73 protein-coding genes and 1 pseudogene (2 of these 74 only partly in view) are annotated in these 55,031 nt (G+C 32.4%); 22 read left to right on the plus strand and 52 right to left on the minus strand.

Going from position 1 to position 55,031, the window contains the following annotated elements:
• The 4 genes from thrS to rplT form a co-directional block, all read left to right on the plus strand.
• Positions 1-877, plus strand: partial view of a threonine--tRNA ligase gene (thrS, locus tag AC3IF2_RS08625; protein ID WP_489166657.1) — the 3' end only. It extends 1,064 nt beyond the left edge of the window; the window shows 877 of its 1,941 coding nt (coding positions 1,065-1,941); its start codon lies beyond the left edge, outside the window; it ends in the stop codon at positions 875-877.
• 82 nt (positions 878-959) lie between these two features.
• The gene (gene infC, locus AC3IF2_RS08630) at positions 960-1,472 is read left to right on the plus strand and encodes a translation initiation factor IF-3 (protein WP_489166917.1); all 513 of its coding nucleotides are present in this window, start codon (positions 960-962) and stop codon (positions 1,470-1,472) included.
• A gap of 33 nt (positions 1,473-1,505) precedes the next feature.
• On the plus strand, positions 1,506-1,703 hold the full coding sequence (gene rpmI, locus AC3IF2_RS08635) for a 50S ribosomal protein L35 (RefSeq protein WP_480199289.1): 198 nt from the start codon (positions 1,506-1,508) through the stop codon (positions 1,701-1,703).
• 88 nt (positions 1,704-1,791) lie between these two features.
• Positions 1,792-2,136: a 50S ribosomal protein L20 gene (gene rplT, locus AC3IF2_RS08640; protein WP_480199288.1), complete on the plus strand. Its 345-nt coding sequence runs from the start codon at positions 1,792-1,794 to the stop codon at positions 2,134-2,136.
• Between the two features lie 77 nt (positions 2,137-2,213).
• On the opposite strand, the gene ctlX is transcribed toward rplT, so the two are convergent.
• The 11 genes from ctlX to AC3IF2_RS08695 form a co-directional block, all read right to left on the minus strand.
• Positions 2,214-3,152, minus strand: a complete 939-nt coding sequence (gene ctlX, locus AC3IF2_RS08645; protein WP_489166658.1) for a citrulline utilization hydrolase CtlX — start codon at positions 3,150-3,152, stop codon at positions 2,214-2,216.
• 116 nt (positions 3,153-3,268) lie between these two features.
• Positions 3,269-4,444 carry a T9SS type A sorting domain-containing protein gene (locus AC3IF2_RS08650; protein WP_489166659.1) on the minus strand — a complete coding sequence of 392 codons (1,176 nt, stop codon included), beginning with the start codon at positions 4,442-4,444 and terminating at the stop codon, positions 3,269-3,271.
• A gap of 132 nt (positions 4,445-4,576) precedes the next feature.
• Positions 4,577-5,392, minus strand: coding sequence for an enoyl-ACP reductase FabI (locus AC3IF2_RS08655; protein ID WP_489166660.1), 816 nt, complete (start codon positions 5,390-5,392; stop codon positions 4,577-4,579).
• 74 nt (positions 5,393-5,466) lie between these two features.
• Positions 5,467-7,119: a DNA repair protein RecN gene (gene recN, locus AC3IF2_RS08660; RefSeq protein WP_489166661.1), complete on the minus strand. Its 1,653-nt coding sequence runs from the start codon at positions 7,117-7,119 to the stop codon at positions 5,467-5,469.
• A gap of 85 nt (positions 7,120-7,204) precedes the next feature.
• Positions 7,205-8,095 carry a type IX secretion system protein PorD gene (gene porD, locus AC3IF2_RS08665; protein ID WP_489166662.1) on the minus strand — a complete coding sequence of 297 codons (891 nt, stop codon included), beginning with the start codon at positions 8,093-8,095 and terminating at the stop codon, positions 7,205-7,207.
• Positions 8,088-9,299 carry a bifunctional phosphopantothenoylcysteine decarboxylase/phosphopantothenate--cysteine ligase CoaBC gene (coaBC, locus tag AC3IF2_RS08670; RefSeq protein ID WP_489166663.1) on the minus strand — a complete coding sequence of 404 codons (1,212 nt, stop codon included), beginning with the start codon at positions 9,297-9,299 and terminating at the stop codon, positions 8,088-8,090. Before coaBC ends, porD begins: the two co-directional genes overlap by 8 nt.
• A gap of 3 nt (positions 9,300-9,302) precedes the next feature.
• The gene (locus AC3IF2_RS08675; RefSeq protein ID WP_489166664.1) at positions 9,303-9,635 is read right to left on the minus strand and encodes a DNA-directed RNA polymerase subunit omega; all 333 of its coding nucleotides are present in this window, start codon (positions 9,633-9,635) and stop codon (positions 9,303-9,305) included.
• On the minus strand, positions 9,625-10,473 hold the full coding sequence (locus AC3IF2_RS08680; RefSeq protein WP_489166665.1) for an outer membrane protein assembly factor BamD: 849 nt from the start codon (positions 10,471-10,473) through the stop codon (positions 9,625-9,627). The genes AC3IF2_RS08675 and AC3IF2_RS08680 overlap by 11 nt, the downstream gene beginning before the upstream one ends.
• Before the next feature lie 119 nt (positions 10,474-10,592).
• Positions 10,593-11,114 (minus strand): ferritin, encoded by a 522-nt coding sequence (locus tag AC3IF2_RS08685; RefSeq protein WP_489166666.1) that lies wholly within the window; start codon positions 11,112-11,114, stop codon positions 10,593-10,595.
• 18 nt (positions 11,115-11,132) lie between these two features.
• Positions 11,133-12,008, minus strand: coding sequence for a 4-hydroxy-tetrahydrodipicolinate synthase (gene dapA, locus AC3IF2_RS08690; protein WP_489166667.1), 876 nt, complete (start codon positions 12,006-12,008; stop codon positions 11,133-11,135).
• On the minus strand, positions 12,008-12,535 hold the full coding sequence (locus AC3IF2_RS08695) for a DUF6913 domain-containing protein (protein WP_489166668.1): 528 nt from the start codon (positions 12,533-12,535) through the stop codon (positions 12,008-12,010). The genes dapA and AC3IF2_RS08695 overlap by 1 nt, the downstream gene beginning before the upstream one ends.
• Positions 12,536-12,683: 148 nt before the next feature.
• Between AC3IF2_RS08695 and AC3IF2_RS08700 the strand changes: the two genes are divergently transcribed.
• The gene (locus tag AC3IF2_RS08700; protein ID WP_489166669.1) at positions 12,684-13,148 is read left to right on the plus strand and encodes a GNAT family N-acetyltransferase; all 465 of its coding nucleotides are present in this window, start codon (positions 12,684-12,686) and stop codon (positions 13,146-13,148) included.
• Between the two features lies 1 nt (position 13,149).
• Positions 13,150-13,686, plus strand: a complete 537-nt coding sequence (locus AC3IF2_RS08705) for a GNAT family N-acetyltransferase (protein WP_489166670.1) — start codon at positions 13,150-13,152, stop codon at positions 13,684-13,686.
• Here AC3IF2_RS08705 and prfA read toward each other — a convergent pair.
• Positions 13,681-14,757, minus strand: a complete 1,077-nt coding sequence (gene prfA, locus AC3IF2_RS08710; RefSeq protein WP_489166671.1) for a peptide chain release factor 1 — start codon at positions 14,755-14,757, stop codon at positions 13,681-13,683. The genes AC3IF2_RS08705 and prfA overlap by 6 nt on opposite strands.
• Positions 14,758-14,878: 121 nt before the next feature.
• Between prfA and azu the strand changes: the two genes are divergently transcribed.
• Positions 14,879-15,397, plus strand: a complete 519-nt coding sequence (azu, locus tag AC3IF2_RS08715) for an azurin (RefSeq protein ID WP_489166672.1) — start codon at positions 14,879-14,881, stop codon at positions 15,395-15,397.
• A 35-nt stretch (positions 15,398-15,432) separates the two neighbouring features.
• Here azu and AC3IF2_RS08720 read toward each other — a convergent pair whose 3' ends face one another.
• From AC3IF2_RS08720 to AC3IF2_RS08730, 3 genes are read right to left on the minus strand one after another with little or no spacing between them, the layout of a single operon-like run.
• On the minus strand, positions 15,433-15,939 hold the full coding sequence (locus AC3IF2_RS08720; RefSeq protein ID WP_489166673.1) for a hypothetical protein: 507 nt from the start codon (positions 15,937-15,939) through the stop codon (positions 15,433-15,435).
• On the minus strand, positions 15,936-16,325 hold the full coding sequence (locus AC3IF2_RS08725) for a DUF6768 family protein (protein WP_489166674.1): 390 nt from the start codon (positions 16,323-16,325) through the stop codon (positions 15,936-15,938). Before AC3IF2_RS08725 ends, AC3IF2_RS08720 begins: the two co-directional genes overlap by 4 nt.
• Complete coding sequence (locus AC3IF2_RS08730; protein ID WP_489166675.1) at positions 16,312-16,902, minus strand: RNA polymerase sigma factor; 591 nt, start codon at positions 16,900-16,902, stop codon at positions 16,312-16,314. Before AC3IF2_RS08730 ends, AC3IF2_RS08725 begins: the two co-directional genes overlap by 14 nt.
• A 126-nt stretch (positions 16,903-17,028) precedes the next feature.
• Between AC3IF2_RS08730 and rlmD the strand changes: the two genes are divergently transcribed.
• From rlmD to AC3IF2_RS08785, 11 genes and pseudogenes are all read left to right on the plus strand, one after another.
• Positions 17,029-18,438: a 23S rRNA (uracil(1939)-C(5))-methyltransferase RlmD gene (gene rlmD, locus AC3IF2_RS08735; RefSeq protein ID WP_489166676.1), complete on the plus strand. Its 1,410-nt coding sequence runs from the start codon at positions 17,029-17,031 to the stop codon at positions 18,436-18,438.
• A 9-nt stretch (positions 18,439-18,447) separates the two neighbouring features.
• On the plus strand, positions 18,448-18,933 hold the full coding sequence (locus AC3IF2_RS08740; protein WP_489166677.1) for a DUF6452 family protein: 486 nt from the start codon (positions 18,448-18,450) through the stop codon (positions 18,931-18,933).
• Positions 18,899-19,597 (plus strand): DUF6048 family protein, encoded by a 699-nt coding sequence (locus AC3IF2_RS08745; protein WP_489166678.1) that lies wholly within the window; start codon positions 18,899-18,901, stop codon positions 19,595-19,597. Before AC3IF2_RS08740 ends, AC3IF2_RS08745 begins: the two co-directional genes overlap by 35 nt.
• Positions 19,598-19,642: 45 nt before the next feature.
• Positions 19,643-20,593 carry an isopenicillin N synthase family dioxygenase gene (locus tag AC3IF2_RS08750; protein WP_489166679.1) on the plus strand — a complete coding sequence of 317 codons (951 nt, stop codon included), beginning with the start codon at positions 19,643-19,645 and terminating at the stop codon, positions 20,591-20,593.
• On the plus strand, positions 20,593-20,919 hold the full coding sequence (locus tag AC3IF2_RS08755) for a translation initiation factor (RefSeq protein ID WP_489166680.1): 327 nt from the start codon (positions 20,593-20,595) through the stop codon (positions 20,917-20,919). Before AC3IF2_RS08750 ends, AC3IF2_RS08755 begins: the two co-directional genes overlap by 1 nt.
• A complete protein-coding gene (locus AC3IF2_RS08760) occupies positions 20,912-21,448 on the plus strand; it encodes a hypothetical protein (RefSeq protein WP_489166681.1) in 537 nt (178 codons plus the stop codon). The genes AC3IF2_RS08755 and AC3IF2_RS08760 overlap by 8 nt, the downstream gene beginning before the upstream one ends.
• Positions 21,448-22,320 (plus strand): nucleoside phosphorylase, encoded by an 873-nt coding sequence (locus tag AC3IF2_RS08765; RefSeq protein WP_489166682.1) that lies wholly within the window; start codon positions 21,448-21,450, stop codon positions 22,318-22,320. Before AC3IF2_RS08760 ends, AC3IF2_RS08765 begins: the two co-directional genes overlap by 1 nt.
• Positions 22,320-23,186 carry a substrate-binding domain-containing protein gene (locus tag AC3IF2_RS08770; protein ID WP_489166683.1) on the plus strand — a complete coding sequence of 289 codons (867 nt, stop codon included), beginning with the start codon at positions 22,320-22,322 and terminating at the stop codon, positions 23,184-23,186. The genes AC3IF2_RS08765 and AC3IF2_RS08770 overlap by 1 nt, the downstream gene beginning before the upstream one ends.
• Before the next feature lie 24 nt (positions 23,187-23,210).
• The gene (locus tag AC3IF2_RS08775) at positions 23,211-23,369 is read left to right on the plus strand and encodes a hypothetical protein (protein WP_489166684.1); all 159 of its coding nucleotides are present in this window, start codon (positions 23,211-23,213) and stop codon (positions 23,367-23,369) included.
• Between the two features lie 149 nt (positions 23,370-23,518).
• A pseudogene (bla, locus tag AC3IF2_RS08780) lies at positions 23,519-24,238 on the plus strand (subclass B1 metallo-beta-lactamase); the annotation flags it as partial.
• Complete coding sequence (locus tag AC3IF2_RS08785) at positions 24,212-24,823, plus strand: alpha/beta hydrolase (protein ID WP_489166918.1); 612 nt, start codon at positions 24,212-24,214, stop codon at positions 24,821-24,823. The pseudogene bla and the gene AC3IF2_RS08785, both read left to right, overlap by 27 nt.
• A 119-nt stretch (positions 24,824-24,942) precedes the next feature.
• Here the strand turns inward: AC3IF2_RS08785 and AC3IF2_RS08790 are convergent, their stop codons facing one another.
• From AC3IF2_RS08790 to rpsL, 37 genes are all read right to left on the minus strand, one after another.
• Complete coding sequence (locus tag AC3IF2_RS08790) at positions 24,943-25,899, minus strand: arginase (protein WP_489166685.1); 957 nt, start codon at positions 25,897-25,899, stop codon at positions 24,943-24,945.
• Between the two features lie 103 nt (positions 25,900-26,002).
• Positions 26,003-27,289, minus strand: coding sequence for a citrate synthase (locus AC3IF2_RS08795; RefSeq protein WP_489166686.1), 1,287 nt, complete (start codon positions 27,287-27,289; stop codon positions 26,003-26,005).
• Between the two features lie 123 nt (positions 27,290-27,412).
• Positions 27,413-28,702: a phosphopyruvate hydratase gene (gene eno, locus AC3IF2_RS08800; protein ID WP_489166687.1), complete on the minus strand. Its 1,290-nt coding sequence runs from the start codon at positions 28,700-28,702 to the stop codon at positions 27,413-27,415.
• Between the two features lie 88 nt (positions 28,703-28,790).
• A complete protein-coding gene (gene carA, locus AC3IF2_RS08805) occupies positions 28,791-29,909 on the minus strand; it encodes a glutamine-hydrolyzing carbamoyl-phosphate synthase small subunit (RefSeq protein ID WP_489166688.1) in 1,119 nt (372 codons plus the stop codon).
• Between the two features lie 86 nt (positions 29,910-29,995).
• Complete coding sequence (locus AC3IF2_RS08810; protein ID WP_489166689.1) at positions 29,996-30,715, minus strand: hypothetical protein; 720 nt, start codon at positions 30,713-30,715, stop codon at positions 29,996-29,998.
• An 84-nt stretch (positions 30,716-30,799) separates the two neighbouring features.
• The gene (rplQ, locus tag AC3IF2_RS08815; protein WP_489166690.1) at positions 30,800-31,276 is read right to left on the minus strand and encodes a 50S ribosomal protein L17; all 477 of its coding nucleotides are present in this window, start codon (positions 31,274-31,276) and stop codon (positions 30,800-30,802) included.
• An 18-nt stretch (positions 31,277-31,294) separates the two neighbouring features.
• A complete protein-coding gene (locus AC3IF2_RS08820) occupies positions 31,295-32,287 on the minus strand; it encodes a DNA-directed RNA polymerase subunit alpha (protein WP_480199254.1) in 993 nt (330 codons plus the stop codon).
• Between the two features lie 98 nt (positions 32,288-32,385).
• Positions 32,386-32,991 (minus strand): 30S ribosomal protein S4, encoded by a 606-nt coding sequence (rpsD, locus tag AC3IF2_RS08825; protein WP_489166691.1) that lies wholly within the window; start codon positions 32,989-32,991, stop codon positions 32,386-32,388.
• Between the two features lie 82 nt (positions 32,992-33,073).
• Positions 33,074-33,457 (minus strand): 30S ribosomal protein S11, encoded by a 384-nt coding sequence (rpsK, locus tag AC3IF2_RS08830; RefSeq protein ID WP_489166692.1) that lies wholly within the window; start codon positions 33,455-33,457, stop codon positions 33,074-33,076.
• 13 nt (positions 33,458-33,470) lie between these two features.
• Complete coding sequence (gene rpsM, locus AC3IF2_RS08835; protein WP_480199251.1) at positions 33,471-33,845, minus strand: 30S ribosomal protein S13; 375 nt, start codon at positions 33,843-33,845, stop codon at positions 33,471-33,473.
• A gap of 2 nt (positions 33,846-33,847) precedes the next feature.
• Positions 33,848-33,964: a type B 50S ribosomal protein L36 gene (ykgO, locus tag AC3IF2_RS08840; protein WP_073370549.1), complete on the minus strand. Its 117-nt coding sequence runs from the start codon at positions 33,962-33,964 to the stop codon at positions 33,848-33,850.
• Positions 33,965-33,968: 4 nt separating this feature from the next.
• Positions 33,969-34,184, minus strand: a complete 216-nt coding sequence (infA, locus tag AC3IF2_RS08845) for a translation initiation factor IF-1 (protein WP_480194015.1) — start codon at positions 34,182-34,184, stop codon at positions 33,969-33,971.
• Between the two features lie 2 nt (positions 34,185-34,186).
• Positions 34,187-35,524 (minus strand): preprotein translocase subunit SecY, encoded by a 1,338-nt coding sequence (secY, locus tag AC3IF2_RS08850; RefSeq protein WP_489166693.1) that lies wholly within the window; start codon positions 35,522-35,524, stop codon positions 34,187-34,189.
• 15 nt (positions 35,525-35,539) lie between these two features.
• Positions 35,540-35,989 carry a 50S ribosomal protein L15 gene (gene rplO / locus AC3IF2_RS08855; RefSeq protein ID WP_489166694.1) on the minus strand — a complete coding sequence of 150 codons (450 nt, stop codon included), beginning with the start codon at positions 35,987-35,989 and terminating at the stop codon, positions 35,540-35,542.
• A 12-nt stretch (positions 35,990-36,001) separates the two neighbouring features.
• Positions 36,002-36,181 (minus strand): 50S ribosomal protein L30, encoded by a 180-nt coding sequence (rpmD, locus tag AC3IF2_RS08860; RefSeq protein ID WP_489166695.1) that lies wholly within the window; start codon positions 36,179-36,181, stop codon positions 36,002-36,004.
• 14 nt (positions 36,182-36,195) lie between these two features.
• Positions 36,196-36,720 (minus strand): 30S ribosomal protein S5, encoded by a 525-nt coding sequence (gene rpsE, locus AC3IF2_RS08865; RefSeq protein ID WP_489166696.1) that lies wholly within the window; start codon positions 36,718-36,720, stop codon positions 36,196-36,198.
• Between the two features lie 9 nt (positions 36,721-36,729).
• Positions 36,730-37,083, minus strand: coding sequence for a 50S ribosomal protein L18 (rplR, locus tag AC3IF2_RS08870; protein ID WP_489166697.1), 354 nt, complete (start codon positions 37,081-37,083; stop codon positions 36,730-36,732).
• Positions 37,084-37,095: 12 nt separating this feature from the next.
• A complete protein-coding gene (gene rplF / locus AC3IF2_RS08875) occupies positions 37,096-37,638 on the minus strand; it encodes a 50S ribosomal protein L6 (protein WP_489166698.1) in 543 nt (180 codons plus the stop codon).
• Between the two features lie 12 nt (positions 37,639-37,650).
• Positions 37,651-38,049 carry a 30S ribosomal protein S8 gene (gene rpsH, locus AC3IF2_RS08880; protein WP_489166699.1) on the minus strand — a complete coding sequence of 133 codons (399 nt, stop codon included), beginning with the start codon at positions 38,047-38,049 and terminating at the stop codon, positions 37,651-37,653.
• A gap of 60 nt (positions 38,050-38,109) precedes the next feature.
• Entirely contained in the window at positions 38,110-38,379 is a 270-nt protein-coding gene (rpsN, locus tag AC3IF2_RS08885) for a 30S ribosomal protein S14 (RefSeq protein ID WP_224926463.1), read from the minus strand.
• A 3-nt stretch (positions 38,380-38,382) separates the two neighbouring features.
• The gene (gene rplE / locus AC3IF2_RS08890; protein ID WP_489166700.1) at positions 38,383-38,934 is read right to left on the minus strand and encodes a 50S ribosomal protein L5; all 552 of its coding nucleotides are present in this window, start codon (positions 38,932-38,934) and stop codon (positions 38,383-38,385) included.
• 2 nt (positions 38,935-38,936) lie between these two features.
• On the minus strand, positions 38,937-39,245 hold the full coding sequence (gene rplX, locus AC3IF2_RS08895; RefSeq protein ID WP_489166701.1) for a 50S ribosomal protein L24: 309 nt from the start codon (positions 39,243-39,245) through the stop codon (positions 38,937-38,939).
• A 12-nt stretch (positions 39,246-39,257) separates the two neighbouring features.
• Positions 39,258-39,626, minus strand: a complete 369-nt coding sequence (gene rplN / locus AC3IF2_RS08900; RefSeq protein WP_480199241.1) for a 50S ribosomal protein L14 — start codon at positions 39,624-39,626, stop codon at positions 39,258-39,260.
• Positions 39,627-39,628: 2 nt separating this feature from the next.
• On the minus strand, positions 39,629-39,886 hold the full coding sequence (gene rpsQ, locus AC3IF2_RS08905) for a 30S ribosomal protein S17 (protein WP_489166702.1): 258 nt from the start codon (positions 39,884-39,886) through the stop codon (positions 39,629-39,631).
• Between the two features lie 18 nt (positions 39,887-39,904).
• Positions 39,905-40,096: a 50S ribosomal protein L29 gene (gene rpmC / locus AC3IF2_RS08910; protein WP_480199239.1), complete on the minus strand. Its 192-nt coding sequence runs from the start codon at positions 40,094-40,096 to the stop codon at positions 39,905-39,907.
• A gap of 8 nt (positions 40,097-40,104) precedes the next feature.
• Complete coding sequence (gene rplP / locus AC3IF2_RS08915) at positions 40,105-40,536, minus strand: 50S ribosomal protein L16 (RefSeq protein ID WP_489166703.1); 432 nt, start codon at positions 40,534-40,536, stop codon at positions 40,105-40,107.
• A 20-nt stretch (positions 40,537-40,556) separates the two neighbouring features.
• Complete coding sequence (rpsC, locus tag AC3IF2_RS08920) at positions 40,557-41,279, minus strand: 30S ribosomal protein S3 (RefSeq protein ID WP_489166704.1); 723 nt, start codon at positions 41,277-41,279, stop codon at positions 40,557-40,559.
• 5 nt (positions 41,280-41,284) lie between these two features.
• A complete protein-coding gene (rplV, locus tag AC3IF2_RS08925) occupies positions 41,285-41,692 on the minus strand; it encodes a 50S ribosomal protein L22 (protein WP_489166705.1) in 408 nt (135 codons plus the stop codon).
• 8 nt (positions 41,693-41,700) lie between these two features.
• Positions 41,701-41,979 (minus strand): 30S ribosomal protein S19, encoded by a 279-nt coding sequence (gene rpsS, locus AC3IF2_RS08930; protein WP_480191042.1) that lies wholly within the window; start codon positions 41,977-41,979, stop codon positions 41,701-41,703.
• A 6-nt stretch (positions 41,980-41,985) separates the two neighbouring features.
• Positions 41,986-42,810 carry a 50S ribosomal protein L2 gene (gene rplB, locus AC3IF2_RS08935; RefSeq protein ID WP_489166706.1) on the minus strand — a complete coding sequence of 275 codons (825 nt, stop codon included), beginning with the start codon at positions 42,808-42,810 and terminating at the stop codon, positions 41,986-41,988.
• An 11-nt stretch (positions 42,811-42,821) separates the two neighbouring features.
• Positions 42,822-43,112: a 50S ribosomal protein L23 gene (rplW, locus tag AC3IF2_RS08940; protein WP_489166707.1), complete on the minus strand. Its 291-nt coding sequence runs from the start codon at positions 43,110-43,112 to the stop codon at positions 42,822-42,824.
• A gap of 8 nt (positions 43,113-43,120) precedes the next feature.
• Complete coding sequence (rplD, locus tag AC3IF2_RS08945; protein WP_489166708.1) at positions 43,121-43,750, minus strand: 50S ribosomal protein L4; 630 nt, start codon at positions 43,748-43,750, stop codon at positions 43,121-43,123.
• Positions 43,750-44,367, minus strand: a complete 618-nt coding sequence (rplC, locus tag AC3IF2_RS08950; RefSeq protein ID WP_489166709.1) for a 50S ribosomal protein L3 — start codon at positions 44,365-44,367, stop codon at positions 43,750-43,752. Before rplC ends, rplD begins: the two co-directional genes overlap by 1 nt.
• A gap of 178 nt (positions 44,368-44,545) precedes the next feature.
• Positions 44,546-44,851, minus strand: a complete 306-nt coding sequence (gene rpsJ, locus AC3IF2_RS08955; protein ID WP_117879398.1) for a 30S ribosomal protein S10 — start codon at positions 44,849-44,851, stop codon at positions 44,546-44,548.
• 25 nt (positions 44,852-44,876) lie between these two features.
• Complete coding sequence (gene fusA, locus AC3IF2_RS08960) at positions 44,877-46,994, minus strand: elongation factor G (protein ID WP_489166710.1); 2,118 nt, start codon at positions 46,992-46,994, stop codon at positions 44,877-44,879.
• Between the two features lie 6 nt (positions 46,995-47,000).
• On the minus strand, positions 47,001-47,477 hold the full coding sequence (gene rpsG / locus AC3IF2_RS08965) for a 30S ribosomal protein S7 (protein WP_489166711.1): 477 nt from the start codon (positions 47,475-47,477) through the stop codon (positions 47,001-47,003).
• A gap of 25 nt (positions 47,478-47,502) precedes the next feature.
• Positions 47,503-47,877 carry a 30S ribosomal protein S12 gene (rpsL, locus tag AC3IF2_RS08970; protein WP_480199228.1) on the minus strand — a complete coding sequence of 125 codons (375 nt, stop codon included), beginning with the start codon at positions 47,875-47,877 and terminating at the stop codon, positions 47,503-47,505.
• 368 nt (positions 47,878-48,245) lie between these two features.
• On the opposite strand from rpsL, the gene AC3IF2_RS08975 reads away from it, so the two are divergent.
• The 4 genes from AC3IF2_RS08975 to AC3IF2_RS08990 form a co-directional block, all read left to right on the plus strand.
• The gene (locus AC3IF2_RS08975) at positions 48,246-49,733 is read left to right on the plus strand and encodes a BamA/TamA family outer membrane protein (protein ID WP_489166712.1); all 1,488 of its coding nucleotides are present in this window, start codon (positions 48,246-48,248) and stop codon (positions 49,731-49,733) included.
• A gap of 154 nt (positions 49,734-49,887) precedes the next feature.
• Positions 49,888-53,190 (plus strand): SusC/RagA family TonB-linked outer membrane protein, encoded by a 3,303-nt coding sequence (locus tag AC3IF2_RS08980; protein WP_489166713.1) that lies wholly within the window; start codon positions 49,888-49,890, stop codon positions 53,188-53,190.
• Positions 53,191-53,203: 13 nt separating this feature from the next.
• Entirely contained in the window at positions 53,204-54,520 is a 1,317-nt protein-coding gene (locus tag AC3IF2_RS08985; RefSeq protein ID WP_489166714.1) for a SusD/RagB family nutrient-binding outer membrane lipoprotein, read from the plus strand.
• A gap of 338 nt (positions 54,521-54,858) precedes the next feature.
• Positions 54,859-55,031 carry the 5' portion of a SusC/RagA family TonB-linked outer membrane protein gene (locus AC3IF2_RS08990; protein WP_489166715.1) on the plus strand. Its footprint extends 2,965 nt past the window's final position, so the window shows 173 of its 3,138 coding nt (coding positions 1-173); it begins with the start codon at positions 54,859-54,861; the stop codon falls past the right edge of the window.

Genomic DNA, 55,031 nt, shown 5'->3' on the forward strand with positions numbered 1-55,031 from the left:
CAAACGATTTGCAGAATTCGGTACAGTATATAGATATGAACAGAGTGGTGAGTTACATGGATTAACTCGTGTGAGAGGGTTCACTCAAGATGATGCACATTTATTTTGTACAACTGATCAATTAGATGAAGAGTTTAAAAATGTGATTGATCTTTCTTTATATGTATTAAGGTCATTAGGATTAGAAAATTTTACTGCACAAGTTTCAGTTCGCGATCCTGAAAATCCTGATAAATATATTGGTGATGTTGAAAATTGGGAAAAAGCCGAACAAGCCATTATTAACGCTGCTAAGGATAAAGGCTTAGATTTTGTGATTGAGGAAGGGGAAGCTGCCTTTTATGGACCAAAACTTGACTTTATGGTTAAAGATGCATTAGGTAGGCAATGGCAATTAGGAACAATACAGGTAGATTATAATCTACCTGAACGTTTTGATTTAAATTACAAAGGTGCAGATAATCAATTACATAGACCTGTAATGATACATCGTGCTCCTTTTGGTTCGATGGAGCGTTTTATTGCGCTATTATTAGAGCATACAGGAGGTAATTTCCCTCTTTGGTTAACGCCAGAACAAGCTATTTTACTGCCTATCAGCGAGAAATACGAAAAATATACCCAAAAAGTTTTAAATTTGATGGAAAATTACGAAATTCGCGCCCTCGTTGACGACAGGAATGAAAAGACTGGCAGAAAGATACGTGATGCGGAAGTAAATAAGATTCCGTATATGATCATTATAGGAGAAAAAGAGGAAAATGAAGAAGTGATTTCTGTAAGACGCCATGGCGAAGGAGATTTAGGAACATTTACAGTAGAAGAATTTTCTTCTTTAATTAATAAAGAAATAAAGAGTACATTACAACAATTTTAGTTTAACCGCTGTAGTAAACAGCTTAAAAAATTTAAAAGCCATAGCAATAAGAAGACGAGGGAATAGAAGACCCTGGAGAGTAATAAAGGAAGATCCGCACAAAATCAACGAAAAGATTCTTGCACGCGAAGTTAGATTAGTAGGTGACAATGTTGAAGTAGGTGTTTATCCTATTTCGCAAGCAAGGAAATTGGCAGAAGAACTTGAATTAGATCTTGTAGAAATATCTCCTAAAGCCGACCCACCTGTATGTAAAATTATTGATTATAAAAAATTTCTTTACGAGCAGAAGAAACGTGAAAAGGCTTTAAAATCTAAGGCTACTAAGGTTGTAATTAAAGAAATACGTTTTGGTCCTCAAACAGATGACCATGATTATGAGTTTAAAAAGAAACATGCAATAAAGTTTTTAAGTGATGGAGCAAAACTTAAAGCGTATGTTTTCTTTAAAGGTCGTTCTATAGTTTATAAAGATCAAGGAGAAATCTTATTATTAAGATTAGCTCAAGAGCTTGAAGAATACGGTAAAGTAGAGCAAATGCCAAGATTAGAAGGTAAGCGTATGACGATGTTTATAGCTCCAAAAAAGAAATAAGAATAAGTAAGAATAATTATAAAGTAGGAGAAGATGCCTAAAATGAAGACAAAATCTAGTGCCAAGAAACGTTTTAAGATGACGGGTACTGGTAAGATCAAAAGAAAGCATGCTTTCAAAAGTCATATTTTGACTAAGAAGTCAAAAAAGAGAAAGCTACGTTTAACTCATGATGGTTTAGTTCATAAATCTGATGAGATGAACATTTTAAAACAATTAACATTAAAATAAGTAGCACTTATTTTGGTAAATTATTAACCCTGTGTTAGTGCAAGCAAATGATTGAAACATATCTGCCTAACTCAAAAAAATAAAAATTATGCCTAGATCGGTAAATTCAGTAGCTAAAAGAGCTCGCAGGAAAAAAATATTAAAACAAGCAAAAGGCTACTTCGGACGTAGAAAAAATGTCTATACAGTAGCAAAAAACGCGGTAGAAAAAGCAATGTCTTATGCTTATCGCGATAGAAAAAATAACAAACGTAATTTTAGAAGTTTATGGATTCAGCGTATTAATGCTGGAGCTCGTATGCATGGTATGTCTTACTCTCAATTTATGGGTAAAGTTAAGGCTAACAACATCGAGTTAAATAGAAAAGTTCTTGCTGACTTGGCAATGAACAATCCTGAAGCTTTTAAAGCAATCGTTGAAAAAGTAAAATAAAGACAACTTCTTACTTATTGAAAATCCCGAGTTTACACTCGGGATTTTTATTTTATCTAGTTTATAATAAAAATGGATTATGATGTTTTTGGCAAAAAGACCTCGGCCATCATACAACGAACACTACCTCCTCCACAAGCTTCTATTGTCTCTATAGGGGAATACAAAATTTCGCAATGCTTCTGAATCTTATTCAATTGGTCATCAGTCAATGACTTATAAGCAGCTTCGCTCATTATAAGATAACGTTTGTTATTCTGACCAATAACTTGTAACATGTTTCCTGCAAACTTACTTACTTGATTTTCGGTTATGCTAATAATTTCTTTATGACTTTCTTTTAAGTGGCTGATAACATTCTTTTTTTCTTTTTTATCATCAATACTATCTAAACAAATAATAGAGAATGTCTCAGCAATAGACATCATTACATTGGTATGATAAATTGGTTCTCTTTTATTATTTACCGTCTGGTTAGCCGTAAAAATCACTGGGAAATATTCAAAATCTTCACAAAACTCAATAAATAATTCTTCATCAGATCTATCAGATAAAGCACAGTATGCTTTTCTATTATGTCGATCTAATATAATGCTGCCAGTTCCTTCTAAGAAAAAATCTTCATTCTCAGCGTTAGAATAATCTATAACATTTTTAATATCAAATCCTTTTTCTTCTATAAAATTCAGTACTTCTTCTCTTCGCTCTAACCTTCTATTTTCTGCAAACATCGGATACAATGCTACATTACCGCTTTCGTGAAACGATATCCAATTATTTGGAAAATGTGCATCTGGAGTATCTAAATCATCTTTAGGGTTAAAAACTAACACATTCGCACCAATATTTCTCAGTTTTTCTATAAAAGAATCAAATTCTTTATTCGCTTTTATTTGAACTACTTCTGGTAAAATTTCATTATTGGTTCTTTGATAATGATTGTTTACAGCTGTTTGCTCGTTAGTACGAATATTTTTGGGATGAACTAGTAAAATTGTTTTAGTGACTTGTTGCATTATTAGAAGTTAATAATCAAAAATAGAAATAAAACTTTTGATGAATTCAATTTAATGAGCAATAAAAAAGCCTGTTTTAATTAAAACAGGCTTTTTTATTAAATTATATAATTAATTTATTCTTTTATAACCTTAAATGATCCTGTACTGTTTCCAACTTGCGCTCTCACAAAATAGGTGCCAGTAGGTATATTTGAAAAATCAATAGAAGTTTTAACCAAAGCTGGAGACATGCTTTTTATACGCTGCCCCATATGATTATATATAGTTAAATTTTCTATCAATTCATTTGCGTTTAGTTTCAATTCATCTTTAACAGGATTAGGATAATACGTAAATCCTTTTGCTACAAGATCATCAATAGATAACACTGAAGATGTCACATTAATATTAAAAATTCCTTCAGGTTCATCTACAGAATCACTCTGATTACCTACATTAACGTAATACATAGTGCCTAAAGTTGAGTTAAATGTTACAGCTTCTGCCGTGCCAGATATACCAAGGTTAGCACTACCCACACATGTAAAGCTTCCACATGATCCTGTATAAACACCAACTTCAACATCCCAAGCCGTAGGTTGAACTGTAACTGTTAACGCAGCACCATTTCCTGTTAAAGTATACCATACACCATCGTTTATAATACCGCAACCAGAAACATCAATAAACCCTGTACCATTCGTAGCTGTAGAAGCATCTACCAATTTAGAGAACGGAAGAGTAGTAATTGCCTCCGCATTATTACAATCATCATTTGCAGGTGGAGTTGGGTCTGCTCCTACACAAATGTCAAATGTAGTATTATGTGTACCAGTGCTGTTAGTGAATACGCGTATATAATAAGTGTTTCCAATTGTAAGACCAGAAGGTATACTAGAGTTTGGATCACTACAAAGAACCAAACTTAGCGCATTACAATCTCCTGCTACCCCAGCATCATAAGTTGCATGATATAAATTAGTAAAACTTCCACTTATATTTAATAAATCTATCTTATGTGATGTAGAAGTTGCAACAAATTTAAACCATACATCATCATTTGCCTCGTTCTCTTTATTTGTGCAGACAACTGTTTGACTCGAAGCTGTAGCCTCAGACACTGTTCCTGATTCTGTACTTGTACACAAATTATCTTGATTAACAGTTAATGTTGTTGCAGAAGAACATTCATCATTAGTAGGCGGAGCGATGATTTCAGATCTATATCCGATTAAATCATTTGCAAAGACATTATGCGAATTTATAAATACAGAGATTAATAAAAACAGAAAAGTAATTCTTTTCTCCATGAGCTTTTTTTTGACTTTTTCTAATTAAAATTTAACTGACCCCTCTGTTAATAACGTAAAGTTACTTTAAAAAGTATATTTTTATAGTTGGCTTGTAGTAAATTATAAACTTATTAATTAACAATTTTAAGCCTATTTATCATCCATGAAAAAATCCATAACAGACTGACTTACACCTATATTAGAGAAACCGCCGTCATGAAACAAGTTTTGAAGTGTTACTTTTTTTGTAAGATCTGAGAATAATGAAATAGTATAATCAGCACAATCCTGCGCCGTAGCATTCCCCAAAGGAGACATCTTATCAGCATAAGCTATAAATCCGTCAAAACCTTTTACGCCTTGACCAGCTGTAGTTGGTGTTGGTGATTGTGAGATAGTATTTACACGCACTTTTTTATCAGTTCCAAAGAAATAACCAAAACTTCTAGCAATTGATTCTAAATATGCTTTATTATCTGCCATATCATTATAGTCAGGGAAAACTCTCTGTGCTGCCATGTAAGTAAGAGCAACTATTGAACCCCATTCATTCATAGCATCTTGTTTGTAAAGGACGTTCATCACCTTATGAAATGAAACAGCAGAGACATCCCATCCCTTTGTAGTAAAATCATAATTCTGATCAGTATAATGTTTTCCTTTACGGACATTTACTGACATACCAATAGAATGCAATACAAAATCTAATTTTCCGCCAAGGATTTCCATAGATTTCTCTACTAAATTATTTAGATCATCAAGAGAAGTAGCATCAGCAGGAACGATTTCTGAACCTGTCTTTTCTGCCAATTCTGTAATTGCACCCATACGCATAGCTATTGGCGCATTAGTTAATACAAATTGAGCGCCTTCTTCATGAGCCCTCTCAGCAGTTTTCCAGGCAATAGAATTCTGATCTAAAGCTCCAAAAATAATTCCTCTTTTTCCTTTTAGTAAATTATACATTGTATATTTTTTATGAGTTTGATTTTATTTTTTTGCTACGCAAATTTAATTCAATATTTTCTAAAAAATTATTCTTAGTTTAATAATTGCTTTGCATGTATTATAGCACTATCAGAAATATCTTTACCACTAAGCATTTCAGCCAGTTCGTTTATTCGATCATTTTCGTTTAGTTCTTTAATGTTTGTAACTGTTTTTCCATGTATTTCATCTTTATACACCTTATAATGATGCTCACCTTTAGCAGCTATCTGTGGTAAATGTGTAATAGAAATCACTTGCATATTGCTACTCATATCTTTCATAATAGCAACTATTTTATTGGAAACTTCTCCAGAAACACCTGTGTCTATTTCATCAAACAGAATCGTTGGTAATTGTGTATATTTTGATAACAGCGCTTTCACTGCCAACATTATTCTAGACATTTCACCTCCTGAAGCCACTTTTTTTAAGTTCTCAAAGTTAGAACCTTTATTAGCTGAAAATAAAAATTGCAATTCATCTTTACCATTTTTAAAAAAAGTTTCTGATTCAATTATGTCAATCTTAAACTTTGTATTAGGCATAGAAAGATTAGAAAGCGTTGTTTCAAGCTTTTCTATAAAACCAGGAATAATTTTTACTCTATTGTTATGAATGGTTTTGGCCAACTCATTTAATTGACTTTCAACTTTTTTAACTTCTTGCTCTTTTGAATTTAAAATTTCATCGGCATTCTCAACTTGATCTACTTTAGAGGATAAATTTTCTTGAATTTTTAATAACTCATCAATTGAATTTACCAAATGTTTCTTTTGCAAATTATAAATCAACTGTAATCGATCGTTATAATTTTCAATTTCTTGTGGACTCACCGATACAGTATCATTAGCTCGCTCTAGCTCATCAACAATATCATTAAACTCAATTTCGGCACTTATAATTCTTTCTAATAACTCATTATAATCTGAACTATATGATGATAACTTAGATATATTATTTTTAAAACTATTTAATAATGTTTTAATTCCTATTTCATCATTATTTGAAATATTAATAGCCTCAGTAAACTCTAATTTTATGGCCTCAACATTATTGAGCTTATCTAAGGTATTTTCTAAAAATTCTTGTTCATCAGATTTTAAATTCGCTTCGTACAACTCATTAAATAAGAATTGATTATAATCATATTGCAGCTTAGCTTCTTGCTGTTGTTTCAACAATTCATCTAGATCGTCTCTTAACTCTTTGTGTAATTCTAGACCCTTTTTATAAGAATCCAAATACTTACTGTTAGAAGCTAATGAGTCTATTATTTTAAACTGAAACTGAGTATCTGCTAATTGTAATGTTTCATGCTGTGAATGAATATCTATTAATTTTTCACTCAACTGATTTAAAACATTTAGTTTTACAGGAGTATCATTAATAAAAGCTCTCGATTTACCATTGGGCGCTATTTCTCTTCTAATTAAAGTAGGTGACTCATAATCAATATCATTTTCTTTAAAAAAGGATTCGAGATTATACTTTTCAACTTCAAACTCACCTTCTATAACGCATTTTTTCTCACCGTTTTTAAGTAATGACAAATCTGCTCTATTACCTAGTATTAATCCTAATCCTCCTAAAATAATTGATTTACCTACCCCTGTTTCACCAGTGATAATAGAAAATCCATCCTTAAAATCGACTTTGAGATCGTCAATTAAAGCAAAATTCTTAATGGATAATTGTTGTAACATTACTATAAATGAAGTTATTAAAAACTAAAAAAGAGTGCAACAAACACTCCTCAAACTTACTTAAAATGTACTAATATTTACAGTGTTAGATCTTAATTTTTTCCCACTTTGTACTGTATGACGGATAAATTCTTAACAGTGCTTCTTTTAAGTTTACAGTATTTATTCTTGGACCTCCAGAAAATATATCTACAATTTCATCAGACTTAGTATCCATAAAAACTCTAAGTAAAAAAGCATTAGCTCTTCTATTATAAAGATCTTGCATTTTTAAAACAGCTTGGTTTATAGTTTCTTTGGCTTCTTTTTTATTATCAGCCATTTTATCTAATCCGTTTAAATGATAATCATATAAAGCCGTTCTGTATCCTTGAAAAGCTGGCGATAAAATATTCTCGTTTAATTGATATCTAGTTGTATTTCCGTCAATTCGATTCCACCCAGAGAACCCTCCTTGCTGTGCTTGATTTACAACATTTTCTGCTCTTTTATGATATTCTTGCCCTCCATTTAGTACAAATGTATCAGCATCGATCCCTAAAATAGTATATGCATAGAAGGTAAGAATAGACACCAAATTAGAGTCGAAACTATTCTCGTTATAAATTAAAGGTTGAAATTCATTATAACTAAAAGAAAGATCATCATCTTTAAAATTTAACGTAGCCGTTTTATATGTAGAATTAAATACCGGTCTCGAAATTTGAACCTGAATGTTTCCTCTAAATTCATTTGAAGAAGGTTGCTCTAAAATATTTAAAGTAATTGCACACTGAATCTTTTCTTGAGGTTTGTAATTTTTATTCGTCCATTTTGTATTATTCAAATACTCAGAAATAGCCGTTTGCATGGTGTTAAATATCTGCGTATTAGAACTTTGAATTTGATTAGAATTAACAATTACTCTGCAATTTAACTCTTGGGCAATACTAGTTAACGAAAAAAATAAAACTATAAATAGGAAAAAATTACGCATTAATCTTAGTTATTATTTCGTTAAAAATATCAGACGCTACTTCAGTTTTAGACTTCAATTTAAACTCTTTTACAACTTCAGCACTATCTATTAAAGTAACTTTATTGGTCGTTTTTTTAAAACCTGCCCCCTTATCTTGTAATGAATTTAAAACAATTAAATCTAAATTTTTTCGATTCAATTTGCTTTTAGCATTTTCTAATTCATTATTAGTTTCTAGTGCAAAACCAACTAAAAATTGATTCTTTTTCAGTTCACCAAGCGAGGCTAATATATCTTTAGTTTTCACTAGGTCTATATTTAACGATGCATCTTTCTTTTTTATTTTCTTATCAGAAACAGTATTCGGTTTGTAATCTGCTACAGCAGCTGAACAAATTGCAATATCTACCTTTTTATAATACTCATGAACAGCATTATACATATCATCTGCACTAACAACATTTATCCTTTGAATCAAAGAATGATTTTCACTTTCGTGGGATGGCCCTGTAACCAAATATACCGTAGCCCCAAGATTAGCTGCACATTTAGCCAATTCAAAACCCATTTTACCTGAAGAATGATTCCCTATAAATCGAACAGGGTCTATCGCTTCATAAGTTGGGCCCGCGGTAATTAAAACTATTTTTCCATTTAACGGAAGACCAGACAAAATATCATTTTCTATAAACTGAATAATATTTTCTGGTTCGGCCATTCTCCCCTCACCTACCAAGCCACTTGCTAACTCACCACATTCAGCAGGAATCATCAGATTACCAAAGCTATTCAACTTATCTAAACTTGTTTTAGTTGAAGGATGTTTATACATGTCTAGATCCATTGCTGGAGCAAAATATATTTTACATTTAGCTGAAAGGTACGTTGCCAATAATAAATTATCGCAAGTACCATGGGCCATTTTAGATAACGTATTTGCAGTGGCTGGTGCAATAAGCATAAAATCTGCCCAAAGACCTAAATCTACATGATTATTCCATAATTCGTTTTCTTCTTCTTTATCATAAAAAGTAGAATGAACTGGATTTTTAGAAAGCGTAGAAAGTGTAAGTGGAGTGATAAAATCTTTAGAAGCAGGAGTCATAATAACTTGTACGTTAGCTCCTGCTTTTATAAAAAGTCTAACTAAATGTGCCGTTTTATAAGCGGCGATTCCGGCGGTAACGCCTAGTAATACATTTTTACCGCTTAAAACAGACATCTATTAAATGGTATCGGTTTCTTCTTCTGGGTTTCTATGATAGATCTTACCCTCTAACCATTCTTGTACAGCAATTGCTGTTGGCTTAGGTAATTTTTCATAAAAACGAGACACTTCTATTTGTTCTTTATTCTCAAAAATTTCTTCTAAACTATCATTATGAGTAGCAAACTCTTCTAACTTGTCAATTAATTCTTTCTTAAGATCTTCATTGATTTGAGTTGCTCTTTTTGCCATTATAGCAATAGACTCATAAATGTTGTTTGTAGGCTCTTCTATCTTAGACTTATCGTACGTAACTGTAGTTAAAGCCGCTTCGGTATTTTTATAATCCATTACTTGTAACTGTATTATTCTTTAGTTTTTGTATCAATTCTTTTGTTTCGCTTAATTCCTTATTCAAATTATCATTTCGTTTGTTCAACTCTTTCATTTTATCTGAATCTGGATACGATTTTTTAAACTTATTATACGCTATTAAAGCATCCTCTAAACGCTTTTCTTTTTTGCTTAGTACACTTTTTACTGCTAAATCATTAGAAGCTTTAAATTTGTAGTATAAAGCATCCTCCTTAAATGAAGAGCCTATATGATCTAATACAAAATTATCGAAAGCCATTATTGCAGCTTTGTAATCTTCGATATGATAATACTGCTTGGCAACTTCAAATGATTTTTTCTCTAATCTAAATGTAAGATCTTCAAAAAATTTATTTGCTTGTTCTACTTTATCGCTCGAAGGATATTTGTCTATAAAATTTTGAAGTGCCTGTAGTGCCTTTTGAGTATCCTTTTGATCTCTACTATATTTAGGCGTTGCTAAATAATAACTATGAGCAACTAAATAAGAAGCTTCTTCTATTTTAGAACTATTAGGATAATTAGATATAAAGCGATTAAAGTAATAGGATGCTAAATCATAACTCTTTGTATTATAATTAGCCATTGCAACCATATATTGAATACGCTCTAATTGCGGCTTACGTGCATAAGCAGGTACCACTTTTTCAAATAAAGTGATTGCTTTATTATACTTACCCTCTTCAAATAAACTAGTAGCCATTTTGTATTGATCTTCAGCTTTACCTTTATTTAAAACTTTCTGATATTCTCCACAAGACGATAGTAATACAACCGCCATAACTACTATTAATATCCTTTCAATTTTTAGCATTTTGCAAAATTACTTATTTATTATGGATTAATAAAACTATTTCTCGCAATAGTTCACTGCAAAAATAATTGAGTTTTTAGCTTAGACTAAGGAAGTTATGCTAAAACTTTGTTAATTAGTTAGGCATTATTTACGGGTGCTGCAGAAGATACAACTGTTAGCTGTTTTATATCGTTGTCAAAAAGGTACAAACCTCCTTTATCATCACCAATAAGGTTTATTTTATCAAGAATGGTTCTTGCTAGTGCTTCTTCTTCAATCTGCTCTGCCACATACCATTGCAAGAAATTATGTGTTGCATAGTCTTTTTCTTCTAACGTGATATGCACTAGCTCATTAATGCTTTCTGAAACCATTACCTCGTGATCGAATAAAGTTTGAAACATTTCTTTAAATGATCCAAATGAAACTGGTGGAGCTTTTAAAGTAGAAATTTTAGCATGCCCACCACGCTCATTTATATATTTTACCAGCTTTAGCATATGCATACGCTCTTCATCTGAATGTGCATACATAAACTGAGCTACACCTTCAAAACCTTGTATTTCTGCCCAAGAAGCCATTGCAAGATATATTTGCGAAGACTCTGCTTCTATTGTAATTTGTTCGTTTAATGCCTTTTCTATTTCTTTTTTAAGCATTCTATATAATTTTAAAGGTTAGTAATTATCTATAAAAGTATTAATTTTTTCTTGTAAACCCGAAGTAGCTTCAACTAAAGGAAGTCGCACATAATTTTCGCAGACATTTCGTTTTTTCAATACTGCCTTTATTCCTGCAGGATTATTTTCTTCGAAGATATATCCAATCATATCCATCAACTTGTAATGAATTTGATAAGCTTCTTTGGCATTTCCTACAATACCTAGTCGAATCATTTTAGAAAATTCGTTTGGAAAGGCCTGACCAATTACAGAAATAACACCTGCTCCTCCAGCTAAAGCTACACCTAAAGCCAAGTCATCATCTCCAGAAATAATTAAAAAATCTTCAGGTTTATTTTTTAATAATTCTAAGTATTGTTGCACATTGTTTCCTGCTTCTTTTACAGCTATTATATTTTCGAAGTCACTTGCCAATCTTATAATTGTTTCTGGCTCCATATTTTTGGAAGTACGACCTGGTACATTATAGAGTATTATTGGCTTAGGACTAACGTTTGCTATAGCTTTAAAATGCTGATAAAACCCTTCTTGGGTAGGTTTGCTATAATAAGGAGCTACAGATAAAATTGCGTCGAAATCAGAAAGATCTGTGCTATGAATTTCATCAATAACTGCTTGGGTATTATTACCACCCATGCCTAATACTAAAGTTAATCTACCATTATTAATTTCAATTATTTTTTGCTTGATCTTTTCTTTTTCTTCAGAAGTAACTGTAACCGATTCGCCTGTAGTTCCAAAAATCACCAAATAGTCGATTCCTTCTTCAATTTGGAAATTAATTAAACGTTCTAAAGCATCGTAATCAACACTCCTATCCTCTTTAAATGGTGTTATTAATGCCACACCAGTACCTATAAATTGTTCCATTAAATTAGTTCAAAAATCTGCAAATATTTTGCAAGTTCGTCATTAAAAACATCTATTTTGTTTGTGTCTATAGAAATCGTGAAATCATAAAGATCGCCTAATTCTTCAGTTGCATAACTAACTTTAAATTTTGCATTAGATCTTACTGTAACCAAATTACCATATACACTATCTGGCTGGCAATAGTTGATTAGTAAATCATAATTACTATCAACAAAATCTTTAAGATTTGGTGCTTTGATCTTACCATACATACCAAAAGCTTTTTCAGTAAATGTATTATAGTGCTGTGTTACAAAATCATCTTTTAGGTTCTCGAAAATTATAATTTCAAAATTCTTATGTGGTTTACCGAGTTTTTGACTTAGGTTTCTTGAAATATCATAACCGCCAAAAAGTCGAGAATCTGCCAAAACACCAATTGATTCAATACTTTCTGGTTGTTTTCTGACTGTTTCCTTCAGCTTTTTGAATTCTTTTTCAAAAAATAATTGAGTAGTATTTCTCTTTAACCCTGTAAAATTCATTAATGATTTCTATTGACGTAAAATTAACTAAAATGGTTGGATTCGTTTAGCAACAATTCAAAAAATAAACGAATAAAAATACCACGTTAGTATTTAAACATCAATTGATTTTAACTTTATAAATTAGCTAAAGAAATATTTTAAGAAAATGAACATAAATATTAGGAAAGCAACTTTATCTGATCTAGGTGTTTTAAATGATTTTTTACAGCAGTTAATTCAGGTTGAACGCCCTATGGATGAATCTCTAGAACAAGAAAAACATATAACCTATTATGATATTTCTGAATTTATTAAGTCTAACGATGCCGAGTTATTTGTAGCAATAATTGATAATGAAATTGTAGGGTCTGGCTATGGTTTAATAAAACAAAATAAAAATCATTTTGCCTATAATGAGCATGGTTATGTTGGTTTTATGTTTGTAAAAAATGAACATAGAGGAAAAGGAATAAGCAAACTTATTTTAAATGCAATTTTTGATTGGTTTAAAAGTAGAGGGATTAAGGAAACTAGATTACAAGTATATGAAGAAAATCCAAGTGCTATAAAGGCTTATGAAAAAGTAGGGTTTAAAAAAAACCTAATAGAAATGCTTCATTATTTAGATTAGTATGAACTATATTATAAAAACAAAGCGCTTAGGTTTACGAAATTGGGTTAAAAAAGATATAGAACCTGCTACTGTGATGAACGCAGATCCTAAAGTTCGAGAATTCTTTCCAAATACTTTAACCAAAGAAGAAACCATAAAGTTTATTGAACGCATGCAGCATCACTTTAATGAACATGGCTTTTGTTTTTTTGCAGCAGATCGTTTAGACACCAATGAATTTATTGGCTTTATCGGATTAAATACACAAACTTTTGAAAGTGATTTTACACCATCAATTGAAATTGGTTGGCGTCTATTGCAAGATCAATGGGGAAATGGTTTCGCCACCGAAGGAGCAAAAGCTTGTCTAGATTTTGCTTTTTCTGATTTAAACCTTAAAGAAGTTTACGCAACTGCTCCTATTTTAAATACAAAATCGCAACATGTAATGCAAAAGTTGGGTATGACAGTATATGCTCATTTTGAGCATCCTTTGTTAGATAAGGAAAGTGATTTAAGAAAATGTGTAGTTTACAAAATCGAAAGTAGTTTATAAAACCTCACCTGATTCTTTTAACTTTTCAGCATTTTCTGCAAGTTTTAACTCTTCTATGATCTTATGAATATCGCCGTTAATAATATTACTTAAATCATATAAAGTTAATCCGATTCTATGTTCGGTTACCCTACCTTGAGGATAATTATAAGTCCTAATTTTTGCAGAACGGTCACCGCTAGACACCATACTTTTTCTACGTGCCGAGTCCTCAGCTTGCTTTTTTGCTAGCTCAGCTTCATATAAACGAGAGCGTAATACTTTAATTGCTTTTTCTAAATTTTTATGCTGAGATTTTTGGTCTTGACATTTGGCTTCAATACCTGTAGGTATATGCTTTAATTGAATGGCAGAATACGTTGTGTTTACACTCTGACCACCAGGACCTGTAGATGTAGTTCTAATAATCTTTACATCTTTCATATCAAGTTCAACATCAAATTCTTCTGCTTCTGGTAATACCATTACTGTAGCTGCAGATGTATGAACTCTACCTTGCGTTTCAGTTTGAGGAACACGCTGCACGCGATGTACACCAGCTTCAAACTTTAGATCACCATATACATCTTCGCCAGAAACACTAAAAATAATTTCTTTAAATCCGCCCGATGTTCCTTCATTCAAATCAACTACTTCAGTTTTCCAACCTTTATCTGAGCAATATTTAGTATACATTCTATAGAGATCACCTGCAAAAATACTTGCTTCATCGCCACCAGTACCTGCGCGTATTTCCATCATAATATCCTTAGCATCTTCTGGATCTTTAGGAATCAACATATACTTAATTTCTTCTTCAAGCTTTGGTAATTTTTCATTGGCTTCTTCCAGCTCTAGCTGAGCCATTTCTACCATCTCTTGATCTGAACCGTCTTCTATAATTTCATTTGCTTCATTAATATTGTTAAGCAATCTTTCATACACTTCACCTTTATCTACAATAGTTTTTAGGTCTTTATATTCTTTATTTAGCTTTACATAACGTTTCTGATCTGAAATTATATCTGGCTGAATAATCAAATCTGAAACCTCATCAAAACGTTGCTTAACTATACGTAATCTCTCTATCATCTTTACTTTTTAACGGAGGCAAATTTAGTGAATTAAAAGCAGTTTAAAAACCAACTCATAATATTTGGCAACCCATTATTTTAAACTTAAATTTGTGTTTAAATAACTTTAAATATTTAATATGAAAAAAACAGCATACATACTTACTCTAAGTCTGCTAGTAATCTTTAGTTGTAGTGATAAGAAAAAAGAGAAAAATAAAACAATTGATGCTCCTATTGAACAACAAAAAACTGTTGAAGTTGAGAAAGAAACAGAACCAATAAGTAATGATATAATTATTGAAGGTGATGACAATATGCGTTATAGCCTAAAAAAGATCGTAGTAAACGGTGGGCAAAAAGTAAAAATTACGTTGAAGCATACAGGCAAAATGTCTAAAGATTTGATGGGACATAATTTAGTTATCTTAAAGAAAGGTACTAACATGAATGAGTTTGGGCAAAAAGCAAATACTGCTAAAGACACAGATTATATTCCTGCAGAGATGAAAGATGCGGTGATAGCTCACACAAAAATGATAGGCGGTGGAGAAGAAACGACTATAGAATTTGATGCTCCTGCAGCTGGAGAATATGATTTCTTGTGCACCTTTCCTGCGCATTATGCTATTATGAAAGGTAAGTTTATTGTAAAATAAACTTCTTTTAACATCTTAAAAAAAGCATCCTGAATTTAGGATGCTTTTTTATTTTTTCTAGGTTTTAAAATAGTTCTCAAAAACTTTACCCATAAGTTCCATTCAGATTTTTTCTCATCAGTTAGAAAATGATTTTCTACTTTGTCAAATGCATCTTCAATTAGGGCGTCATGTAGCCATCTTATAATAAGTGGCCAAGTAAAAATCGCTGGGCCTTTTATATTCATTTTTACCCTATGAATTAACTTTGTACTATTGGTTTCTTGCTCTTTTATAGTAAACTCATGATAACCTATAAATCCAACTGGTTTCGAAAATTTAAATTGAACATATTCTCCTGGTATAAATTTTTCAACAGAATATCTTATTATTCCATGCCCTCCTTTTGAACCTACTTTTAACCCTTTATCTAACTTCATCGGTGGCCACTTATTGGTAGCTAACATTTTATCATCATTAGTAGCCAAAGTTTCAAATAATTTTGAAATTTCACTTTTAGGTTGATCAATAAGTCTCGAATGTATATTTATAACTTTCATCACAATTGCTTCATTTTTCCTGATAAAGCTGCTATCTGTAGCTCTATACGTTTTAATTCGCGTAACGTATCATTTTTGTGCATTAATTGCCAAACATACACCTTTATCATACTAATAAATAAGGCACTATAAAGACCTGCTGCTGCCCATAATATTAGTTCATTTGTTACTTCTGTGTTAAAAAATTGCACACAGCAATAAATAAATAACCCTAGAAAGACCAATGTAATTATATTCATGATGATTAATAACCAACCATTCTTCCCTTCGAACACGCCCATAATCTTCTTAAAAACATTCTGTTCATCTAATTCGTCATAGAACTTCGCTTCTTCTTGGGTTAGTGTTTCTTTTATTATTTGATCTATTTCTTCGTTATGATTTTTCATAATCTTTATGGTTTAAAATTGTTTTTAATTTTTCTCTAGCATAAAAAAGCCTAGATTTTATCGTTCCTTTCGATACTTGCAATATTTTACTTATTTCTAGAACAGAATACTCTTCTACATAAAATAATTGCAACACTATCTGTTGATTTTCTGGCAGCCTTTTAATTGTGTTTATAAGAACCTTAGAACCGCCATTAGCATCATAATAATCATTGTAATCAGCACTTTTATCATCTTCTTGTAACTTATAATTTAATTGTTCATTTTCATAATAGTTGTGTAACTTTTCATCTATTCTTTTTTCTTTTCGTAAAGCATCTATAGCTTTTCTATTAACTATACTTAATGACCAGCTACCAAAACTATTAGGGTCTTGTAAAGCATCAAGTTTCTTAAAAATGGTTGTCCAACTCTCTTGAGCAACATCTTTAGACAGATCTTTATCCTTAATGTACCAAAAAGCTTGTTTGCAAAATTTTAAATGCCAACGTTTTACTAATTGTGTAAATGCTTTTTTATCACCTTGCTTGCACCGAGATACAAGTTGTCCGTCAAGTATTTTATCAGATGTTTTCATCTTCTGTACACTTAATTGACGATAAAAATTTGATTAGGTTCAAATTAATTTAAAAAATTTAGTAGCAACTTAAATATAACCTAATTAAATCACATTTATATTTACTATGATTACTATTTTTGCCGCATGTCTAGAAAGAAGCGAAAACAACTTTTTGAAAACATAGAGGTGATTGATGCCGGCGCTAAAGGAAAAGCTGTAGCGAAAGCACCAGATGGTAAGGTTATTTTTTTACCAAATGCCATACCTGGTGATGTGGTAGATATACAAACTTATAAGAAACGAAAAGCCTATTACGAAGGAAAAGCAGTTAAATTTCACACACTTTCTGATAAAAGAACAGAACCAAGGTGTGAGCATTTTGGCATCTGTGGTGGTTGTAAATGGCAGCATATGGCTTATAAACATCAGTTATTTTATAAGCAAAAAGAGGTGACTAATAATCTTATAAGATTAGGCGGGATAGATTTACCCGAAGTTTCTCCAATTCTAGGGTCTAAAGAACAATATTTTTATCGTAATAAAATGGAATTCTCATTTAGTGATAGTAGATGGCTAACATTAAAAGAAATTCAATCTGATAAACACTTAGAAGATAAAAATGCATTAGGATTCCATATTCCTGGTATGTGGGATAAAATTCTAGACGTTAAAAAATGTCATTTACAAGCTGATCCTAGCAATGCTATACGTTTGGCTACTAAAGAATTTGCAATTGAAAATGGCTTAGAATTTTTTAATACTAGAAATCAAACAGGATTATTAAGAACATTAATGATACGCACCTCTTCTATTGATGAAGTTATGGTCTTAATTCAGTTCTTTAGCGAGGATAAAATAAAACGTGAATTATTATTAGATTTTCTGAAAAACAAATTCCCAAAGATTACATCGTTATTATATGTTATAAATTCAAAAGGGAATGATACCATTTATGATCAACAAGTAATTTGCTATGATGGTCGAGATCATATTTTTGAAGAAATGGAAGGCTTACGTTTTAAGATCAATGCTAAGTCTTTTTACCAAACCAATTCAGCGCAAGCTTATGAATTGTATAAAATAACACGAGATTTTGCTTCCCTTTCGGGGAATGAAACCGTTTATGATCTATACACCGGAACTGGAACTATTGCCCAATTTGTTGCAAAAAAAGCAAAGAAAGTAATTGGTGTAGAAGCTGTACCCGATGCCATTAAGGCAGCGAAGGAAAACGCTAAACTCAATAATATTAATAATACTGAATTTTATGTAGGTGATATGGCAAAAGTATTTGATGCAGATTTTATGACAAAACATGGTAAACCAGATGTAGTTATTACAGATCCACCAAGAGACGGAATGCACAAAAAAGTAGTTGAACAATTATTAAATATTGAAGCACCGAAGATTATCTACGTAAGTTGTAATTCTGCTACACAAGCCCGTGATCTGGCTATTTTAGATACAAAATATAAAGTTGTAAAAACGCAAGCTGTAGATATGTTTCCGCAGACGCATCATGTAGAAAATGTTGTTTTATTAGAATTGCGTTAATTTGTAGCAATGAAAAAATACTTTTTAATAATTATCATATTAATAACAACTATTGCTAGTTGTGAACGTGACGATATTTGTATTGATGAGACAACACCAAATCTTATCATTAGGTTTTATGATAGTGATAATCCAACTGAGTTTAAAAATGTTAATCAGCTACTAATTGAATATACTGATTTAGAAATAGACACATTATTTACTGGGCTTGTTGATTCAATCGCTTTACCACTTGATATTAATAGCAATATGATAAATTTTAAATTTATTAGTGATAGTGACGACCCTGCAATTGCAGCAGAAGATTCTTTTATTCTAAACTATACACGCGAAGAAGTTTTTGTGGGTAGATCGTGTGGTTTTAAAATGACATTTAAAGAAATTTCAATTTCTGACCTAACTACTAATTGGATTCAAAGCATTGAAACAGTAAATAGTCCTGATCCACAAAATATAGAAAATGAAACAGCAGCTCATGTTAAAATATTTCATTAGCATTTTACTGTTAAGTTGTTTTGTTTTAAATGCTCAAAACGATTCAGCCAAAGACAGTATTCAAAATAAATATGGTTTAAGAATTGGTATTGATCTATTCAACCCTACAGCTACAATAATAGATAATGGTAGAAAAGGTTTAGAATTAGTAGCAGATTATAGAATTAGCAGAAAATGGTACGTCGCTGGTGAACTAGGCACTATAAAGAACACTACTAATCTAGATTTTTTAAATTTTACAACAGATGGTCAATACATAAAAGCTGGTGTAGATTATAATGCTTACGAAAACTGGTTAGACATGGAAAATTTAATCTATGTCGGATTTCGCTATGGCTTTAGTACTTTTTCGCAAACATTAAATAGTGGTACTATTTTAAGTAGCGATCCACTGATTGAAGACCAACCGATAACCGCACCACAAGAATTTTCTAGTCTTAATGCCCACTGGGCAGAAATAGTAGTTGGCGTTAAAGCAGAGATTTTAAATAATTTGTATTTAGGCTTTAGCTTTAGTGGTAAAAAAATGATTACCACTAAAGAGCCTGAAAATTTTAAAAACCTATTTGTCCCAGGGTTTAATCGAGTGTTTTTAAATGATTCTGGCTTTGGGTTTAATTACACCATTTCGTATTTAATTCCACTTTACAAGAAGGCTAAATAAGTTTTTTTCTGTAATTTTAGCCCCTCAAAATCTTTTAAAAAAATCATGAAAAATATACCTAGTGTAGACTTATCTGACTTCTTATCTGATAACCCCGAAAGAAAGCAAAAATTTGTAAATGAAATTGGTAAGGCATATGAAGAAATTGGCTTTGTTGCTTTAAAAGGACACTTTTTGAGTGAAGAGTTAGTAGACAACTTATATTCAGAAATTAAAAAATTCTTTTCACTACCAATAGAAACAAAACGCTCATATGAAATTGAAGGGCTTGGTGGCCAAAGAGGATATGTATCTTTCGGTAAAGAAAGTGCAAAAGGTAAAAAAGAAGGCGACTTAAAAGAATTTTGGCACTTTGGTCAATATGTAGAAGATAATCCAAAACTAAAAGAAGAGTACCCAGATAATGTTACGGTTTCTGAATTACCAGAGTTTAATAAGGTTGGTAAAGAGGCTTATAAGATGCTTGAGAAAACAGGTATCTATGTACTACGTGCCTTAGCTGTATTTTTAGATTTAGATGAAAAATATTTTGACAAATTTGCTATAAATGGTAATAGTATTTTAAGACCAATTCACTACCCACCAATTACATCTGAACCAAAAAATGCCGTTAGAGCTGCTGCTCATGGTGATATTAATTTAATCACTTTGTTAATGGGTGCTCATGGTAGAGGCTTACAAGTTAAAAATCATAAAGGAGAATGGTTAGATGCTATCGCTGAGCCAGATGAATTGGTTATTAATGTAGGTGATATGTTATCGCGTCATTCAAATAATCGTTTAAAGTCTACAATTCATCAAGTAGTTAATCCGCCTAAAGAAATGTGGGGTACTTCTCGTTATTCAATACCATTCTTTATGCATCCTATTAGTGAAATGCCTCTAAATTGTTTAGAGAATTGTATAAGTGATAAATATCCTAAATTATATGAAGATATCACAGCTGGCGAATTCTTAAATGAGCGCCTGGTTGAATTAGGATTGATCAAAAAATAATGGACTTAGAAGATCAATTAAAAAAACTGTTTCCAGATCACATTCCCGAAAAAGAGGAAAAAAAAGAGGTGCAAAATGATATCTGGTTGCAAGATGATCCTATAATTTGCAAATACGAAAAGCGTAAAGGTAAACCTATAACCATTTTAGAAGGTTATACAGGTACTGATGCTGATTTTAAAAAACTTGCAAAAGAGCTAAAAACCAAGTTAAGCGTTGGTGGCAGTTTTAAAGATGATAAAATCATCATACAAGGGGATTATCGTGACAAAATCATGCAAATATTAAAAGAAAAGAGGTTTAAAGTAAAGCGTGTTGGTGGTTAAAGCAAAACATATTTTAGTAGTATTTCTTGGCGCTTTCATCTTACTTATAAGTTGTAAAACTGAGCAAAAAAAGCCAGATACAATAGATTCTAATAAAGCGGAAAAACCAACTCTAGGAGTTGAAAGTAAAGAGATTAAAATCTTCTTTACTAAGAATGAAATTTCTGTGCCTTCTAAAGACAGCATTTATACAACTAAGGGTGATGAAGTTATTTTATTTAGACCTACCGAATTTGATTTTGGACTACGACTAGAAAATACGCAGGATAAAAATTTACTTGATCTAGATGGTAATTTTGAAGAACTTACCAATAAAATTATAGATACATATAAAGAAAATAAAAACGTAAAAATCACTATTTGTGAAAAACCCTTTATTGAGATTCATCAACCAAATGATACTTTATATTTAGATACTTCTAAAAGTTTATATGGTATTATTTTTTGTAAAACAAATGCAAACCCAGTGTTTAAATCTGCAACCGAAAAAAATATCATTGAACAAATAAAAAAAGCGTACAATATATAATGACGAGAATTGCAGAATCTGAATTGATTTTAAATCCTGATGGAAGTATATATCACTTAAATCTAAAACCAGAACAGTTAGCTCAAACTATTATAACCGTTGGTGATCCAGATCGTGTTTCAAATGTAACTAAGCATTTTGATGTTATAGAATATTCTAAACACCGTCGTGAATTTAAAACAGAAACAGGCACTTATAAAGGCAAAAGAATTACAGTTATTTCTACTGGCATAGGTACTGATAATATTGATATAGTTTTAAATGAATTAGATGCGCTGGTTAATATCGATTTTAAAACTAGAACAATAAAAAACACCTTTACTTCTTTAGATATTGTTCGTATTGGTACTTCTGGGAGCATTCAAAAAGATATTCCTGTAGACAGCTTATTAATTTCAGAATATGGTATTGGTCTCGATAGTATGTTACAAGCTTATAATTGTGATATTATTCTAGAAAAAGAGCTTGAAGAAGCGTTTGTACAGCAAATTGGTTGGAATATTAAAAGAGGTATTCCTTATATTGTAAAATGTAGTTCAGCACTTTATAATAAACTACAAAGTGATCAAACTGTGAATGGCTGTACAGCCACTATGAATGGTTTTTACGGACCACAAAGCAGAGTACTTCGTCTTCCCGTTAAGGATGTTAACCTAAATGAGAAAATGAGTGACTTTAATTTTAATGATACTAGAATAACTAATTTAGAAATGGAAACTGCTGGTATTTATGGGCTTTCTAAATTACTAGGACATAATGCTTTATCTATGAATGCTATTATAGCTAATAGAGCTCTAGGAACTTTTAGTGATAGCCCTTATAAAACTGTAGATAAATTAATTCTATACACTTTAGATAAATTAATAGCTTAATGAAACAGATCAAGATTGGTGGTGTACCAGAACATTTTAACTTACCTTGGCATCTAGCAATTGAAGAGAAAAAGTTCGAAAAAAGTGGTATCGATCTACAATGGGAAGATTTTCATGGCGGTACAGGTGCCATGTGCAATGCTTTACGTGAAGGTTCTATAGATATCGCCATTATTCTTACAGAAGGTATTATAAAAGATATTATTAATGGTAACCCTAGTAAAATAGTAAAAGTATATGTAGAGTCACCATTATTATGGGGAATTCATGTAGGTGCTCAATCTGTTTTTCAAGATGTAAAAGATTTGGAAGGAACTCGAATTGCTATTAGTCGTCATGGTTCAGGTTCTCAATTAATGGCAATAGTAAACGCACATAATAATGGTTTTGATATTGATAAGTTAGATTATGAAATTGTTAAAAATCTAGATGGTGGTATTGAAGCCTTAACCAATGGTACCGCAGATTATTTTATGTGGGAACATTTTACTACAAAGCCCTACGTAGATAGTGGTATTTTTAGAAGAATAGAAAGTATTACCACACCTTGGCCTTGCTTTGTAATGGCTGTTAGAAATGAAGTTTTAGAACATGACACTGAAGTTATACAAACAATAATTAAAGTTATAAATAAACAATTAAAAGCATTTAAAAAACCTTTAGAAGTTGATGGCTTAGATGCGCTTTTTGCTAAACGTTATAATCAGAAAATTGAGGATATAAGAGAATGGTTATCGATCACTAAATGGAATAGAGATAAAACCATTTCAAAAAAATTAATTGAAGACATTCAAAATAAATTGGCAAAGTTTAGCGTTATTGACCGACAAGTTCGTCCTAAGCAATTGATTAAAAAGGTGTTCTAAGAAGTTAAACCAAATTTATAAGTCATGAAACGAAACTTATCTTTTGTAATTTTTGTAATTGCTATGGCTTTACTATTTATATCTTGCGGAGCAACAACACATAGTTGTACTTCTGTAGAAAAAGACATTACTAACCCTAACCTAACCGAGGTTACAACAGTAGAAACTGTAGTAACCGAATAATTAACTATCAACTACCAACCAAAAACCGTATTATCAATGATAATGCGGTTTTTTTATTGCACTTGATTTTTAGAGTTAAATAGTCGAAATTCGTATTGATAGGTATAATTTATTAAAATAATTTCATATCCTTAAAATTGTCAAGAATTATGAGAAAGTCACTTCAAATAATATTAATCATTTTTATTTTAAACGGATGTAAACCTAATAAACAAGTCTATAATAATTACGAATCAGAAACATTAAAAATTGAACAGGTTAATGAAAATATTTTTAAGCACATTTCCTATTTAGACACTAAAAGTTATGGAAAATATCCTTGTAATGGAATGATTTTCATTAATGATAATGAAGCTATAATTTTTGACACACCAACTAATAACAAAGCATCATCTGAATTAATAAATTGGATTGGGAAAAAGGATATTAAAGCAGTTATAGTTACTCATTTCCATATTGACTGTTTAGGTGGGTTACAGGAATTCCACTCAAAAGGAATCAAATCTTTTGCTACAAATAAAACAATTAAACTAGCAAAAGAAGATAACAAGATATTACCTAAATATGGTTTTGATGAACAAATGGAATTTGATATTGGTAATGAAGTTGTTTATGCTAAATTTTTTGGGCAAGGGCATACTAAAGACAATATTATTGGATTTGTTCCAAGTGAAAAAACTTTGTTTGGAGGTTGCCTAGTAAAGCATTTAAATGCGCCAAAAGGAAACCTTGCTGATGCTAACACAGAAGATTGGTCAAAAAGTGTTGAAAAAATAAAGATTGAATTTCCTGAAATAGAGAACGTAATTCCAGGACATGGGCAAAATGGAGGAACAGAACTTTTGGATTATACAATTAAACAATTTAAAGTATATAATGAACGCTTTGTTTTCTTTCTTCACAATAAATTTTTAGAGACTCACAAATTAGAGGAACCCCATCCTGAATACGGACGAACAGAGTACAAAGAAATTTTATCTGAATTTGAAAAAAGTGGACTGAAAGTTATTAGTGAAAAAAGAAGCGGAAATATAAATGCTCGTGAATATGCGCATGGGATTGTTAATCAAATCGATAGCTTGGTCTCTAGTGGAGTTAAGCCAAATAAAATAACAGTTGTTGGAACATCAAAAGGTGGTTATATTGCTCAATATGTTTCAACTTTAGCAAATAATCCCAATTTAAATTTTGTATTTATTGCAAGTTATAGAAATAGCGACATCCAAAATATTCCTGAAATCAATTATTGTGGAAATATTTTGACCATTTATGAGAAGTCTGACCATTATGGAGTTTCAGCTATTAAAAGAAAAGAAAGCTCGACTTGTAAAGTTGAGAACTTTAAAGAGATTGAACTAAATACAGGAATGGGGCACGGGTTTTTATTTAAACCATTAAAAAAATGGATAGAACCTACAATAAAATGGGCGAATGGGAATTATGAAATAAAATAAATAACTGTAGGTAACAAGTATAAAAATAATAGCAATTTAATCGTAAAAAAAATCTGCTTTAACCGAAAAATTAGTGCGTGAAAATTCGCTACTATTCTTATACTAGAATGATAACAAAACTATAAATTTTTCTTTAACGTCTTAGTTACATTATCTAATACTTCAAAAGCAGTTTCGGCCATTTTATTCCCTTTTAAATCTAGTAATGGATTTACCTCAACAAATTCTAAACAAGCTACTTTTTTTGTCTCTAATAATCTATTAATAATCTGCATTACCTCATATTGGTCAAAACCTTTAGGAACTGGCGTGCCAGTACCATATGAAATCATATCGCAGTCCATAGAATCAACATCAAAAGACACATAAATCACATCGCAATCAGAAAGCTTATTAATGGCTTCGTCTACACAAGTATTTAATCCTCGAAAGCGAATTTCATCTACCATATAATTCCGAATACCATGCTTTTCCATTAGATGCTCTTCTGGCTTTTCTGTATCTCTAACACCGAAGAAAATAATATCTTGAGGTATCACCTTAGTATCTGCGATACCAATGGTTTTCATAGCATCCCAATATTTTTTAGTTTGATCTGACACCTCATTAATTGCAGATTCTTCATTATTATCTGCAATTGCTGCTGCCAAAGGCATACCATGCACATTACCAGACGGCGAAGTATAGGGTGAATGTAGATCGGCATGGGCATCAATCCAGACTACCCCAATACGTTTACCAGACAAGGCTGATTTTACACCGCTAATGGTACCTAAAGCAGAAGAATGATCACCAGAAATTACCAACGGAAACTCGTCATCGTTTATAGTTTCTTGCACAGCATTAGAAACACGTGTGCATTGATAATATACATGTTCAATTCGTTTGGCAAACGAATTTCTAACCATATCATAAATAGATTCATTTTCAGTCTCTACATCTTCAAAATCAAACTCATTAAAAAAATTATTGCCTGAATTAATAGCAGCAATTTCTATAGCATCTATACCCATATCTGCACCTCGAGTACCCGCACCTATATCTGATCTGTTCTTTATAATTTTTATATTTTTCATTTTTAACTATAAAATGAAAATATCATTCTGAACGAAGTGAAGAATCTATTTTTAGAGATTTTTCGTTTCACTCAAAATGACATCTTGTTATTGTCAAGTTCAATTATCTTTTATTTAGTTTTACAAAAGGTCGGTGGTTTTCACCAATATACACTTGACGTGGACGACCAATTGGCTCCTTACGTAAGCGCATTTCTCTCCATTGTGCAATCCATCCTGGTAAACGACCTAAAGCAAACATTACCGTAAACATCTCTGTTGGAATACCCATACCTCTATAAATAATGCCTGAATAAAAATCTACATTAGGATACAATTTTCGCTTTACAAAATAATCATCTCTTAATGCCTCTTGTTCTAAACCTTTAGCAATATCTAAAATAGGATCTTCTATACCGAGGTCACCTAGTACTTCATCTGCAGCTTTCTTAATTATTTTCGCTCTTGGGTCAAAATTCTTATACACTCTATGCCCAAAGCCCATCAACCTGAAAGGATCTTCTTTATCCTTGGCTTTAGCCATGTATTTTTTAGTATCTCCGCCATCTTCTTTAATTGCCTCTAGCATTTCTAAAACAGCTTGATTTGCACCACCATGCAATGGACCCCAAAGCGCAGAAATACCAGCAGAAATAGAAGCAAATAAACCAGCATGCGAAGAACCAACTATCCTAACAGTAGATGTAGAACAGTTTTGTTCATGATCTGCATGCAAGATTAATAATTGATCTAAGGCATTCACTAAAATAGGGTTCTGAACATATGTTTCATTTGGTTGTTGAAACATCATTTTTAATAAATTCTCAACATAACCAAGTGAACTATCACCATATTCTAATGGTAGTCCCATACGTCTACGCATAGTCCAAGCGACCATAATTGGCATTTTACCTAATATCTTCACTATGGCATTGTACATTGCTTCTGGTGATGAAACATCAACAGAAGATGGGTTAAAAGCAGTCAATGCACTTGTCAATGAAGACAATACACCCATTGGATGAGCTGATTTAGGAAAGCTTTCTAATATCTTTTTTAAATCTTCATCTAAAACCGATTTACTTTTAATATCTGCATGAAATTTATCTAATTCTTCTTTGGTTGGTAATTCTCCAAAAATTAAAGCATACGCAACTTCTAAAAAATCTGCTTTTTCAGCTAAATCTTCAATAGCATAACCTCTATATCTTAAAATACCTTTTTCTCCATCTAAAAATGTAATTCCACTTTCACAAGAGCCTGTATTCTTATATCCTGGGTCTATGGTAATTACGCCGCCCGTGCCTCCACGAAGCGTTTTTATATCAATAGCTAGTTCGTCTTCGGTTCCTTTGATTACAGGAAATTCATATTTCGAGCCATTGATTTCTAAAGTTGCTGTATCTGACATATATGTGATTATTTTTTAAAATTGAAAGTTTACGAATTTACGAATTTTCACTCAATTTTTTTGCATAAAAAAGAGCGATTATTATCAAGAAAATAATCGCTCTAATTATAAAAGTTTACCGTTTTATTTTACTTTAAATGCTTTCTCTTGCGGATAATAAGCAACATGACCTAATTCTTCTTCAATTCTAAGTAACTGATTATACTTTGCCATTCTATCAGATCGAGAAGCTGAACCAGTTTTTATTTGACCAGTATTTAATGCGACAGCTAAATCAGCAATAGTATTGTCTTCTGTTTCACCAGAGCGATGACTCATTACCGAGGTATAACCTGCATTATGTGCCATATTTACAGCTGCTATGGTTTCGGTTAAGGTACCGATTTGATTTACTTTTATAAGTATAGAGTTAGCGATACCATTTTCAATTCCTCTAGACAGACGCTCTACATTTGTAACAAATAAATCATCACCAACTAGCTGAACTTTGTCTCCAACTTTTTCTGTTAATGATTTCCAACCATCCCAATCATTTTCATCCATACCGTCTTCAATTGAAATAATAGGATACTTCTCACACAATTCAGCTAAATATTGTGCTTGTTCTTCTGATGTTCTTATTTTTCCTTTAGAACCTTCGAATTTAGTATAATCATATTTTCCATCAACATAAAATTCCGCGGAAGCACAATCTAGAGCTATCATGATTTCATCACCTAATTTATAGCCTGCTTTTTTTACAGCTTTCGCTATAGTGTCAAGTGCGTCTTCTGTACCATCTAAAGTTGGTGCGAACCCACCTTCATCTCCAACTGCAGTGGACAAATTTCTGTCGTGTAATACTTTCTTTAGGTTATGAAAAATCTCGGAGCCCATTTGCATTGCTTGCGAAAAATTTTTAGCCTTTACAGGCATTATCATAAACTCTTGAAATGCAATAGGCGCATCTGAATGAGAACCTCCATTAATGATATTCATCATAGGTACTGGTAATGTATTTGCTGACACTCCACCAACATATCTAAACAAAGACATACCTAATTCATTAGCTGCTGCTTTAGCACATGCCAAGGACACACCCAAAATAGCATTAGCACCTAGCTTAGATTTATTTGGAGTTCCATCTAAATCAATCATTAATTGGTCAATAGCATTTTGCTCAAAAACCGAACTACCTAATAATTCTTGAGCTAGAATAGAGTTAACATTATCAACCGCCTTCGACACTCCTTTACCCATGTAATTATTTCCTCCATCTCTCAATTCAACGGCTTCATGCTCTCCAGTTGAAGCTCCTGAAGGAACAGCTGCCCTACCAGAAACGCCATTTTCGGTAACAACATCTACCTCAACCGTAGGGTTTCCTCTAGAATCAAAAATTTGACGTGCGTGTATGTCTATTATAATGCTCATTTTAATTTTATTTATGCTATAAATTTAAATATCTGAATTGGTATATAGCTATCTAAATTATCTTTTTTACGATATCGATTTCGGCAAATTAAACTGTTGCTAATTTGGCTTTTTTAATATTTTCGATAAATTGATCAAACAAGTAATCAGCATCATTGGGTCCAGGGCTTGCTTCTGGATGGTATTGTACAGAGAAACAATTCTTGTTTTTTAATCGAATTCCAGCAACTGTATTATCATTTAAATGTACATGTGTGATCTCTACATTAGGGTTTGCTTCTGTTTCTTCTCTATTAATTGCAAATCCGTGATTTTGAGAAGTGATTTCTCCTCTACCTGTTATTAAATTCTTTACTGGATGATTGATTCCTCTATGACCATTGTGCATTTTGTACGTTGATATTCCTTGTGATAATGCAATTACTTGATGCCCTAAACAAATACCAAATAATGGTAAATCTTTTTCAATAATTTCTTTAGCCACAATTTGAGCATTTTCTAATGGTTCAGGATCACCTGGTCCATTCGATAAGAAATACCCATCTGGGTTAAAAGCGCTCATTTCATCAAAACTAGTATCGTAAGGAAACACTTTTATATAAGCTCCTCTTTTAGCCAAGTTTCTTAAAATATTCTTTTTAATGCCTAAATCTAAAGCAGCAATTTTTATTGAAGCATTTTCATCACCTACAAAATATGGTTCTTTAGTAGAAACTTTAGATGCTAACTCCAACCCATTCATATTAGGAACATTGGCTAATTGCTTTTTTAAGGAATCTATATCTTCTGTTTCTGTAGATATTATAGCATTCATAGCTCCATTATCACGAATGTATCGCACTAAAGCTCTAGTATCAACATCCGAAACAGCTATTAAATTGTGCTCTTCAAACCAATCTTTTAAAGATCCACTAGAGTTTGGGCGAGAATGTACAAAACTAAAGTTTCTAACTATGAGTCCAGCAATTTTAATTCCGTTTGATTCTACTTCCTCATCATTAACACCATAATTACCAATATGCGCATTGGTAGCCACCATGAGTTGGCCAAAATATGATGGGTCTGTAAAAATTTCTTGATAACCTGTCATACCTGTGTTAAAACAGATTTCACCTGTAGTAGTTCCTTCAATTCCAACGGATTTCCCTTCGAAAATAGTTCCGTCTGCTAATAAAATAATTGCTTTCTTTCTAGATTGATATTGCATTTTAAAATAAAGTTTGACAAAAATAGTATAAAAAAAAAGATAAACTAAAATTTAGCTTATCCTTTATATCTAATGTTTATTAACATTTAAAAAGCATCGTAATATTTGAAGATTTTTGCTACATCTTTTTCATTCTTATAAGACAGTTTATTTTCTTTAACATACATTGCTACAGTGTTACGCATATTCTCTTCTATAAAAAACTTTAAAATATCCTTTTTCTTTAGTTTTACTTCAAGGAGCTTGTCCCTTTTTAAAACATAAAATTTTTCATCTTTTCGAATCTCATCATAAGGTCTATTGAGCATACCAACAGTAGATTTAGGGATTACTCTTATATAATATCCTTTGTAAAAGGAGAAATTATTTTCTTTAGCATCAAATAAAACTTCAAAAAACTTATATTGTCCATTATGCAATCTGTATTTATATCTTTTATCATTTATAGTTACATAATCTATATATGTAGGTATTAATGTAAAAACTGAATCTTTACCAACTTCAGATAAAAAGTTACTGTTCTGAACATTAAAATTTACATTATTTAGCCTAAATTCTTTTCCTTTTAACTTAACAACACTATTATTTTCCCAGTTATCAAATAAAAAAAACGAACCTATATATTTTTCACCATAGTTATCCTCAACAACTTTTGATAGCCTCACGTCAGTTACATAGTCTCTTATTTTATAATCTATGCCTAAATTATTCTGAACAATATCTACTTTTATACTTGGCCCTTCTTGAGAAGAAACAGTATTGAAAATGCCAAAAAAAAGTAATAAAAAAAACGTTTTATATTTCATGACAATTTAATTTACGGATATTAAAGATATAAAAAAAGGGATAAACTTAGTTTATCCCTTTCGTATCTTATAAAAATAAGTATCCTACTCTTCTTCTTGAGAAGCTTTAGTTTCAACTGGAGGAGTAGCAACTGTTTCTGTTTTCTTACCACCTCTTCTTCTACGAGTAGATTTTTTCTTCTTCCCTTTAGGGTTATAAAGTTCATTATAATCTACTAGTTCAACCATTGCCATATCAGCATTATCACCTAGCCTATTACCTAGTTTAATAATACGAACATAACCTCCTGGTCTGTCAGCTACCTTAGCAGCTACTTCTCTGAATAATTCAGTAACGGCCTCTTTTTGTCTCAAATAACTAAAAACAATTCTTCTATTATGAGTTGTATCTTCTTTAGATTTTGTGATTAAAGGCTCAACAAACTGACGTACAGCTTTTGCTTTTGCAACGGTTGTATTAATACGCTTATGCTCTATTAAAGAACATGCCATATTAGCTAACATCGCTTTTCTATGCGCAGTTTTTCTTCCTAAATGATTAAATTTCTTTCCGTGTCTCATCGTTCTTTATCTTAGGATCTATTCTTTATCTAATTTATACTTACCTAAATCCATTCCGAAAGTTAATCCTTTGTTAGCCACTAACTCATCTAATTCAGTTAATGATTTTTTACCAAAGTTTCTGAACTTCATTAAGTCATTCTTGTTAAATGAAACTAAATCACCTAACGTATCTACTTCAGCAGCTTTTAAACAATTTAATGCTCTCACTGAAAGATCCATATCGATCAATCTAGTTTTTAATAACTGTCTCATGTGTAATGATTCTTCATCATAAGACTCAGTTTGAGCAATCTCATCAGCTTCAAGCGTAATTCTCTCATCAGAGAACAACATAAAATGATGGATTAATATTTTAGCAGCCTCAGTTAAAGCATCTTTAGGGTTGATAGAACCATCAGTAATGATATCAAATACTAACTTTTCGTAGTCAGTTTTTTGTTCTACACGATAGTTTTCTACTGCATATTTTACATTCTTTATTGGAGTGTAAATAGCATCAGTAAAAATTGTTCCTAAAGGAGCATTTGATTTTTTATTATCTTCAGATAAAACAAAACCTCTACCTTTCTCAATAGTAATTTCTAAATCTAACTTTACAGATTTTTCCATATTACAAATCACTAATTCCGGATTTAATACTTGGAAGCCTGATATAAAATTTTGAAAATCACCTGCAGTCAATTGTTCTTGACCATTAATAGAAATAGCTACAGTTTCGTTCTCTGTTTCTTCTATTTGTTGTTTAAAACGAACTTGTTTTAAATTCAAGATAATTTCAGTAACATCTTCAACTATACCTTTAATTGTAGAGAATTCGTGTTCTACTCCTTCAATTCTTAAAGATGTAATTGCATAACCTTCTAAAGAAGATAATAACACTCTACGTAAAGCATTACCTACTGTTAAACCATAACCTGGTTCTAAAGGTCTGAATTCAAATCTACCTTCGAAATCAGTAGATTCAATCATTATTACCTTATCTGGTTTTTGAAAATTTAATATTGCCATAATTGTTTCTTCGTTTTAATTGCTACTTAGTTGCGCGGTTTATAAGTATGAAGAAGTACGAATAAACCCTTTGGCCAAATATCAATATGATTAATTTATTATTTTGAGTACAATTCTACGATGAACTGCTCATTAATATTTTCTGGTATCTGAATTCTTTCTGGTACAGCTACAAAAGTTCCTTCCATTTTATCGCCATTCCAATTTAACCATTCGTAAACATTACTATTATTAGCTAAAGAACTTTCTACAGCAGTTAATGATTTAGATTTTTCTCTAACACCAACTACATCACCAGCTTTTAATTGATAAGAAGATATATTCACAATCTCACCATTTACAGTAATATGTCTATGAGAAACTAATTGACGTGCACCTCTACGTGAAGGAGATACACCCATTCTAAATACTACATTATCTAAACGAGATTCACATAATTGTAATAAGATCTCACCTGTAATACCTTTGCTACGAGAAGCTCTCTCAAATAAGTTTCTAAATTGACGCTCTAAAATACCGTAAGTATATTTAGCTTTTTGTTTTTCCATTAATTGGACAGCATATTCAGACTTTTTACCTCTACGTCTGTTATTACCATGTTGCCCTGGAGGATAATTTCTTTTTTCAAAAGATTTATCATCTCCGAAAATTGCCTCGCCAAATTTACGAGCAATCTTAGTTTTTGGTCCTGTATATCTTGCCATTTCTATTTATTTAACTGAAAGGGATTATGAATTAAGGCTTAATCCTTCGATAATCTAAATTCCTCTCTTAAAAATTAATTAATTATACTCTTCTTCTTTTAGGAGGACGACACCCATTATGTGGCATTGGTGTAACATCAATAATTTCTGTTACCTCTATACCAGCATTGTGGATAGTTCTAATTGCAGACTCTCTACCGTTACCTGGTCCTTTTACATAAACTTTTACTTTACGCAAACCTGCTTCGTGTGCTACAGTAGCACAATCTTCAGCAGCCATTTGAGCAGCATAAGGTGTGTTCTTTTTAGAACCTCTAAAACCTTGTTTACCTGCAGATGACCAAGAAATTACGTCTCCTTTTTTGTTTGTTAAAGAAATAATGATGTTGTTAAATGAAGCTGTTATATGTGCTTCACCAATTGCATCAATTACTACTTTACGCTTTTTTGAACTTGACTTTGCCATAATTCGTTAACTATTATTTAGTTGCTTTTTTCTTATTAGCAACAGTTTTTCTCTTACCTTTTCTTGTTCTAGAGTTATTCTTAGTACGTTGTCCTCTTAAAGGAAGACCAACTCTATGACGGATTCCTCTATAACAACCGATATCCATTAAACGCTTGATGTTTAATTGAGTCTCTGAACGAAGTTCACCTTCGATAGTATAAGAACCTACTTGCTCACGGATTCTTCCGATTTCATCATCAGACCAATCTTGAACTTTAGTACTCTCATCAACTTTAGCAGATTCTAAAATCTCTTTTGCTCTGCTTCTACCAATTCCGTAAATGTAAGTTAATGATATAACTCCTCTCTTTTGTTTTGGTATGTCAATTCCTGCTATTCTTGCCATAATTATCCTTGTCTTTGTTTAAATCTAGGATTCTTTTTGTTGATTACATATAATCTGCCTTTTCTACGTACAATTTTGCACTCGGCACTTCTCTTTTTTACTGATGCTCTAACTTTCATCGCTTTAGTATCTATAAGTTATGCGAGCCTTTGTTAAATCGTATGGGCTCATTTCTAATTTTACTTTATCACCTGGTAATAGTTTAATATAATGCATACGCATTTTACCAGAGATATGTGCAGTAACAATATGACCATTTTCTAGTTCTACACGAAACATAGCATTCGATAATGCTTCACTAATGGTTCCGTCTTGTTCTATCGCTTGTTGCTTTGCCATAATTACGCTACTGATTTTCTTTTTGTTCCGGTTTTCATTAAACCATCGTAATGACGATTTAATAAATATGAATTTATTTGTTGGATGGTATCGATTGCAACTCCAACCATAATCAACAAAGACGTTCCGCCATAAAACATAGCCCATCCTGGCTGTACACCTGCCTTAACAATGATAGCTGGTAAAATAGCTAAGAATGCTAAGAATAAAGATCCGGGTAATGTTATACGTGATAAAATTGTATCTAAATAGTCTGCAGTTTCTTTACCTGGACGAATACCCGGTAAGAATCCACCACTACGTTTTAAATCGTCAGCCATTTTATTGGTAGGTATTGTAATTGCTGTGTAGAAATAACTAAAAATGATTATTAGAACTGCAAATAATACATTATACCATAATCCGAACATATCTACGAACTCAGTACCAATTGCCTTTAACGTTTCATTTTCTGCATTAGCTAATAAACTAGGTACAAACATTAATGCTTGCGCAAAAATGATTGGCATTACACCAGATGAATTTACCTTTAAAGGAATATATTGTCTCGCGCCAGCAACATTCTGTACATTCCCAGCTACTGTTCTTCTAGCATATTGAACTGCTATTCTACGAACAGCTGTTACTAATAACACACATGCTAAAATTACTACCAACCATACAATTACTTCTATAAATACCATTAACACACCTCCATTACCTTGAGTCACTCTAGAAGTAAACTCTTGCATAAAAGTAGATGGAAAAGTTGCAATAATACCTATCATAATTAATAGTGAAATACCATTACCAATACCTTTATCAGTAATTTTTTCACCTAACCACATGGCAAAAATTGTACCAGCAGTTAATAAAAGGATAGATGAGAACCAAAACATTGGTCCATTACCTAATAAAAATGCACTTGGTGGAATACCTAATGATGGTAAACTTACTATATAAGTAGGTGCCTGAATAATTAAGATCCCAACAGTTAACCAACGTGTAATTTGAGTAATCTTCTTTTGACCACTAGCTCCTTCTTTTTGTAGTTTTTGTAAATAAGGAACTGCTATTCCCATTAACTGAACTACAATAGAAGCCGAGATATAAGGCATAATACCAAGTGCCATAACAGAAGCTTGTGCGAACGCACCTCCTGTAAAAGCATTTAACAATCCTAAAATATTGTTGTCTTGAGTAGTATTTTGTAGACCAGAAAGCTGAGTAGGATCTATACCAGGTAATGGAACTTGTGCAGCTAAACGATACACTACCATTAATCCTAAGGTAAGAATGATCTTATTTCTAAGCTCTTCAATCTTCCAAATATCTTGTATGGTACTTATAAATTTTTTCATTTACTTTTTAAAGTATTAAAGGGCAACAGCTTCACCACCAGCTTTTTCTATAGCAGCTTTAGCCGTAGCGGTAAATTTATGTACTGTAATGTTTAATTTTGCTTTAAGCTCTCCTCTACCTAAAATCTTAACCAAATCATTTTTACGAGCTAGTCTATTCTCTACAAGAACATCCATAGTAACAGTATCTTTAATTCTACCATTGTCTACCATTTCTTGCAGTTTATCTAAATTAATACCTAGATATTCTTTTCGATTAATATTCGTAAAACCAAATTTAGGCACACGGCGTTGCAAAGGCATTTGACCACCTTCGAAACCGATCTTCTTAGAATAACCTGAACGAGATTTAGCACCTTTATGACCTCTAGCGGCAGTACCACCTTTACCAGAACCTTGACCTCTACCAATTCGCTTTCCAGCTTTTGTTGAACCTGCAGCAGGTTTTAAGTTATTTAATTCCATAACTTTATATTATTAAGCTTCTTCTACAGAAACTAAGTGTTTAACTTTATTTACCATTCCTACAATAGTAGGTGTAGCATCATGCTCTACTGTTTGATTTAACTTGCGTAAACCTAGAGCTGCTAATGTTCTCTTTTGATCTTGAGGACGATTAATTTTGCTACGTGTTTGTGTTACTCTTATTTTTTTCATCGTAATTCCTCTTTTTAGCCGTTAAATACTTTTTGTAAAGAAATTCCCCTTTGTTGTGCAATTGTATTTGCATCACGCAATTGTAATAAAGCATCAAATGTTGCTTTTACCACATTATGAGGATTTGATGAACCTTGAGATTTTGATAATACATCGTGTACACCAACAGATTCTAATACCGCACGTACAGCACCACCAGCAATAACTCCGGTACCATGTGAAGCAGGTTTTAAAAACACTTTTGCTCCACCATACTTACCTTTTTGCTCGTGTGGTAATGTTTGGTTTATGATTGGTATTCTTATCAAATTCTTCTTTGCGTCTTCGATAGCTTTTGCAATAGCAGAAGCAACATCTTTAGATTTACCAAGACCATGACCTACTACGCCATTTTCGTTACCTACAACAACAATAGCTGAAAAACCAAATGCTCTACCACCTTTTGTTACTTTAGTAACTCTTTGTACGCCTACCAAATGGTCTTTTAATTCTAAACCGCTTGGTTTTACTCTTTCAACGTTTCCGTATTTTTGATACATAATCTTTGATTAAAATTTTAAACCTGCTTCTCTTGCTCCGTCAGCTAAAGCTTTTACTCTACCGTGATATAAGTATCCGTTTCTATCGAAAGCAACAGATTCTATACCAGCTTTAGATGCTTTTTCAGCCAATGCTTTACCAACATTTGCAGCAACTTCTATTTTCGTTCCTTTGGCATCGATTCCTTTTTCTCTAGAAGAAACAGCAATTAATGTTTTGCCATTTACATCATCGATTAATTGAGCATCGATTCCTTTATTACTTCTAAACACAGATAATCTTGGTCTAGCTTCTGTACCAGATACAATCTTTCTAATTCTGTGTTTTATACGTTGTCTTCTTTCAAGCTTTGATAATGCCATAATATCTATTTATTATGCAGATTTACCTGCTTTTCTTCTAATTTCTTCTCCTACAAATTTGATTCCTTTTCCTTTATAAGGCTCTGGCTTACGGAATGAACGGATCTTAGCCGCTACTTGTCCTACCAATTGCTTATCGTAAGAAGTCAATTTTACTATAGGATTTTTACCTTTTTCTGAAACTGTTTCTACTTTTACTTCAGGAGCTAAGTCTAACACAATATTGTGAGAGAAACCTAAAGCTAAGTCTAACTTCTGACCTTGATTATTAGCTCTGTAACCTACACCAACTAATTCAAGTTCTTTTGTCCAACCTTTAGAAACACCTTCAATCATATTATTGATCAAAGCTCTGTATAAACCGTGCTTTGCTTTATGATCTTTACTTTCTGATGGGCGTTCTACAGTTAGAGTACCATCTTCAGTCTTTACGTTAATATCTTTTATCTCTTGAGATAATTCTCCTAATTTTCCCTTTACAGTTAATACACCATCTTTAAAATCGATAGTTACACCTTCTGGAATTGAAATTGGAGCTTTTCCTATTCTTGACATCTTTCTACTTTTTTAATAAACGTAACATAAAACTTCACCACCAACGTTTTCCTGACGTGCTTTTTTGTTAGTCATTACACCTTTAGATGTAGAAACAATAGCAATACCAAGACCATTTAATACTCTTGGCATGTCTGAAGAACTTACGTACTTACGTAAACCAGGTTTACTAATACGTTCTATTTTTCTCATAATAGGTTGCTTTGTTACTTTATCGTATTTCAAAGCAATTTTAATAGAGTCTTGAACTTTGTTCTCTTCGAACTTATAGCTTAAGATATACCCTTGATCGAATAAGATCTTAGTCATCTCTTTCTTTAAGTTAGAAGCTGGTATTTCTACCACTCTATGTCCTGCGCTTGCAGCATTTCTAATCCTCGTTAGATAATCTGCTATAGGATCTGTATACATATATAATAATTTGCGGTTATGGTTTTTAGCACTAACTAAACCTTTAACCAATTAATAATTTTACCAACTAGCTTTTTTAACACCTGGTATTAAACCTTGGTTAGCCATTTCACGGAATGTTACACGCGAAATACCAAACTGGCGCATATACCCTTTAGGTCTCCCTGTTAATTTGCAACGATTGTGCATACGAATTGGAGAAGCGTTTTTAGGTAACTTTTGTAATGCTTCATAATCACCAGCTTCTTTTAAAGCCTTACGTTTCTCAGCATATTTAGCTACTGTTTTTGCTCTTTTAACCTCACGGGCTTTCATTGATTCTTTAGCCATCTCTTAATTCTTTTTAAATGGTAAACCTAATTCGTTTAATAATGATTTTGCCTCTTTATCAGTATCAGCAGAAGTAACAAATGTGATATCCATACCATTAATTTTGTTTACTTTGTCGATATCGATCTCTGGGAAAATAATTTGCTCAGTAACACCTAAGTTATAATTTCCTCTTCCGTCAAAACCATTTGGTTTTACACCTCTAAAATCTCTTACACGAGGTAATGAAGCTGTTACTAATCTATCTAAGAACTCATACATTTTATTACCACGTAAAGTTACTTTTGCGCCAATAGGCATACCCTTACGTAATTTAAATGATGCTACGTCTTTTTTAGACATTGTTGCTATTGCTTTTTGACCAGAAATTTTTGTTAACTCGTCTACTGCATAGTCAATTAATTTCTTGTCTGCTACTGCAGCTCCAACTCCTTTACTAATTACAATCTTCTGTAATTTAGGAACCTGCATTACATTTTTATAACCGAACTCTTCGGTTAATGCAGCTTTTACTCTGCTATTGTAATCTTCTTTAAGTCTTGGTACGTATGCCATAACTAAATTACTTTATCAGTTTTTTTAGAAAACCTAACTTTCTTACCATCTTCTGTTCTATATCCTACTCTAGTAGTTTCTCCTCCTTCAACTAACATTAAGTTAGAAATATGGATAGGAGCTTCAAATTTTGAAATACCACCTTGAGGATTCTGAGCGCTAGGTTTAGTGTGCTTTGACACCATGTTTACACCTTCTACAATTGCTTTGTTCGAATCTCTAAGAACTTTAACAATCTTTCCTTCTTGTCCTTTATTATCTCCAGTAATAACTTTTACTGTATCTCCTGTTTTAATCTTTAGCTTTGTCATCTTCAAAATAAATTAAAGCACTTCTGGTGCTAATGATACAATTTTCATGAATTGTTTTTCACGAAGTTCTCTAGCTACAGGACCAAATACACGAGTACCGCGCATTTCTTCAGTAGGATTTAATAATACACAAGCATTATCGTCAAATCTTATATAAGAACCATCTTTACGACGTACTTCTTTTTTAGTACGTACTACAACAGCTCTAGATACTTGTCCTTTCTTCACAGTTCCGTTTGGTGTTGCGTCCTTTACAGTAACCACAATTTTATCACCAATAGAAGCATAGCGTTTTTTAGTTCCGCCAAGCACACGGATAACAAGAACTTCTTTAGCTCCTGTGTTATCTGCAACTTTTAATCTTGATTCTTGTTGTAACATAATTATTTAGCTCTTTCTAAGATTTCTACTAACCTCCAACGTTTGGTTTTACTTAACGGACGAGTCTCCATTATTTTAACCGTATCACCAATGTTGCAGTCATTTTTCTCATCGTGTGCAACATATTTCTTTGTTTTTAACACGAACTTTCCATACATAGGGTGTTTTACTCTTGTTACATCTGCAACAATAATAGACTTATCCATTTTGTTACTTTTAACAACACCTACACGTTCTTTTCTAAGATTTCTTTTTTCCATCTTGTAAATAGAATAGAATTATTGTAATTCTCTTTTAGTTAATTCTGTAGCAACTCTTGCAACAGTTCTTCTTAGCTCTCTTAATTGCATTGGAGTTTCCAATGGCGAAATAGCGTGAGCCATTTTAAGATCTGTATAATTTTTCTTTAACGCACCTAACTTCTCTTCTAACTCAGCTACAGATAATTCTTTAATTTCTGATTGTTTCATCTTCTTAATTAATTAGCGTTATCGTAATCTCTTGCTACTATAAACTTTGTTTTTACTGGTAGTTTTTGGGCTGCTAAGCGTAATGCTTCTTTTGCAACATCCATTGGTACACCACCAATTTCAAACATTATTCTTCCAGGTTTTACTACAGCTACGAAATATTCTGGAGCACCTTTACCTTTACCCATACGTACTTCTAATGGTTTTTTGGTAATAGGCTTGTCTGGAAAAATTTTAATCCATAACGAACCTTGTCTTTTCATATAACGAGTTGCAGCAATACGAGCGGCTTCAATTTGGCGAGAAGTTAATAGGTTTTGCTCTAGAGCTTTGATACCAAACATTCCGTTAGAAAGTCTGTGTCCTCTTTGAGAATTACCCTTCATGTTCCCTTTTGCCTTCTGAACCTTACGATATTTTACTCTCTTTGGTTGTAACATCTTCTAAATTTTTAAAAAATTTATTTTCTTCTTTGAGGTCTTCTTCCGCCACCTTTATTGCCTGATGATTTACCACCTTGTTTCTTAGATAAACCAACTAACGGAGACAATTCTCTTTTACCATAAACCTCACCTTTCATAATCCATACTTTTACACCGATACGGCCATAAGTAGTATGAGATTCTACAAGTGCATAATCAATATCTGCTCTAAAAGTAGATAGAGGAATTCTACCTTCTTTATAAGATTCTGAACGAGCCATCTCAGCTCCATTTAAACGACCAGAAATCTGAACTTTAATACCTTCTGCGTTCATACGCATTGAGGCAGCAATAGCCATTTTTATAGCACGTCTATAAGAGATTCTATTCTCAATTTGACGAGCAATACTAGATGCTACTAAATAAGCATCAAGTTCTGGGCGCTTAATTTCAAAAATATTGATCTGTACTTCTTTACTAGTAATCTTTTTAAGCTCTTCTTTTAACTTATCTACCTCTTGACCACCTTTACCGATAATAATACCAGGTCTAGCAGTAGTGATAGTAACGGTTATAAGTTTTAAAGTGCGCTCAATAATTACTCTAGAAACACTTGCTTTTTGTAATCTAGCACGTACGTACTTTCTTATTTTGTCATCTTCAGCAATTTTATCGCCATAGTTCTTTCCACCATACCAGTTAGATTCCCATCCTCTGATAATTCCTAAACGATTCCCTATTGGATTAGTTTTTTGTCCCATACTAATTACGAATTGCTTTGAGTTTTAGTTCCCAATACCATAGTTACGTGATTAGAACGCTTTCTAATTCTGTGCGCTCTACCTTGAGGTGCTGGTCTTAATCTTTTTAACATTGAAGCACTATCAACATAAATTTCTTTAACAAACAAACCTGCACCTTCTATATCTGCATCTTCGTTTTTTTGTTGCCAATTATTAATAGCTGATAATGTTAATTTCTCTAAATTACGTGCTGCTTCTTTTGGGCTGAATTTTAAAATAGCTAATGCTTTTTCTATTTCAACACCTCTAATTTGATCTGCAACTAAACGCATTTTTCTTGGTGATGTAGGGCAACCATTAAGCTTTGCCAAGAATTGATTCTTGCGCTCTTCTTTACGTTGCTCGGCTTTTAATCTTTTACGAACTCCCATGATTCCTACTATTTTTTACCTTTATTTTTAGCACCTGCATGCCCTCTAAAAGAACGCGTTGGTGAAAATTCTCCTAACTTATGACCTACCATGTTTTCTGTAACATATACAGGTACAAATTGACGACCGTTATGCACACCAATAGTTTGTCCTACAAAATCAGGAGTAATCATAGAGGCTCTAGACCAAGTTTTGATTACTGATTTTTTACCAGACTCAACATTTGCTTGTACTTTCTTTTCCAATTTATGGAAAACATAAGGTCCTTTTTTTAATGAACGTGCCATAGTTTCTTATTTTTTTCTACGTTCTATAATATATTTATTACTTGCCTTCGTTTTAGAACGAGTTTTATATCCTTTTGCAGGAATACCATTTCTAGAACGTGGGTGACCACCTGAAGCTCTACCTTCACCACCACCCATTGGATGATCTACAGGATTCATTCTCACAGGATTCGTACGAGGTCTTCTACCTAACCATCTATTTCTACCTGCTTTACCAGATACTAATAATTGATGGTCAGAATTAGAAACCGCACCAATAGTAGCTTTACAAGTAACTAAAATCATTCTTGTTTCACCAGAAGGTAATTTAACTGTTGCATACTTACCTTCTCTTGCCATTAACTGTGCAAAGGAACCAGCTGAACGTGCCATAACAGCACCTTGACCTGGGCGTAATTCTATACAAGAAATTACTGTACCTAAAGGAATCTCACTTAAAGGCATTGCATTACCTACTTCTGGAGCTGCTTTCTCACCAGAAACAATAGTTTGCCCTACTTTTAATCCGCTTTGAGCGATTACATATCTTTTTTCACCATCTGCATAATTTAATAAAGCAATAAATGCAGTTCTGTTTGGATCGTATTCAATAGTTTTTACAGTTGCAGGAACACCGTCTTTGTTTCTTTTAAAATCAACAATACGGTATCTCTTTTTATGACCACCACCTAAGTAGCGCATTGTCATTTTACCTTCACTATTTCGTCCGCCAGATCTCTTCTTTGGAGCAAGTAAACTTTTCTCCGGAGTAGAAGTAGTAACAACGTCAAAGTCGTTAACGACTCTAAAACGTTGACCTGGTGTAATTGGTTTTAATTTTCTTAATGCCATCTCTATTTATCTTAGATATTGCTATAAAAATCAATGTTATCTCCTTCTGCTAACTCAACAATTGCTTTTTTATAAGCTCCTTTCATACCAGATACTAATCCTTTTTTAGTGTACTTAGTTGTACGTTGAACAGGATAGTTCATAGTTCTTACTTTGTTAACAGAAACTCCATAAGCTTGCTCAATAGCTTCTTTAATTTCAATCTTGTTAGCTCTCATATCAACCACAAATCCGTAACGGTTAAATAACTCGCTATGATCAGTTGCTTTTTCTGTAATAATAGGTTTAATTAAAATACTCATCGCTTCTATTATTTGCTAAAATTAGATTCAATTTCTTCTACACAAGCTTCAGACAATACAATTTTATTTGCATTTAAAACATTATAAGTGTTTAATTTTGAAGCAGTTATAACGTTTGTTCTTTTTAAATTGCGCGATGACAAATATACGTTTTTATTTGACCCATCCAACACAAACAAAGACTTTTTGTTTTCTAACTCTAAAGCTTTCAAAATGTTAGTGAAATTTTTAGTCTTCGGAGCATCAAAAGTAAAGTCTTCAACTATTACAATATTCTCTTCTTTTGCTTTGATAGACAATGCTGATTGACGTGCTAAACGCTTTAAATTTTTGTTTAATTTAAAACCATAATTTCTTGGTCTAGGACCAAAAACACGACCACCTCCTCTAAAAATAGGAGACTTAATACTACCCGCACGGGCTGTACCAGTTCCTTTCTGTTTTTTGATCTTACGAGTACTACCTGTAATATCTGCTCTTTCTTTTGCTTTATGTGTACCTTGACGTTGATTAGCCAAGTATTGTTTCACATCTAAATAAACAGCATGTTTATTTGGCTCTATAGCAAAAATAGCATCTGAAAGCTCAACTTTTCTTCCAGTACTTTTTCCGTTGATATCTACTACTGCTACTTTCATTATTTCTGAATGATTACATAAGAATTTTTATGACCAGGAACAGCACCTTTTACTACTAAAAGATTCTTTTCTGGAACCACTTTTAAAACTCTTAAATTTTGAACTTTCACTTTCTCGCCACCCATTCTACCTGCCATACGCATTCCTTTAAATACTCTTGCAGGATACGATGCAGCACCAATAGAACCAGGAGCTCTTAAACGGTTATGTTGACCGTGCGTTGCTTGACCAACACCAGCAAACCCATGACGTTTTACAACGCCTTGGAAACCTTTACCTTTTGATGTACCAGATACATCAACAAATTCGCCTTCTTCGAAGTGTTCAACTGTTATTGAATCACCTAACTTGTACTCCTTCTCAAAACCTTGAAATTCCGCGACTCTTTTCTTGGCAGATGTACCAGCTTTTTTAAAGTGACCATCTAAAGCTTTATTAGAGCTTTTTGCCTTTTTGTCATCGAAACCTAGCTGAATTGCTTCATAGCCATCAACTTCGTTGGTTCTGACTTGGGTAACTACACATGGTCCAGCTTCGATTACTGTACACGGAATGTTCTTTCCGCTTTCATCGAAAATGCTAGTCATGCCAATCTTTTTTCCTATTAACCCAGACATTTGATTTAATTTTTGATCCGAAATAATTCGAATCTATTGTTATACTTAATTATTTATTCAAAAAAATTCAGGGAAGAAAACGAATTCATCCCTGAATTTAAGTTTTCTAACCGTTTTTCCCTCGACTACCGCTCGGGACATGTCAATCTGAAACTCGTTAGGTTTCAGAAAATGTTTATCACACCTTGATCTCTACTTCTACACCACTTGGTAACTCTAACTTCATTAAAGCATCAATTGTTTTTGATGATGAAGAATAGATATCTAATAATCTTTTATAAGAACTTAATTGAAATTGCTCTCTAGATTTTTTGTTTACGTGTGGAGAACGTAGTACTGTAAATATCTTTTTGTGTGTTGGTAATGGAATCGGCCCATTAATAACAGCACCAGTGCTTTTTACTGTTTTTACAATCTTTTCAGCAGATTTATCTACTAAGTTATGATCGTAAGACTTTAATTTTATTCTAATTTTTTGACTCATCGCTTAAAACTATTTTGTAGATAAATTATCCTTGAACGTTTTTAATTACTTCCTCTGCTATATTATTTGGAGTCTCAGCATAGTGAGAGAATTCCATAGTAGAAGTTGCTCTACCAGATGATAAAGTTCTTAATGATGTAACATAACCGAACATTTCTGATAATGGCACTTCTGCTCTAACAACTTTAGAACCAGCTCTATCTGACATATCGTTAACCTGACCTCTACGTCTGTTTAAGTCACCAACGATATCACCCATATTTTCTTCTGGCGTTAATACCTCTAACTTCATGATTGGCTCCATCAATACAGCACGCGCAGCTTTAGCAGCAGCTTTGTATCCTAACTTAGCAGCTAATTCAAACGATAATGAATCTGAATCGACAGCGTGGAAAGATCCATCTTTCAGCGTAACTTTCATACTATCCATTTCAAATCCTGCTAAAGGACCATTTACCATAGCCATTTTGAAACCTTTCTCTACTGAAGGAATATATTCTTTAGGAATATTACCACCTTTAATCATGTTAATAAACTCTAAACCAGATTTACCTTCTTCTGCAGGCTCCATCGTAAATACGATATCAGCAAATTTACCACGACCACCAGATTGCTTCTTATAAGTTTCTCTATGATCTGCAGCTTGTGTAATTGCTTCTTTGTATTCAACTTGTGGTTGACCTTGATTAACTTCAACTTTAAACTCGCGTCTTAAACGGTCAACAATAATATCTAAGTGAAGCTCACCCATACCAGAAATAATAGTCTGACCTGATGCTTCATCAGTTTTTACTGTAAATGTTGGATCTTCTTCAGCTAATTTACCTAAAGCCATACCCAATTTATCTACATCAGCCTTTGTTTTTGGCTCAACAGCTATACCAATTACCGGGTCTGGAAAATCCATTGATTCTAATACAATCGGAGATTTTTCAGCAGATAAAGTATCGCCAGTTTTTATATCTTTAAATCCAACAGCAGCTCCTATATCACCAGCTTCGATATAATCGATAGCGTTTTGCTTATTAGAGTGCATTTGATAGATACGAGAAATTCTTTCTTTCTTACCAGAACGATTATTTAGAACATAAGAACCAGCATCTAGACGACCAGAATATGCTCTAAAGAATGCTAAACGACCCACGAAAGGATCAGTAGCAATTTTGAACGCTAAAGCTGCAAACGGTTCTTTTACATCTGGCTTACGCGCAATCTCATTACCAGTATCTGGATCAGTACCAATAATCGCTTCTTTATCTAAAGGAGAAGGTAAATAACGACATACAGCATCTAATAAGAATTGTACACCTTTATTTTTAAAAGCAGATCCACATACCATTGGGATAATAGACATATCCATTACAGCAGCACGAAGCGCAGCATGAATTTCATCCTCAGTAATTGAATCTTCATCCTCCATATATTTTTCAAGCAAATCCTCATCATAAGCAGCAACTTCTTCAATAAGTTTACCTCTTAATTCATGAGCCTCTTCTTTTAAATCTTCAGGAATATCAATAACATCGAAAGTTGCTCCTTGAGTTTCGTCGTGCCATACAATAGCGCGATTCTTAACTAAGTCAACAACTCCTTTAAAATTATCTTCATCACCAATATTTAATACAATAGGTACAGCATTTGAACCTAACATATCTTTAACTTGCTGACATACTGCCAAAAAGTTAGAACCTTGACGATCCATTTTATTTACAAAGCCCATTCTTGGAACTTTGTAATTATCAGCTAGTCTCCAGTTAGTTTCTGACTGAGGCTCAACACCATCAACAGCACTAAATAAAAATACTAATCCGTCTAGTACACGCAAAGAGCGATTCACCTCAACAGTAAAATCAACGTGACCTGGAGTATCAATTATATTAAAATGGTATCCTTTAGCATCAGCAGTTGGTTTACCTTGCTCAGTTGGAAACTGCCAAGTACAAGTAGTTGCAGCAGAAGTAATTGTAATCCCTCTTTCTTGCTCTTGCTCCATCCAGTCCATTGTTGCAGCACCATCATGCACTTCACCAATTTTATGAGAAACACCTGTATAATAAAGTATACGCTCTGTAGTTGTAGTTTTACCAGCATCAATATGCGCAGCAATACCTATATTTCTTGTATATTTTAAATCTCTTGCCATTTCTAATTAAAATCTAAAGTGTGAGAATGCTTTGTTAGCTTCAGCCATTTTGTGAACATCTGTTCTTTTCTTAACAGCAGCTCCTTCTTCTTTTGCAGCAGCTAATACCTCGCCAGCTAAACGCTGAGCCATAGATTTTTCGTTACGCTTTCTAGCAAATAAAATCATCCATTTAATTGCCATAGACACTTTACGATCTGGTCTAATTTGCATTGGGATTTGAAATGTAGCTCCACCAACTCTACGACTACGTACTTCTACGTGTGGCATAACGTTAGATAAAGCATCTTTCCATATTTCTAGGGCAGTTTTTTCTTCGTCTTGTTTTCTTTCTTCTACAATTTCTAAAGCATCATAAAACACTTTAAAAGCAGTAGACTTTTTACCATCCTTCATTAAGTTATTCACAAAACGAGTTACTAATTGATCATTAAATTTTGGATCTGGTAAAAGAATTCTTTTTTTCGCGACTCTTTTTCTCATGTCTCTTTACATTAAAGTGATTTAATTATTTCTTTGGGCGTTTAGCACCGTATTTAGAACGACGCTGAGTTCTACCCTCAACACCTGCTGTATCTAAAGCACCACGAACAATGTGATATTTTACACCAGGTAAATCTTTTACTCTTCCACCTCTAACTAATACTATCGAGTGCTCTTGTAAATTGTGACCTTCTCCTGGTATGTAAGCATTTACCTCATTTCCGTTAGTTAACCTTACCCTTGCTACTTTACGCATAGCAGAATTTGGTTTCTTTGGAGTAGTAGTGTAAACACGTGTACAAACACCTCTTCTTTGAGGGCACGAATTTAAAGCAGCCGATTTGTTCTTCTTAGTTATTTGGGTTCTTCCCTTACGTACTAACTGTGATATAGTTGGCATACTAATTAATTATTATCTTTTGTTTTTAAAAAATCTCTATTTTTAGAGGGTGCAAATGTATAAATTATTTCTCGTTATTCAAACACCTATAGATTAAATTTTATTTACATTTAAAAAATAGCTCAACTATTACTTTTTTTAAGGAGTTTTTCGGCTATTTTTACCCTGTTTTGAAATATTTATTTACACCATATATATATATACTTTTTTTTCTGTGGAATTTTCAACAGCTTAATTCTCAAAATTTCACATTAAAAATTTCTACAAAGGATAGTTTAAATAGCACAATCATTAAACATTTAAAATTCCAGAAAAAACACCAAACGGTTAAAAACCTCTTTTCTGAAATTGACTCTTTACAATTAAAATTGGAAAGGCTTGGATATTTGAATAATCGGGTAGATTCATTAATTAATAGAGATTCAATTTATACCGCTTATTTTTTTTTAGGGAAATCCACTAAGCGAATCAAAATATTTTATGACAATAACTTTTTAACTAAAAAGGATTTATTTCGTTTTACGAAAAATATTACTAATGACTATTTTGAAATCAATTTAGAAAATATCTCATCTGCTTTAAATCAATTAGTTGGTCTTTTTGAAAAACAAGGAAAACCCTTTACTGAAATTCAACTAAAAGATATTTCTTTCAACGAAGATTATATAAATGCTAAGCTATACATTAATATTTCTGAGGAAAGAACAATTGATAAAGTTGTGATTAAAGGATATGAAAATTTTCCTAAATCATTTTTGGAACATTTTTTTGACTTAAATTCAAACTCAGTATTTAATACACAAAAGATTGAAAATATTTCACAGCAAATAAAGCTCTTACCTTTTGCTTCAGAAACAAAATCACCTGAAGTACTTTTCACAAAAGATTCAACTTATCTATATCTTTATCTCAAAAAAGAAAAAGCAAATCGATTTGATGGATTGATTGGTTTTACATCAGATAAAAATAATAAAGGCTTAGAATTTAATGGTTATTTAGATTTAGAGTTAAACAATGTTCTAAATGGAGGTGAACATATAAAATTGAATTGGAAAAATAATGGTGATCAAAAACAATTATTTAATTTAGGTTTTGAATTACCTTACATTTTTAATTCTTCACTTACTCCAAAACTTGGATTGAATATTTACAAACAGGACTCTACATTTATAAACACAAATTTAAACCTAGAATTAGGTTATTTAATTAATTATAGGAATAAAGTGAGTTTAGTTTTAGACTCTAGAGGTTCAAATAATTTATTAGACATAGCAACAAATGATATTGTTGATTTTAACTCTATTCTTTACGGAGTAGTTTACAATTATCAAATCTTAAATGATCATGTTTTATTTCCTACAAAACTAAATGTAAATACAAAACTAACCTTAGGTAACAGAAAGTCTCAAGGAATAAAAACTAAGCAGGCACAAATTAATTTTTTAGTTAATTATTTATGGAGTTTTAATTTTAGAAATCATTTATATATTAAAAATGAAACTGCTCTTTTAAATTCTGACGACTACATTACAAATGAGTTATTTAGAATTGGCGGAGTAAATAGTATACGAGGATTTAATGAGGAAAGTATTTTTGTATCACTCTATAGTTTTTTAAATTTGGAATATAGATACTCGCCAAATAACTCTTCTTATTTGTATTCTATAACAGATTTAGGTTTTATTAAAAATCAACTTGCAGATATTTCCCAACAAATTTTTAGTTTAGGTTTAGGCTATGCTTTCAGAACTAATTTTGGTTTACTCAATGTAAGTTATGCGATCGGTAAATTTGAAAAGCAGCCTTTTGACTTTAATAATTCAAGATTTCATTTAAAAATTATTAGTTTCTTTTAACATAAACGCAACCTTTGTTTTTTATTTGAATCTAGACTCTAAGCGTAGAGTCTTTAACATTTAGTTAACTTATTTTTATATTTTTTAACATAAAAGTTGGTTTTTTAACTATTTATTAAGACTTTTGGCTTCAATTAATTCAAATAATTATACAATGAAAACAAAGTTTAGTGGAATTTTGACGCTATTACTGGCGTTTGTTGTGCAATTTTCTTTTGCGCAAGAAAAGACTATTACTGGTACTGTTACTGACGATTCAGGCCCTTTACCTGGGGTAAGTGTTGTTATTAAAGGAACAACTACAGGTACTGAAACTGATTTTGATGGAAAATATTCTATCAATGCAAAGTCGGGTGATGTATTAGTATTTAGTTTTGTTGGTATGACAGCCCAAGAGAAAATTGTTGGTGACTCTAATACAATAAATGTGGTATTAGTAGCAGACAACGTTTTAGAAGAAGTTGTTGTGACAGCTTATGGTATTAAAAAAGAAAAACGTTCTGTTGGATATTCCGTTCAAGAGGTAGATGGTAAAGCCATTACTAACTCGGGAGCATCTAATGTACTAGACGCTTTATCTGGTAAATCATCTGGTGTTCAAATTACAAGATCGTCTGGTTCAGCAGGTGGCGGCTCTAGAATTTTAATTAGAGGTGCAACTTCTATGGTTGGTAATAACCAAGCACTTATTATTATTGACGGTGTGCGTTCAAATAACGAAACATTGAATGCTCAAGCAAATACTGCAGGTACCGCTCAATCTAACAGACTAATGGATTTAAACTCTGAAGACATTGAGAACATCAGTGTTTTAAAAGGAGCAGCTGCAACAGCTATTTATGGTACTGCAGGTTCTGGTGGTGTGATCCTTATTACTACCAAAAAAGGATCTCAAGGTCAGAAATTTCAGGTTGGTATAAGTTCGCAAGTAGCTTTTGATGATGTACAACAATTAACCCAATTACAAAACACGTATGCTCAAGGTAGAGTTATTGGAGGTGTTCCAACATGGAGAGGTCCTGAAACAGGAGAATCTGGTTCTTGGGGCCCTAGATTATCTGATTTAGAATATAGCAACGATATGAATGCATATGATGCTGCAAATGGAAATGCTGGTAGAGCATTTGATGCTGATGGGAATTATCGTTGGGATAACAATGGATTTTTAGTACCTGCTGGTTTAGGTAATGGAATTCCTGCCCAAGATTATAATAGAAGAAATAGCGATGATTTCTTCCAAACAGGAGTAGCATATACACACAATATTAATATTTCTGGTAGTGCTGAAAAACTTACATACAGATTTTCTGCTTCAGATATAAAACAAGAAGGTGTTGTACCTAATGAAACATATGATCGAAGAACATTTAATTTAAGTTCTACTTTAAAGGCTAATGACAAATTATCTTTTGAAGCGGCAGTAAACTACACTAGATCTGATTATAATAGAATCCAACAAGGTTCTAATACATCAGGTTTATTATTAGGGTTATATAGAACACCTGCTTCATTTGACAACTCAAATGGTTTAGGTACAGATGCTGCAATAGATAATCGTGCAGCTTATGAATTTGCTGATCGTAGTCAAAGAAATTACCGTGGTGGTGGTGGATATGACAACCCATATTGGGTTATTAACAATGCCCCTGGAGATGAAGAAGTACACAGGGTTTTTGGTAACTTTAAAACAAATTATTCAGTTAACAACTGGGTTAATTTTGGTTTAAATGTTGGGGTTGATGTTACTTCAGATCAAAGAAAACAATCATTTGAAGTTGGGTCAAGAACGAACCCAACAGGTAGAATCATTCTAGATGATTATTTAACTAGACAATCAGATGTAAACCTATTTGTAACAGGAGATGGTGACATTACAGATGATTTTTCATTTAACTACCTTCTAGGTGCTAACTGGTTTAGCTTTGTAAGAGATAGACAAAATGCAGTAGGTATCGGTTTATTATTCCCAGGGTTTATGGATATTAGTAATACTACTACTGTAACGAGTTTTGAAGATGTAAATAGATACCGTTCTATGGGTATCTTTATGAATGCACAAGTAGGTTGGAAAAATCAGTTATATCTTAATTTCTCAGCAAGACAAGATTATGATTCAAGATTACGTGATCCTGCTAAAGAATTTAATGCAAGTGATATCGATTTCTTCTATCCTTCTATTTCTGGTTCTTGGATTTTCACAGAAGTGTTACCTAAAAATAGTGTTTTATCTTTTGGTAAAATAAGAGCTTCTTGGGCACAAGTAGGTGCGCCACCTCCAGTAGCATATTCTACTTCTACTAGTTATGAAATTGGTGTTATTGCTGGTGGATGGGGTAATGGTATTTCATTCCCTATTAATAATGTGACTGCATTTGAACAAGATAATTTAGCTGGAAACCCAGGTCTAGTACCAGAAATTACTACAACTAAAGAATATGGTGTCGATTTAAAATTCTTTGGTAATAGAATTACACTAGATGCAGCCTATTTTGAAAGTGACATCGAAGATGCTATCTTAAATGCTTCATTAGCACCATCTTCAGGATTTACATCTAAATGGGTAAATGCTGGTATTATGGAAAGTGAAGGTTGGGAAGTTACATTGAGTGGTATCCCAGTTACAAATGATAATTTTACCTGGAATACTTCATTGAACTGGAGTTCTAGTGAAACTGTTGTAAAGCAATTGGCACCTGGTATTGAAAGATTATTTTTAGCAGGTTTCCAAACAGCTGGTACATACTTAGTTGAAGGATTACCGTATGGTGCAATTGTAGGTGGAGCTTACTTGAGAGAACAAGCTGGTACTGCTTCAGATACTAGTTTATCTATTCCAGGTGGTGCAATAGTTATTGACCCGGCTACAGGTTATCAAGCTATTGATAATACACAGCGTGTAATTGGTGATCCAAATCCTGATTTTATCTTAGGTTGGAATAACTCATTTACATATAAGAACCTTACACTTAACTTTTTATTCGACTGGAAAAAAGGTGGTGATATCTGGAATGGTACAGCTTGGGCCTTGTCTTTCTTTGGTAGATCTCAGTTAACTGCAGATACAAGAGAGGAAACTCCATTTGTATTAGATGGTGTATTACCTGACGGTAATGGTGGTTTTACTCCTAACAATATTCCTATTGTAAGAGATAGATCTTACTGGACATCAAATGTTGGTGGTTTCGGATCTGTTGGTGAGCAATTTGTAGATGATGGAAGTTGGTTAAGATTAAGAGAATTATCTCTTTCTTATAGCTTACCAAAAGAATGGTTTAAGAGTATGCTAATCGAAAGTGCTAACATAACTTTTACAGGTAGAAATTTATGGTTAGACGCAGCTTATAATGGTGTTGACCCAGAAACGAGTTTAACTGGTAATGGTAATGGTCAAGGTTTTGATTATTTCAACAACCCAGGTACAAAGTCGTATATGTTCAAGGTAGGGTTTAACTTTTAATTAAAGAATTAAGATGAAATTTAAAAAATTAACAAACGTACTGATTATATTTATAATCACATTGTCATTTGTGTCTTGTGAAGACTTTTTTAGCAATGACAATTCGGATCCTAATGCTCCTTTTGATGTACCAATCTCTGCAGCATTACCTGCTATAGAATTAACTATTGTTGATTCTTATGGTGGACTATGGTCAAACTTTGGTAACATGTGGATTCAACAAGTTGAAGGTGTTGAAAGACAATGGGAGTCATTTAATAGGTATGATGCACAGCCGGTTAGATTTAATCAATCTTGGCAACAGATGTATGAAAATGTATTTGTTGAACTTAGAGTAGTTAATCAAAAAGCTATAGATCAAGGCCTTAATCATTATTTAGGTATTGCAAAATCCTTAGAAGCTTTTGCTCTGATGATGACTACAGATGTTTGGGGAGATGTTCCTTATACAGAAGCTGGTTTAGGTGATGCAAATAACAATCCAGCATATGATGATCAAGCTACTGTTCTTATGCCAGCCATTAGAACATTATTAACTGATGCATTAAATTTATTTGATCAAGCTCCAGGTCCAATCTCACCTGGTTCAGATGATGTACTCTATGGAGGTGATATAGATAACTGGAAATTAGCTGCTCATGGTTTGCTAGCTAGATATTATCTACGATTAGATGATAATGCTAATGCATTGGCTGAAGCTAAGCAATCTTTTACTAGTAGATCTGAAAATCTAGGGTATAAATATCCTGGAGCTGGTAATGATGCTCCTTGGTTTGGTTTTAATGATGTAAGACAAGGTGACCTTGAATTCCATCCAACTATGGGAGGTATCATGTCTGGTTTAAACGATAATGCTAGGTTAGCAATGATGAACCCAACATTTGATGGAGATCATCCATATCTTACAGCTGATCAACAAGTAGATTTAATCTCTTATAGAGAAATGCAATTTATAATTGCAGAAACTTCTACTGATGCTGCTGAAAAAAATACGGCTTACCTTAATGGTATTAGAGCTTCATTTGTAGAATTAGGTCTTGGAGATGCTGAGTACAATGCATACGTAGCGCAAGGAGCAGTAAATCCTGGTGCTGGCAGTCTTACAATGAATCATATTATGACTCAGAAGTATATTGGTATGTTTGTACAGCCAGAAGCTAATGTAGACTGGAGAAGAACAGGTATACCAAGTTTAACAGCTGTGCCAGAAGCTACTTCTACTGTTATTGCTAGAAGATGGTTCTATCCAGAAAATGAGTATTTATTTAATGAAAATGCTCCAGCTAGAGATTCAGATTTAATTTTCCAAAGAGTAGATTGGGATAATTAATATTTTTAGAATATTTTCAAAAAAAAAGAGTGCTCTAAAGAGCACTCTTTTTTTTGTGTAACATCATACAGTTTGACAACTTTTAACACAATTTAGAAGAATCTTTCAATTTAAAACCAATAGAGTTTTTTGAATCCAAATATTTGGCCCTACCTATTCTTTTTTAACATTTAGTATCTTTTCTTTAACTTTTTTTTTTGTTTTTAACATTTCTTTATATTTCGTTAACAATTCTTTTCCTCTCGTTAACATTATTTAACCTTATTTAACTTTTATATTTTTTGCATCTAGATTAAATATTTGGACTTTTGGCAACAATCAATTCAAATAATTATATAATGAAAACAAAGTTTAATGGAATTTTGGCACTGTTACTAGTGCTTATTGTGCAAATATCATTTGCACAAGAAAAAACTGTTTCGGGTACTGTGACTGATGAGGATTCAAGCCCTTTGCCTGGAGTTAGTGTAGTTATCAAAGGAACTACAACAGGTACTCAAACAGATTTTGA

This window comes from Maritimimonas rapanae (genome assembly GCF_057837205.1).

Excerpts from the sequence above, each read along its gene's own strand:
- rpmI (WP_480199289.1), top strand. The coding sequence starts at position 1,506 with ATGCCTAAAATGAAGACAAAATCTAGTGCCAAGAAACGTTTTAAGATG.
- rplT (WP_480199288.1), top strand. The coding sequence starts at position 1,792 with ATGCCTAGATCGGTAAATTCAGTAGCTAAAAGAGCTCGCAGGAAAAAA.
- ctlX (WP_489166658.1), bottom strand. The coding sequence starts at position 3,152 with ATGCAACAAGTCACTAAAACAATTTTACTAGTTCATCCCAAAAATATT.
- AC3IF2_RS08650 (WP_489166659.1), bottom strand. The coding sequence starts at position 4,444 with ATGGAGAAAAGAATTACTTTTCTGTTTTTATTAATCTCTGTATTTATA.
- AC3IF2_RS08655 (WP_489166660.1), bottom strand. The coding sequence starts at position 5,392 with ATGTATAATTTACTAAAAGGAAAAAGAGGAATTATTTTTGGAGCTTTA.
- recN (WP_489166661.1), bottom strand. The coding sequence starts at position 7,119 with ATGTTACAACAATTATCCATTAAGAATTTTGCTTTAATTGACGATCTC.
- porD (WP_489166662.1), bottom strand. The coding sequence starts at position 8,095 with ATGCGTAATTTTTTCCTATTTATAGTTTTATTTTTTTCGTTAACTAGT.
- coaBC (WP_489166663.1), bottom strand. The coding sequence starts at position 9,299 with ATGTCTGTTTTAAGCGGTAAAAATGTATTACTAGGCGTTACCGCCGGA.
- AC3IF2_RS08675 (WP_489166664.1), bottom strand. The coding sequence starts at position 9,635 with ATGGATTATAAAAATACCGAAGCGGCTTTAACTACAGTTACGTACGAT.
- AC3IF2_RS08680 (WP_489166665.1), bottom strand. The coding sequence starts at position 10,473 with ATGCTAAAAATTGAAAGGATATTAATAGTAGTTATGGCGGTTGTATTA.
- AC3IF2_RS08685 (WP_489166666.1), bottom strand. The coding sequence starts at position 11,114 with ATGCTTAAAAAAGAAATAGAAAAGGCATTAAACGAACAAATTACAATA.
- dapA (WP_489166667.1), bottom strand. The coding sequence starts at position 12,008 with ATGGAACAATTTATAGGTACTGGTGTGGCATTAATAACACCATTTAAA.
- AC3IF2_RS08695 (WP_489166668.1), bottom strand. The coding sequence starts at position 12,535 with ATGAATTTTACAGGGTTAAAGAGAAATACTACTCAATTATTTTTTGAA.
- AC3IF2_RS08700 (WP_489166669.1), top strand. The coding sequence starts at position 12,684 with ATGAACATAAATATTAGGAAAGCAACTTTATCTGATCTAGGTGTTTTA.
- AC3IF2_RS08705 (WP_489166670.1), top strand. The coding sequence starts at position 13,150 with ATGAACTATATTATAAAAACAAAGCGCTTAGGTTTACGAAATTGGGTT.
- prfA (WP_489166671.1), bottom strand. The coding sequence starts at position 14,757 with ATGATAGAGAGATTACGTATAGTTAAGCAACGTTTTGATGAGGTTTCA.
- azu (WP_489166672.1), top strand. The coding sequence starts at position 14,879 with ATGAAAAAAACAGCATACATACTTACTCTAAGTCTGCTAGTAATCTTT.
- AC3IF2_RS08725 (WP_489166674.1), bottom strand. The coding sequence starts at position 16,325 with ATGAAAAATCATAACGAAGAAATAGATCAAATAATAAAAGAAACACTA.
- AC3IF2_RS08730 (WP_489166675.1), bottom strand. The coding sequence starts at position 16,902 with ATGAAAACATCTGATAAAATACTTGACGGACAACTTGTATCTCGGTGC.
- rlmD (WP_489166676.1), top strand. The coding sequence starts at position 17,029 with ATGTCTAGAAAGAAGCGAAAACAACTTTTTGAAAACATAGAGGTGATT.
- AC3IF2_RS08740 (WP_489166677.1), top strand. The coding sequence starts at position 18,448 with ATGAAAAAATACTTTTTAATAATTATCATATTAATAACAACTATTGCT.
- AC3IF2_RS08745 (WP_489166678.1), top strand. The coding sequence starts at position 18,899 with ATGAAACAGCAGCTCATGTTAAAATATTTCATTAGCATTTTACTGTTA.
- AC3IF2_RS08750 (WP_489166679.1), top strand. The coding sequence starts at position 19,643 with ATGAAAAATATACCTAGTGTAGACTTATCTGACTTCTTATCTGATAAC.
- AC3IF2_RS08755 (WP_489166680.1), top strand. The coding sequence starts at position 20,593 with ATGGACTTAGAAGATCAATTAAAAAAACTGTTTCCAGATCACATTCCC.
- AC3IF2_RS08765 (WP_489166682.1), top strand. The coding sequence starts at position 21,448 with ATGACGAGAATTGCAGAATCTGAATTGATTTTAAATCCTGATGGAAGT.
- AC3IF2_RS08770 (WP_489166683.1), top strand. The coding sequence starts at position 22,320 with ATGAAACAGATCAAGATTGGTGGTGTACCAGAACATTTTAACTTACCT.
- AC3IF2_RS08775 (WP_489166684.1), top strand. The coding sequence starts at position 23,211 with ATGAAACGAAACTTATCTTTTGTAATTTTTGTAATTGCTATGGCTTTA.
- AC3IF2_RS08790 (WP_489166685.1), bottom strand. The coding sequence starts at position 25,899 with ATGAAAAATATAAAAATTATAAAGAACAGATCAGATATAGGTGCGGGT.
- AC3IF2_RS08795 (WP_489166686.1), bottom strand. The coding sequence starts at position 27,289 with ATGTCAGATACAGCAACTTTAGAAATCAATGGCTCGAAATATGAATTT.
- eno (WP_489166687.1), bottom strand. The coding sequence starts at position 28,702 with ATGAGCATTATAATAGACATACACGCACGTCAAATTTTTGATTCTAGA.
- carA (WP_489166688.1), bottom strand. The coding sequence starts at position 29,909 with ATGCAATATCAATCTAGAAAGAAAGCAATTATTTTATTAGCAGACGGA.
- AC3IF2_RS08810 (WP_489166689.1), bottom strand. The coding sequence starts at position 30,715 with ATGAAATATAAAACGTTTTTTTTATTACTTTTTTTTGGCATTTTCAAT.
- rplQ (WP_489166690.1), bottom strand. The coding sequence starts at position 31,276 with ATGAGACACGGAAAGAAATTTAATCATTTAGGAAGAAAAACTGCGCAT.
- AC3IF2_RS08820 (WP_480199254.1), bottom strand. The coding sequence starts at position 32,287 with ATGGCAATATTAAATTTTCAAAAACCAGATAAGGTAATAATGATTGAA.
- rpsD (WP_489166691.1), bottom strand. The coding sequence starts at position 32,991 with ATGGCAAGATATACAGGACCAAAAACTAAGATTGCTCGTAAATTTGGC.
- rpsK (WP_489166692.1), bottom strand. The coding sequence starts at position 33,457 with ATGGCAAAGTCAAGTTCAAAAAAGCGTAAAGTAGTAATTGATGCAATT.
- rpsM (WP_480199251.1), bottom strand. The coding sequence starts at position 33,845 with ATGGCAAGAATAGCAGGAATTGACATACCAAAACAAAAGAGAGGAGTT.
- ykgO (WP_073370549.1), bottom strand. The coding sequence starts at position 33,964 with ATGAAAGTTAGAGCATCAGTAAAAAAGAGAAGTGCCGAGTGCAAAATT.
- infA (WP_480194015.1), bottom strand. The coding sequence starts at position 34,184 with ATGGCAAAGCAACAAGCGATAGAACAAGACGGAACCATTAGTGAAGCA.
- secY (WP_489166693.1), bottom strand. The coding sequence starts at position 35,524 with ATGAAAAAATTTATAAGTACCATACAAGATATTTGGAAGATTGAAGAG.
- rplO (WP_489166694.1), bottom strand. The coding sequence starts at position 35,989 with ATGGAATTAAATAACTTAAAACCTGCTGCAGGTTCAACAAAAGCTGGA.
- rpmD (WP_489166695.1), bottom strand. The coding sequence starts at position 36,181 with ATGAAAAAAATAAGAGTAACACAAACACGTAGCAAAATTAATCGTCCT.
- rpsE (WP_489166696.1), bottom strand. The coding sequence starts at position 36,720 with ATGTATCAAAAATACGGAAACGTTGAAAGAGTAAAACCAAGCGGTTTA.
- rplR (WP_489166697.1), bottom strand. The coding sequence starts at position 37,083 with ATGGCATTATCAAAGCTTGAAAGAAGACAACGTATAAAACACAGAATT.
- rplF (WP_489166698.1), bottom strand. The coding sequence starts at position 37,638 with ATGTCAAGAATAGGAAAAGCTCCAATTTCAATTCCAGAAGGTGTAACT.
- rpsH (WP_489166699.1), bottom strand. The coding sequence starts at position 38,049 with ATGTATACAGATCCTATAGCAGATTATCTAACGAGGATTAGAAATGCT.
- rpsN (WP_224926463.1), bottom strand. The coding sequence starts at position 38,379 with ATGGCTAAAGAATCAATGAAAGCCCGTGAGGTTAAAAGAGCAAAAACA.
- rplE (WP_489166700.1), bottom strand. The coding sequence starts at position 38,934 with ATGGCATACGTACCAAGACTTAAAGAAGATTACAATAGCAGAGTAAAA.
- rplX (WP_489166701.1), bottom strand. The coding sequence starts at position 39,245 with ATGACAAAGCTAAAGATTAAAACAGGAGATACAGTAAAAGTTATTACT.
- rplN (WP_480199241.1), bottom strand. The coding sequence starts at position 39,626 with ATGTTACAACAAGAATCAAGATTAAAAGTTGCAGATAACACAGGAGCT.
- rpsQ (WP_489166702.1), bottom strand. The coding sequence starts at position 39,886 with ATGGAAAAAAGAAATCTTAGAAAAGAACGTGTAGGTGTTGTTAAAAGT.
- rpmC (WP_480199239.1), bottom strand. The coding sequence starts at position 40,096 with ATGAAACAATCAGAAATTAAAGAATTATCTGTAGCTGAGTTAGAAGAG.
- rplP (WP_489166703.1), bottom strand. The coding sequence starts at position 40,536 with ATGTTACAACCAAAGAGAGTAAAATATCGTAAGGTTCAGAAGGCAAAA.
- rpsC (WP_489166704.1), bottom strand. The coding sequence starts at position 41,279 with ATGGGACAAAAAACTAATCCAATAGGGAATCGTTTAGGAATTATCAGA.
- rplV (WP_489166705.1), bottom strand. The coding sequence starts at position 41,692 with ATGGGAGTTCGTAAAAGATTAAAAGCCGAGCAACGTAAAGAAGAGCGC.
- rpsS (WP_480191042.1), bottom strand. The coding sequence starts at position 41,979 with ATGGCACGTTCATTAAAAAAAGGACCTTATGTTTTCCATAAATTGGAA.
- rplB (WP_489166706.1), bottom strand. The coding sequence starts at position 42,810 with ATGGCATTAAGAAAATTAAAACCAATTACACCAGGTCAACGTTTTAGA.
- rplW (WP_489166707.1), bottom strand. The coding sequence starts at position 43,112 with ATGAGTATTTTAATTAAACCTATTATTACAGAAAAAGCAACTGATCAT.
- rplD (WP_489166708.1), bottom strand. The coding sequence starts at position 43,750 with ATGAAAGTAGCAGTAGTAGATATCAACGGAAAAAGTACTGGAAGAAAA.
- rplC (WP_489166709.1), bottom strand. The coding sequence starts at position 44,367 with ATGTCTGGGTTAATAGGAAAAAAGATTGGCATGACTAGCATTTTCGAT.
- rpsJ (WP_117879398.1), bottom strand. The coding sequence starts at position 44,851 with ATGAGTCAAAAAATTAGAATAAAATTAAAGTCTTACGATCATAACTTA.
- fusA (WP_489166710.1), bottom strand. The coding sequence starts at position 46,994 with ATGGCAAGAGATTTAAAATATACAAGAAATATAGGTATTGCTGCGCAT.
- rpsG (WP_489166711.1), bottom strand. The coding sequence starts at position 47,477 with ATGAGAAAAAGAGTCGCGAAAAAAAGAATTCTTTTACCAGATCCAAAA.
- rpsL (WP_480199228.1), bottom strand. The coding sequence starts at position 47,877 with ATGCCAACTATATCACAGTTAGTACGTAAGGGAAGAACCCAAATAACT.
- AC3IF2_RS08980 (WP_489166713.1), top strand. The coding sequence starts at position 49,888 with ATGAAAACAAAGTTTAGTGGAATTTTGACGCTATTACTGGCGTTTGTT.
- AC3IF2_RS08985 (WP_489166714.1), top strand. The coding sequence starts at position 53,204 with ATGAAATTTAAAAAATTAACAAACGTACTGATTATATTTATAATCACA.